Genomic DNA, 42,162 nt, shown 5'->3' on the forward strand with positions numbered 1-42,162 from the left:
GAACCAGGGACACGAGGATTTTCAATCCTCTGCTCTACCAACTGAGCTATCGAGGCACTTAAACAGTGCTAATTAAAAATCTTAACCGATTTTTAATGTAACTCCCAACAACATCTACTAAGTCAGCTGTCTGGGCGTGCGGCGTATTAAACGAGTTTTGCCCTTACAAGTCAACTTTTTTTTTATCCTTTACGACTGTTTGAACGGTTTTCAAGCAACTCAGTACATTTTTTATTGATAACGTACATTTTTACCACAAACCAGTCTATATATATGAAATATTATAACTAAATCAGACTAAAACCGTAGTGAATTATTTTTGGTAAATGGTACGATTAGTTCAGATACCTATGCTAATAGCTAAAGTAGCAAAAACACATCAATGGGAACATTCAATGCAGAGTAAATTCTCTTCGCCGGTAAAAGGGTTATTACCACTTTTTTTTATATTTAATATTGCAATTACCGCACTTGCTGTATTTGGTTACTCGTTCTACATCAAAAACGATACACAAACAGTTAAACCTGAGCCATCGGTAAATATTAAAACACTCGCATCTACATTAAATCAGCCTATGATCGACGCGCTAACAATGTATGGCCAAGACAAGGTTAAGCAATTACTCGACTTAACATCCTCTTTAGATGATGAATTTGAATATACTCTTTATCGTTTCAGCGCGACTTCTGATACACAACTCGTTTATAGCAATAGCGAGACCGCACCTGAGTCCATCAAAATCACACAATATAATGAGAACACAGGTGTGTTGCATCATATTCTTTTACTTAACGATCAGCCAATTGGTGAGCTAATTATAAAACAAGAGTTAGCTCCACCACCATTAAGCATGCAAGACTCTCAGGTAATTGCATATGGCGTTGCAATCGCAACTGTTATTTCTTTATTTATCTTCGCGTTACTTTTTAACGTATACATTAATGGCCGTTTACGTAAAAGCACTGACTCACTCTCGCAAGAACTTCAGGCTATTACAGAGCAAGGTAACTACAATAGTAATGTTAATGAACAGCTAGATATTGGTTTAGGCTCTGTAGCACAAAGTATAAATGTACTACTTAAGCAAGTGCAAACAGCCCTTAGCGATAACGAGTCGGTACAAAAAGAACTGAAAAAACTACAAAATGGTTTAGAGTCAGAGGTGCAAAACCGCACTATTGCACTAGAGAGAGAAACCTTAAAAGCTCAAAGAGCTAGCGAAACTAAAACCACCTTTTTGGCTACTATGAGCCACGAAATCAGAACGCCTATGAATGGTGTTATTGGTACTATCGACTTGCTTCGTCAAACAGACCTTGATGGTGCTCAGCATCGCTTAAGTACTATTATTCGCGAATCAGCATTCTCACTACTGAGTATTTTGGATGATATTTTAGATTTTTCTAAAATTGAAGCTGGTAAGCTTAACATAGACCCAATCCCCTTTTCAGTGAGCGATACCCTAGAAGAAGTAACTCGCGTTTTGTCGTCGGTCGCTAAAAAACGAGAACTCGATTTAGAACTATCAATTGCGCCTGATATTCCAGTAAATCTAGTCGGTGACAGCGTACGTGTGCGCCAAGTACTTTATAATTTATGCAGCAATGCAATTAAATTCACAAGCACTTATGAAAAAACCCAAGGCCATGTGAGAATTTCGGTTGAGGTTGCGCATAACACCGCCGACCACTTTACCTTGCGCTTTTGCGTAACCGATAACGGCAAAGGGATGACACAAGCTCAGCTAAGAGACATATTTAGCCCATTTGTTCAGGCTGAGAGTTCAATAACCAGAGAGTTTGGTGGCACAGGGTTAGGGCTTTCTATTTGTAAGAGCCTAACAGAGTTAATGTTAGGTACTATTCATGTAAATAGCCATGCAGGTATTGGCAGTGAATTTACCGTTGAGCTGCCTTTTAGCACCTCTGGTAAAATAAAATATGCTCATAAAAATGCCTTAGACGGCAAACCAATTATTGTTGTAAGTAACAACCTTCAACGCGAAAAAATAATGTACCGTTATTTATCGTTTATGGGTGCAAAAGTTATTTATGCGCACACAGAAAAAGAAATTGAACAACACCAAAACACAGAGGGTGCTATTTGGGTTGCTGACGGCATAGATAATATTGATGATATTAACTCTTTATTGAGGCGGTTATTGTATTCACTTGAGGATTACAATCAGCAAGTAGTCGTATTAAGCAAACTAGATGAAGCGGCCATTAATCATAAAAACATTTTTTACATAAATGCATCTCCGCTTTGTAAGTCAAACTTTATGCTTTCTATTTTGGTTGCCGCAGGCTTGCATCAACCAAAACAAATTAAAAAAGCAAAGTCGCTAAATAACTATTTAAATGTTGAGCAAGCTCGAGAATCAAATAAATTAATTTTGCTAGTTGAAGACAACCTTCTAAACCAGCAAGTTTTAACCGACCAATTGCATATATTAGGGTATGGCGTAGAGGTTGCCAACAATGGCGAAGAAGGCCTAGATATGTGGAGAAAGAACAATTTCTCACTTATTTTAACCGATCTACACATGCCAAAAATGTCGGGATACGACATGGTTGAAAAAATTCGTAACGAAGCTGAATTACTAGAAGCCATAGATGCACAACCTTATATAGTTGCAGTTACCGCTAACGCTCTCAAAGGTGAAAAAGAACGCTGTTTAGCAGTGGGTATTAATGACTTTATTACAAAGCCTATAGAACTCAATGCGCTTGAAGATACTTTAAAACGCTGGAGCAGCAAGCAAGCTCCTAAGCAAGCGCTAACTCCTCAACAAAACACAGCATTGCCAATAGATATGGATGCAGTCGCTAAATACGTAAATGGGGATAAAGCAAAACAACTTCGCTTTTTCAAAATGTATTTAGAGCAAAGTCAAAGTTTAATTAAATCAATAAATTCAGGCGTTATGGTTAACGACCTAGCAGAAATAATTGAGGGTTGTCATCAACTCAGATCTATTTCTAAAACCATTGGGGCAGAAACAGTTGGTAAGCTTGCCGGTGCATTTGAAGATAAATGCAAAGCGGGCGAACTAACAACTGATGAATTAATTGATTTACGCGACCAGTTAGAAATTGAATATTCTAAAGCGGCTCAATTTTTAAAAGAGCAAGTTAGAAAGGCAGAGGAAGAAAACGAAGAGCTTTAGCACTTAATAGCTAAATAATTAGTAATAAAAAGGGGCTTTGAGCCCCTTTTTTAATAAGTTATTTATTTTTCTGGCGGTCTATAGCCTTCAATTTCTACGTCTTTACCTTCAAACAGAAAGCCAACCATTTGCTCTTCTAAAAATGTACGATGCTCTGGATCCATCATATTTAAATGCTTTTCGTTAATTAGCATAGTTTGTTTATGTTGCCATTGAGCAAAAGCTTCTTTAGAGATGTTATTAAAGATCTTTTCACCAAGCTCACCCGGGTAAAGTTGGAAACCAAGGCCTTCGGCTTCTTTTTGTAACTTTTGACAAAATACAGTACGTGCCATAATTAATTTCTCTTAAGCGTTAAATGCAAACAGTTTAACCTATTGGTGCAATTTGTTTAACCAACTTTTTAGTTGGTGCAGCCAAACCCACTTCTACTGATTGATCTAGCGGGTACCAAACTAGCTGCCGTTCGTTAATCACATCCGGGATTTGTTTAAGATTTAATATATGTGGGTTAATAGTCAGCTCAAAATGAGAAAATACATGGGTAAATGGTACCAATGGTTCAAGTTCTGATTTAAAGCCATGTTGAACTAAAAAGTCATCTAGCTGTTTACGCTCAGCAAACTCAAAAAAACCAAACAATCCCCCCCAAATACCAGAGCTAGGGCGTTTTTCCATAAGGACCTTATCGTCACATTTTATAATTAGCTGATGACAGCTTTTTTTAGGCACTGCTTTTTTTGGCTTCGAATGAGGAAATTCTTTAACCTTACTAGCATTAAACGCACCGCAGCGGCTGTTTAACGGGCACGGCTCACAATCAAAGCGGCTACGTGAACATAAGCTTGCACCTAAATCCATCATAGCTTGGTTGAATTCAGTCACATTATTTTTAGGTGTTAATTGCGACGATAAATGCCAAAGCTGGTTTTCTACTTTTTTTACCCCATACCAGCCCTCCACCATAAAATAGCGTGCCAATACTCGCTTTACATTACCATCTAAAATAGGGTGATGCTGACCAAGCGACAATGACAATACAGCCCCTGCTGTAGAGCGCCCTATACCGGGCAAATCCATAACTTCCTCAAGCGTTTGAGGAAACAGCCCGTTGTATTTATCGCGAACTATCTTTGCTGTTTTATGAAGGTTTCGCGCGCGGGCGTAATAACCTAAACCAGTCCAGTGGTGAAGAACCTGATCTTCTTCGGCATTCGCCAAAGCGATAATATCAGGAAAGCTTTTCATAAATTTTTCAAAGTATGGGATCACAGTAACTACTTGAGTTTGCTGGAGCATAACCTCAGAAACCCACACTTTATAAGGTGTTTTACCAAATTGCCACGGCAGTGTTTTTCTGCCATGAAGGTGATACCAATCAACTACTTGCTTTGAAAACCAGTGAGACTGCTCTTTATTTAAGTCCAACATATTATACTTTTACTCATGCTCAATGGCGGGTCAGTCTATTGCAGTGAGTAAAAAGATCAAGCTATAGAGGCTGTAAAACCAGCTAATACTTGTGATTGAGGCCATCGTCAGGGATAATATGCAACCATTTTTAAACACATTGTTTTGTCAGGCCAATTAGATATGAGTGAATCAAGCAATACCAACCTAGAGCAAGCTAAGCAAGAAGGTAAATACATCCGCACCATTCGCAGTTTTGTAAAACGCGAAGGTCGATTAACCAAAGGCCAAGCCGCTGCAATCGAAAAATGCTGGCCAACAATGGGCTTAGAGCATAAAAACGGCATGCTTGATTTAAGCCAAGTATTCGGCAACAACAATGATGTAGTCCTAGAAATAGGCTTTGGTATGGGCAAGTCGCTTGTCGAAATGGCTAAAAATGCTCCACACCTAAACTTTATTGGTATTGAAGTACACCGCCCTGGCGTTGGTGCATGTTTAATGGATGCCGACGAAGCGGGCGTAACTAATTTACGCGTGTTTGAACACGATGCTGTAGAAGTGCTTGCTGATTGCTTAAGCGATGAAAGCCTAACTACATTGCAATTATTCTTCCCAGATCCATGGCACAAAAAGCGCCACCATAAACGCCGTATTGTACAAACTGAATTTGCTGAAAAGCTTCGCTCAAAATTAAAAATAGGCGGTGTTTTTCATATGGCTACTGATTGGGAGAACTACGCAGAACATATGCTAGAAGTAATGCAAGCGGCTCCGGGTTATAAAAACCAATCAGAGACTAACGATTACGTGCCTCGCCCTGATTTACGTCCTCTTACTAAGTTTGAGCAACGCGGCCACCGATTAGGTCACGGCGTTTGGGACTTAATGTTTGAGCGCACCAAGTAATTACACATTTATATTAATTTAACACATAGTAAGGCAAAGCCATTTATGAGCGTATTAACCAACCCAAGTTTACTGTTACTTCGAAATAGCGAGGCATTAACGGGTAAATCTATATTGGTGGTCAACTTTGTTCAAGATGGCTTTTTAGCTGAGCTTAAAACGCTGAATCCAAATAGCATAGTTACAGCGTTTAGCTATAACCATGCTAATGGTGAATTTGCTAAAAACACCCAGGGTGTTGATGTAAGCGTTAACCACACCATTACCGGTAACGATTATGACTTAGTTATTCTTTATTACCCTAAGTCAAAACCAGAATTGCTAATGGCGCTTGATAACATACGCGCGGTAATAACAAGCGATGCCGAGTTATTAGTGGTTGGCGAAAATAAGAGTGGTGTTAAATCGATTGAAAAACAATTAGCAGGCAAAGCTCAATATAGTAATAAGATTGATTCGGCTAAACACTGCGTACTTTACTCATTTTCTCAAATTGAGCTTAATGCGCAATTTGATATTAGCCATTACCATAAAACGTTTACCGTTAGTATTGCCGATACATCATTTTCAGCTATCAGCGTACCTGGCGTGTTTAACCATGGCTGTTTAGACGCAGGTACCAAAATGCTACTCGAAAATGCCCCTTCAACCAAACAAGGTAAAGTACTCGACTTTGGTTGTGGTGCAGGCTTAATTGCGACCTTTCTGGGTTTAAAAAATACAGCTCTTGAATTTGTATGTAGTGACGTAAGCGCACTTGCAACCTATGCAACAACACAAACTTTAAAGTTAAACGGGGTAACTGGTGAAGCAATCCTCAGTGATGGCCTGAAAAATATTAGTGGTAAGTTTGATTTGATAGTAAGCAATCCGCCGTTTCACACAGGCATTGCAACAGACTACAGCGTTGCTGAAACGTTTTTAGCTAACGCTAAACAGCATTTAACTAAAAACGGAAAGCTAACCATTGTTGCAAATAGCTTTTTAAAATATCCGCCAATTTTAGAAACGCAATTTGAAACTTATCAAACTGTTTTCAAAAACAATAAATTTGCCGTTTATAGTAGTTAAATTTTTTATATTTTAAGTTGAGCATTCTGCGTGCTCAACTTTGCAATAAAATATTACCTATTATTTTTATTTTTTTGCACCACTGTGTTCCTTCTTTGCTAGACTAATAAAATAATAAAACTCAATGACTCAGGCGACACTCAAATAATGCCTAGAAAAGTTCATCAAAGCAGTATTCGTAAAGCACTCATAAATCTAATAATGCTTATAACTGCTATTTGCTTGTCATTATCGATTTCTATATCAACTTATTTAAGTGTTAAAGAGCAAAAACAATTAATAGTGAGTAAGCTCGTTATTTTGGCGGAAATAGTTGCTTTTGACGCTGGAAAATCAGTTTTTGAAGATGACAGAGAAACAGAAGAGAAACGCCTTAAATACTTTGAAAAAACTCCTTTAGTTAAAAACATACATGTATATTCTATTGAGCAAGCATCTCAAAAACCTGTTTTTTTTATAAGTTTTAATGCAAAAAAAACGCCACCAGTCCCCCTTCGAACCGACAGCATTGAAGAACTAAAAACACCACGTATAACCCACGAAGATATCGAACTAATAAAGCCAATTTTTCATAATGAAAAGCTTGTTGGTCATGTATACATGCGTGGAAGTCTTGAGAGCTTAGACGATTATATAAAACAAAAAATAGTTGTAGATATCTTACTGACTTTACTGATACTTGTTGTTGTGTATTTTATCGCAATAAATGTTCAAAAAAGAATAGCTCGACCGATAGAGCGGCTTAGCATGCTATTACAAGACGTATCAAAAAATCATAACTACGATGTACGCGCACCAGTAACCGACGTAAAAGAAATATCAGCGCTTTCTAACAGCTTAAACATCATGCTTACACGCACCCAAAAACAATTGACTCGCCATGAAAAAGACAAAGAAGAAATTAAACAGCTCAACCAAGGGCTAGAAGAAAAAGTAAACCAACGAACCATAGCCCTTCGAGAAGCAAATCAAGAATTATTATCAACCCTTGAGCGTATGCATCAGTATCAAACGCAGATTGTTGAAAATGAAAAAATGGCATCACTTGGTCAAATGGTTGCCGGTGTTGCACATGAAGTTAACACCCCAATAGGCCTTGGTATTACAAGCTCTACCTTGCTGCGCGATAAGTTAGCCGATTTACAAATTAGCTTTGATGATAAAAAACTGACTTCAAATCAATTAAAACGCTTTATTGACGACGGTATTGAAAACCTAGATTTGATTTACCGTAACTTAAACCGTGCAGCCGACTTAATTTCAACCTTTAAAAAGGTAGCTGTTTTTCAAGATGATGACGTAACTACCTACATCAATATTCATAAGTTAATAACAGATGTTTTGACATCAATAAGCTCGGAGCTTGAAGAGAAAAAACCGGTTATAAACATAAATTGTGCAACCGATTTAACCGTAGAAAGCAAGTCAGAACCATTACAACAAGTACTTATACAACTAATAACAAACTCACTACTACACGGGTTCGTTGGTAATGAAAATAATGAAATACAATTTGATGTAGAGTTAACAGGAAAAAAACTCACTATTATTTACAGCGATAACGGCCAAGGCGTAGATAAAAAAATTAAACACAGAATATTCGACCCATTTGTAACCTCAAAAAGAGGACAAGGGGCAAGTGGCTTGGGCATGCACTTAGTTTACAATTTAGTAACCCAAGCTTTAGGCGGCCATATATTAATTGATTTAGAAAAAAAACGCGGTGCGCGATTCATCATAACCATCCCTTAAAAGTGAAGTAACCAAACACATATATTTACTTATATTCCTTGAATTACTACTTATTGACCCTATTTATGCTTCATGTGGTAAACAAGTGTAATAGTTATCGTTTATATAGCGCAATTTTTTGAACTTTATTACTTTTGCGATATCACATACATTGATGAAAGATTAGATAGTGATATAATTTAACTTTGAATTAGTCTGATTATTTAACAGCTTTGCGTAGTCAGCCGGTCCATAAATTATCAAAGTAAATGAACTTCATACGTGTATTGATCGATTTAACAGTAGTTTTTGCACGGGCTTTTTGAGCAAACTTTGAACTCTTACTGTTTTATTTTTATCCAACTTGTTTTTTCTTGTTAACAATTGGATATAATCCTATAATCTCTAGTAGTCGGATTTATACTAAATACCGATTTTTTGTAAATAAAATATTCCAAAAAGGTTAATTAATAATGCAAACGCCAGTCATTCTAATCGTAGAGGATGAAGACGTAACTCGACTAAACCTCGTTAGTTTATTTGAAGCTGAAGGTTACAAAGTTATTGAAGCCATTGATGGCGATGACATGCATGACAAGCTTACAAATAACGACGACGTTAATCTCGTAGTTATGGATATCAATCTTCCAGGCAAAAACGGCCTTATATTAGCCCGTGAATTACGCCAAAAACGCAAAGTAGGCCTTATCTTCTTAACAGGTCGTGATAACGATGTTGATCGTATTTTAGGGCTTGAAATTGGCGCTGATGATTACATTACTAAACCATTTAACCCTCGTGAATTGACTATTAGAGCGCGTAACCTTATTACGCGTACAGGCCTTAGCGATGATGAATCAGCACTTGAAACTAATGGTGTTATTACATTTAACGGTTGGGAATTAGATGAAAATAGCCGCTGTTTAACATCTCCTAATGGCGATGCTAAGCGCTTGCCTAAAGGTGAGTACAGAGCACTGAGATTAATGCTTGATTCTCCAGGTCGTATTTTTAGCCGTGAACAACTAATTAAACATATGACAGGCCGTGAGCTACGTGCAAACGACCGTACTGTTGATGTAACTATTCGCCGTATTCGTAAGCATTTTGAAAGCGATAATTCTACATCAGAGCTTATCAGCACCATTCATGGTGAAGGCTACCGCTTTATTGGTAAAATCGACAGCTAATTAGCGTTTATTCTAATTGCTGTAGAAATAAATGAAGGGCACGTTGTCCTTCATTTATTTTATCTGCCAACACCAGCAGCCACTCCTTAAGCACTTCATCACTCTCATCTATCGCACCATATTCCATTACTTTTGCATGCAGTTGAACATCGTTTAAACCAACAGAACCTGCGGCACCTTTGAGCTTGTGCGCAACCGATTTATACTCTTCCCTGTCGCCTTTATTTAATGATGTAAGCAATTCTTGTTGATATTGCGGATTTAGCTTTTCAAACAACTGACTGCTGCGCCTAAACACAACTAACCCCATAGAGTTAACAAAGTCTTCTATTGTTTCAATATCTAGCAAATGCGCATCGATATTTTTAAGTGCTTCGTCGGTTACTGTTAGCTGTGGCTCGTTGCATTGAGCTTGCTTAATATCAAATAAGTCAGCGAGCATTTTATCAAGCTTTACCGTATTAATAGGTTTAGCTAAAGCGCCTTGAATAGAAATACCTTCAAGTTCTTCTTCTGCACTTCTCACATTAGCGGTTAGTGCAACAATAGGCAGGTTATCAAAGTGGCTATCAGCACGGATTTGCCTTGCAACTTCATCGCCATTTATATCGGGTAGCTGCATATCAAGTAATACTAAATCTAGGTCGTCTTCGGTATCAACAAACGAAAGTGCATCTTCGCCCGTTTCAGCCCATAGCACTTCATGTCCGCGTTGCTCCAATAAATTAGTGGCTATTTCGGCGTTAAGTGGCACGTCTTCAACGAGTAAAATATAAAGCTCTCGGCCAACATAGCTTTGCTCTGTAGGCGCAATACATAAGCTCAGCGGTATTTGCACTGTAAAGCAACTGCCCTCATCCTCTGTACTGTTTACTGTAATACTGCCTTTCATAGCCGTGACTAGCGCTTTAGTTACCGCAAGCCCAATACCTGAACCAATTGCATTAGTGCCTTGTAAATCAGGTGCTTTATAGTACATATCAAAAATACGAGAAAGCTGCTCTTGTGGAATACCTTGCCCTGTATCTGAGATTTTAATAACTAACCATGGGCCTTCAGGGCGATTTTCACGGCTACATTCAAGTGTGACTTTGCCATGCTGGGTAAATTTCACTGCATTGTTTATCAGGTTCCAAACCACTTGGCGTAAACGAGTAGGATCAAGCAATGCATATATATCAAGCATGCCATTTCGCTCAATATCAAACTCAAGCCCTTTTTGCTCAGTTATTAACCCTGCAAAATTCACAACATCGTTTATAAAATCAGATACATTAATAGAGTTGGCGGCAATATCGAGCTGCTCTCTGTCTATTTTATCTAAATCTATAATGTCGTTAAAAATATTACCGAGCGTTTCAGCACTTGAAAAAACCGTGTTACACCAACTGCGTTGCTGCTTATTTAGATCGGTATCGAGCAACATACGTGTTAAGCCCACAATACCGTTAAGCGGGGTACGCAGCTCATGGCTCAATGTGGCTATAAATTTCCCTTTATCTTTATATGCGGTTTCAAGCGCCTCAGCCGCTTCTTTACGGCTCGTAATATCACGCCCAAAACCAAGTAAACCTATGTAGTCGCCTTCATCGTTTATAAAGGGAAGTTTTCGTAGCTCAAACCAGCGCGTTGCACCATCAACTTCATAACCTACATCGATGGTGAGTGCTTTGTGAGTTTGCTCTACCTCTTTATCTGTGCGCAATACTTCAGATAAAAAGTCGTTTGGGAATATTTGTTCAACCGTTTTACCTATAAGCTCACGGCTTGATTTACCCATTACTTCTTCAAACATTTTATTGCAGCCAGCAAATACCCCATTGTTATCGCGGTAATAAAATAGATCGGGGGATGAATCAACAATTGAGCGTTGTAACATGCTTTGCTGAGCAAGCTCTTGCTGTGTTTTTTTACGCTCGGCAATTTCTCTACGTAGTTCTTCAATGGCGCGATGCTTAGCATGAAAAGCCATTTTACGTTCATCTATTTCAATATTAAGCCGACTAATATTATCTTTAAGTGTTTGGTTTAATAGTTTTTCTTGTTTAGTTGCGCTATCTAAGTAGGCGTAGGAAGCATCTAACTGACGAATTGAATTAATAAGTACGCTTATAATTAAAGGTGACACAACAGCTGAAAAAAATACCACGGCCAAAATATCTACAAGAAACAATTCGCCTATAGCTACGTAGTAAAACATGCTCGATAAAATAAGAGACGCCGCTAAAAATAAAGCGTAACAAATGGCAGCTGTTTTTAACTCACCAAATCGCGCTATTGAACTTGAAAGCACCCGAACCCAAGGGCTCAAAGAATAATCGGTCATACGTAGTTTTATCTCTTTGCTGTTTGCTTAAATATAAGAAAGGCAATGCTATTTACAGATTTTAGCATTTTTCTATTCGCTATTTTCATGTTGTGCGACAAAAACAGAAAATATTCATACGCAATTTTAGCGGGCAGTAAAGTCCTCGTTTCAGCCATTGATTATTTCGTGTAAAATAATGCGCCTTATCATTGCCAATAACGAGTAACATAGCATGCAAACCAATATGCCCGATATAGCTGACACCGCTCCTGCATTACAAACAGGTAAATTAGACTGGGTTGGCATGGGTGAAATTGAACTGCCATTTATTTTTGAATCGCGTGATTTAAGCCCTGTTACTGTTAATGCCAAAGCCCGCGCATTTGTTAACTTGCACAAAGAAGACGCCAAAGGCATTCATATGTCGCGCTTATTTTTAGCGCTTGATTTACTCTCAACAGAGCAACAAGTAAATCCTCAAACAATTAGCCAAGCACTAAATACGTTTATATCTAGCCATGAAGGGTTGAGTAATAAGGCACAGATTGAGTTTAAATTTGAGCTACCACTTCGCCGTAAGTCTCTATTGAGTGGCAAAGCTGGCTGGAAAAGCTATCCAATCACACTTACAAGTACAATTGAAAACAATATTATTAGTTTCGAGCTAACCGTTGATGTTACCTACTCATCAACTTGCCCTTGCTCGGCGGCTCTTGCACGCCAGCTAATACAAAACGCATTTAGTGAAAAATTTAACCAAGACACGCTCAACCAAAAAGAGGTACTTGAGTGGCTTGGCACAACACAAGGCATTGTGGCAACCCCTCACTCGCAGCGCTCAATTGCTAACGTAAAAGTTAAACTCAATAGCAACATTAATGAGTTTGATGTAGTTAACTTAATAAATACCCTTGAAGGCGAGCTTAAAACGCCAGTGCAAGCGGCAGTAAAGCGTGAAGATGAACAAGAATTTGCCCGTTTAAATGGGCAAAATTTAATGTTCTGCGAAGATGCCGCGCGTAAAATTAAAGCAATATTAGAAACAGACGGTTACGCAGATTACTGGCTACAAATAAACCATTACGAATCGCTTCACGCCCACGACGCTGTGGCGGTTGCTGTTAAAGGTATTAATGGCGGGTATAAGGCATAAAACACCTGCGTTAACTTAAATCACCATTCGGTAAATCACATACAATATTTGGGCACGGTACTTGCTTTAACAAAACAGTGTCAATTTGTTGTTATGGAGTTACCGTATGGAATTCGCTTTATTGTCGATTTTAGTATTAGTGGTAGGTGCATCAATTGCCGCGTCAAAATTTAGTGACGACGGCGGTAATCCTTATCCTTTTAAACGTAAACAAAGTGTATTTACGCAAGTAGAAAGCGCCTTTTTAAACCTGTTAGAACGCGCTATTGGCGATCAATATAAAATAGTGAGTCGAGTTAAGCTTATTGATGTGATCGACTGTAAAGAAGGTTTATCACCTAAATCAAAACGTGCCGCTATTGCTAAAGCCAAAAATAAGCAGCTTGATTTTGTGTTAATCGACAAAGAAAAAATGACCATCGTAGCAGCTGTTGATTTAGTAAATAACGCAAATAAAGATGGCCACAAAGCCCAGCGCGACTGGTTTGTAAATGGCGCCTTAGAAGCTGCAGGCATACCACACATTCGCATGAAGGTAAAAGCAGGCTATCGTCCATCAGAAGTACGCGATGCCATTATGTTCAAACTGGGTAAACCAGCTCCAACAGCACAGCGCCCATTACGTAACCGAGTTCACAAACCTGCTGTTTTATCTCCCTCACAAGCTAAAGCCCATTCAACAGCATTAGCCGAAATATAATTATCAGGTTACTTAATTTGCATTAAAGCGAGCATTTTAAATGTCTCGCTTTTTTGTTTTTTATTGCTAACTTCACGTATAATCAAGCTATTCAAACTCAGGAATCAAACACTATGAATGTTGGTATTATTGGCGCAATGGAGCCAGAAGTTAAAATTTTGCGTGAAGCAATGCAAAACCCAGCTATTTTAACTAAAGCAGGTTTTACATTTTACACTGGTGAATTAGCTGGCTGCACAGTAACTCTTGTTCAATCAGGTATTGGTAAAGTAGCATCAAGCATTGCAACTACATTACTTATTGATAATTTTAAGCCTGATTGCGTAATTAACACCGGCTCTGCTGGCGGTTTTGATCCATCATTAAGTGTTGGCGATGTCGTTATATCGTCAGAAGTTCGTCACCACGATGTAGACGTAACTGCATTTGGTTACGAAATTGGCCAAGTACCACAAATGCCTGCAGGTTTTACTGCGCACCCTAAATTAGTTGAAGCAGCCGAGCAAACTATTGCGCAAATTAGCGAAGTTAAAACGTTAGTGGGCCTTATTTGTACTGGCGATACATTTATGTGTGACCCTGTTCGTATTGATAAAGCCCGCAGCGACTTTCCTTCAATGCTTGCTGTAGAAATGGAAGGTGCGTCTATTGCGCAAACCTGTCATACGCTTGAAACTCCTTTCGTTGTTATTCGTTCAATGTCTGATATTGCTGGCAAAGAATCGCCACAGTCGTTTGAAGAATACTTAGAAACAGCATCAATCAACTCATCTAAAATGGTTGTTGCTCTGCTTGAAAAGCTAACAGCTGTAACACTGTAAATGCTTAGCAATATTGTTCAAAACCATTTGGACTTTATTGTATTTATAATAGCGCTCCTTGCTGAGCGCTTTTTACCACTTGTTAGTTGGTACCACCCGAATACCGTTTTAGTGGCCGTATTTAGCGCCATGGGCAAACGTATTTATAATAAACAAAATACAAACAGCTACCACTATTTAGCAGCCATACTTGCAAGCGTGCTGGTGCTCAGTGTTATTTTACTAATTGTTACCTTGCTACTTGAATTTGCATTTTACCCAGAGCTACTTGCGGGCCTTATTTTATACCTTTGCCTTGAAAGCCAAAGCCTCAATAAAAAAGCCCTTCGTATTGCAAAGCTCACTAAACAAAACCAAAAGTCAGCCGCACGCGAGCTATTAAAACCACTGCTTGCTCGTGAAGTCAGCAAGCTTTCAACCACAGGCATTATTAAAGCCCTCATTGAAAGCTTAATACTTCGTACTGCTCGTTATTACTTTGTGGTTATATTTGTTTTTTTACTTTTAGGGCCAGTTGCAGCACTTGGTTACCGACTACTTACCTTGATGCAGCAAGCATGGCGTAGTGATATTTCACCAAACAGCGAATTTTTAAAACCGTTAAAGCTTATTTTATTTGTTATTGAGTATATTCCAGTGCGTTTACTTACACTCACAATTGCTGCAAGTAAGGCCACAAAACAAAGTGTTCACTACATAAAACACTACGGCCAACACTTTTATCAAACAAATACAGGCTGGTTACTCAGTGCATGCTCTGCATCACTTAGCGTGCAACTAGGTGGACCCGCTATGTACTTTAATAAGCGGCATAACAAAATGCGGGTTGGTACTGATAGGCTACCTAACGCTGACGATGTACCAGCCGTATTAAATCGGCTTAATCAGGCGCGCGCCTTTTGGGTACTCGTTATTGTGTGTATTGAAATCCTAAAAAGCATTTGAGCTTTACTTAGTAAAAATTGAGTATAAAAAAACCAGCCTAAGCTGGTTTTTTTATTACCCGCACACTTAAGCTACGGTAATGTTTGCAAACTTACGTTTACCTACTTGATAAATAGCGGTTGTGCCTTTTGCTATTTCTAGTTTGGTATCGGTGATTTTTTCTTCACCGTTCAGTTTAACTGCACCTTGTTTTATCATGCGCATCGCTTCTGATGTGCTTGCAACTAAATTAGCTTCTTTTAATAAGTTAGCAATTAAAATAGTGTCTTCTGCAATGGTTACTGTCAGCTCAGGAATTTCATCTGGCAGCGCTTTTTTCTGAAAGCGTTGAATAAAATCGTTGTGCGCAGCTTGTGCATCTTCTTCACTATGAAAACGTGCAATTAGCTCTTTAGCAAGTTCAATTTTGATATCGCGCGGGTTAGTCCCCTGCTCTACACGTTCTTTTTGTGCTGCTATTTGCTCAATCGAAAGACCACTTAGTAAATCGTAGTAGCGCCACATTAATACATCACTAATCGACATAACTTTACCAAACATGTCATTTGGTGCATCAGTAATACCGATATAGTTACCTAAAGATTTAGACATTTTTTGAACGCCGTCAGTACCTTCAAGTAATGGCATCATTAAAACAGTTTGTGGCTTTTGGCCCTCAACTTTTTGAAGCTCACGACCCATTAGTAAATTAAAGCGCTGATCGGTACCACCCAGTTCTACGTCAGATTCTAATGCAACCGAATCCCAACCTTGCACTAACGGGTATAAAAATTCATGTATTGCAATTGGCTGCCCGCCATTGTAACGCTTTTTAAAATCATCACGTTCAAGCATACGCGCAACTGTTTGGTTTGCAGCTAATTTAATCATGCCTGCAGCACCCAGCTTTTCCATCCACGTTGAATTAAAAGCAACGGTTGTTTTTGCCGGATCTAGAATTTTGAAAACTTGTTCTTTATACGTTTCAGCATTGGCAAGAACATCTTCGCGGGTAAGCGGTTTACGCGTCACATTTTTACCGGTTGGATCACCAATCATTCCTGTAAAATCACCAATTAAGAAAATAACTTCATGACCTAAGTCTTGAAAAGTTTTCATTTTATTAATTAGTACTGTGTGCCCTAAGTGTAAATCTGGCGCTGTTGGATCGAAACCCGCTTTGATTTTTAACTTTTTGCCCGACTTTAGTTTTTCAACTAACTCGTCTTCAATTAATATTTCTTCTGCACCGCGTTTTATCTCTGCAAGAGCGGTTTGTAAATCCACAGTCTATTACTCCAAAATTCTGCCAACAAAGAGGGCTACTAGTTGTTTTGTATAACCTTAGTTTAACAAGGGCTAAATCAAACTTATATGTGCAACTAACATAACAAATTTCTACCTAATTAAAACAACTTTTTAAGTGATTAATGCAACTAAATAAAATGCGCACAGTCTGAGATAAATTAAGCGCTAAAAAGGCATATAAAGCCCGATTTTAGCGTAATTCAGCGCGATTTAAAATCTACAAAGCACTGGTATTCACACAATATTAGGTATATCCTGCAATATTATGTATTTATTATCTTGACAGCAGAAAAAGGCACGTTATGGTTCACGTGGTTAATACCCTCCCCAAAAAACACAAATTGCTTATCTTATGTTTGGTTTCTGCTATTGCCGCTTTAACGTTTCTTCCATCTGAGAAAGCAACAGCGTCTAAAGACAACAATGCAAACGCATTAGAGATTGGCAAACGCTACGAGCTTCAAGTTAAAGTCGATGACAACGAAAAACTTACCGAGTTAAATTCAGAGCAAGCAGCAGAAAAGCTTCCAGAGTACGATTTAGTCGACCACAAAGTAAAAACGGGTGACAACTTAGCAATTATATTTAAACGCGCGGGCTTTTCAGCGCAAACGCTTCATAAACTAATCAACACAAACGCAGAAACCCGTAAGCTAACTAAAATTCACCCAGGCGAAGTACTGAGCTTTGCAACAGGTAAAGACGGCGCACTTGAACAATTGCGTTACGTTATTTCTAAAACAGATACGCTATATGTAACCTTAGACGACGAAGGTAACTACAATACAGCGATAGATAGTAAAGAAATAGAAACCCTGACCAAAACAGCTGGCGGCGAAATTTCTAGCAACTTTTGGACTTCTGCAATTGCAGCGGGTTTAAGCGAACGCCAAATTATGAACTTTGCTGACATTTTTGGCTGGGATGTGGATTTTGCTAACGACATTCGTAAAAACGATCAATTTGGCTTAATTTACGAGTCTCACTATGTTGAAGGCGAATTTATAGGTACTGGTAAAATTATAGCGGCTGAGTTTATTAACCAAGGGCAGCGTTTTACAGCAATTAGACATACTGATGGAAACTTCTACACCCCAGAAGGCCGCAGTATGAAAAAAGCATTTTTACGTGCCCCAGTTAATTTTAAATATATTAGCTCGAGTTTTAATCCACGTCGCTTACACCCAGTTACTGGGCAAGTAAAAGCACACCGTGGTATTGATTACGCGGCACGAACTGGCACGCCCGTTGTTGCATCGGGTAACGGTAAAGTCGTTAAGGCAGGTTACAGCAAGTACAACGGCAACTACGTATTTATTAGCCATGGCACACAGTATGTCACTAAGTATTTACACCTTAATAAAAAGCTTGTTAGAACAGGTCAAAAGGTTAAACAAGGTGATAAAATTGGTACTGTAGGTGCTACAGGTCGTGTAACTGGCGCGCATCTACATTATGAGTTTTTAGTTAACGGTGTTCACCGTAACCCTAAAACGGTTAAATTACCAAAATCAGAGCCTTTACCACGCTCTGAGCTTGCTAAGTTTAAACCTATTGCTGATAACTTTATTGCTCAGTTAGAGCGTAACCGCGAGTTACAACTGGCACTTAAGTAATCAGGCTATCACTGTATTAAAAAGCCCTTGCAGGTTTAACCTACAAGGGCTTTTTTGTGCTTTTTATTTATTAACAATAGTTAGCTCACACAGGGTGCTCTATATTAAAGGCTACTAATCTTAATTTTCCTACAATAGCGATACACGCCTAATTCATTAACACATAAATAAGCTGGATAACTAAAGACCCCATCACTAATGGCCAAATATATTTGCTGTATTTTGTTGCCCCTTCCAGCCCCATTTTGCTTTGATACTTTTCAAGTAATGGGATCAGTATTGCCAATGCTACAAATAAACAAACTAAAATAATAATTACATTCATTGAAAACCCTTTTTATGGTACTTCGCAGCCTTTAGCGCTTTCGTATAAGGCATACCAATGCTCTCGGCTTAAATGAACATTTATAGCCTCACACGATGCCTTAATACGCTTAGCATTAGTAGTGCCAATAATGGGTTGAATCGACGCTGGGTGGCGCAGTAGCCATGCAAGTACAATAGCCTCTGCAGAGGTACCATAAATTGCAGCAAGTTTATTTACTAAAATACTTGTATTGATATCGGCTTGCGACGCTTTTGATAAATCACCGCCGGTATACAAACCTTGGCACAAGCTCCCCCAACTTTGTATTTGAATGTCAAAGCTGCGGCAATATTCAATGTTACCAGGCGTAAAGTTAATGTCTTTCCCGTCGCTATTACCAGCATACAAGCCTTCATCTATAAATTGATGTTTTTGTAAGCTGGCCTCTATTTGGTTAGCTACAATAGGCATATCAAGAGCATGCTGCAAAAAGTTCATTTGGTGTTGCTGCATGTTTGATACGGCAAAATGTTTTACTTTACCACTTTCTTTTAAACAGCTAAATACACGTGCAACTTCATCAACTTCCATTAAAGGATCTGGGCGATGTAACATGAGTACATCAAGGTATTGCGTATTTAATCGCTTAAGTGAGTTTTCTACAGACTGTTCAATCCAATCGGCTGAAAAGTCATATCGCTTAGGCCCTTTGTCATCAGCAAACTTTATACCGCATTTAGACTGAATGTATATGTGCTCTCTAAGCTCTGGTCGCTCACTGAGTGCTTGACCAAATACCTGCTCTGCTTTGCCAAAAGTGTATATATCTGCGTGATCAAAAAAATTAATACCGCCTTCAATCGCGTTATCAATGCACTCGTGGGTTTGTTTAAGGTGTGTGCTGGTAATCGGGTCTTTATTCCAACCACCTCCCAACCCCATACATCCAAATACAAGTTTACTAACATTAGGTAAGTAGTGAGCTAATGGAGTGTGAAGCATAATGACTATCCTTAAAATTGCGAAGAGCCACCACTTTAAACAAAAACCTCAAAACAAGAAACCATTAACGAACAGAAGTTTCGGACAAAAAAAAGCGCAGTAAACTGCGCTCAATGGTTGGTTGAAATCTAAAATCAATTTAGCCAACAAGTGCCAACAAAATACCTGCAGCAACAGCACTGCCTAAAACGCCCGCCACATTAGGGCCCATTGCGTGCATAAGTAAAAAGTTATGTGGGTTATTTTCAAGCCCTACTTTATTAACTACACGCGCAGCCATAGGAACGGCTGACACACCAGCGGCACCAATTAACGGGTTGATAGGTGTTTTAGATATTTTATTTAAGCCTTTAGCCATAAACACACCTGATGCTGTACCAATACCAAAAGCAAGCGCACCCAGCACTAAAATACCAATAGTCTCTACTGTCAAAAAGTCATCTGCAGCGAGCTTAGAGCCAACCGCCAATCCTAAAAATATAGTTGTTATATTGATAATTTCGTTTTGCGCACTGTTACTTAAGCGGTCTACAACACCCGACTCACGCATTAAGTTACCCAAACAGAACATACCTACTAGCGGTATTGCCGCTGGTAAAAACATGGCTGTTGCAGTAAGTACCATAAGTGGGAAAATAATTTTTTCCTTTTTAGATACTTTACGTAGCTCAGGCATTTTAATTTGGCGCTCTTCTGGTGTTGTGAGTGCACGCATAATAGGAGGCTGAATAATTGGAACTAGCGCCATATATGAATAAGCAGCTACCGCAATGGCACCTAATAAATCAGGCGCTAATTTTGAGGCTAAAAATATTGCCGTTGGGCCGTCAGCGCCACCAATAATAGCAATAGCCGATGCATCTTGAAGGGTAAACTCAAAACCCGGAATAAAGTTAAGCAGAATTGCGCCAAATAAGGTCGCAAAAATACCAAACTGAGCCGCAGCTCCCAGCAATAACATACGAGGGTTTGCTATTAACGCACTAAAGTCAGTTAGTGCACCAACCCCCATAAATATTAATAGTGGAAAAATACCGGTATCTATACCCACATAGTAAACTGAGTACAAAAGCCCACCAGGGTCTGATAGTCCAGCAACCGGAATATTAGTTAATATCGCGCCAAAGCCAATTGGTAATAAAAGCAGTGGCTCAAAGTTTTTAGATATCGCTAAAAACAATAACAAACAGCCTACTGCAATCATTATCAAGCCAGGAAACGTAAAGTTAGCAAGGCCAGTAGCCTGCCAAAGGTTTAAAAGACCTTCCATTTACATTTACTCCTTAAGCCAGCGCAATAATTGCGTCGCCCGTGGTCACTGAGTCACCCTCAGACACAAGCACTTCAGCAATGGTACCAGTATGCATTGCGCGAACCTCAGTCTCCATTTTCATGGCTTCCATAATCACAACAACATCACCTTCGTTTACAACTTGGCCGGCTTTTACTTTTATTTTAAAAATATTGCCTGCTAAAGGTGCATTTAGCGTTTCACCCGAAGCCACTGAAGCAGATTGAGGTAAGTGCTCAGAATCTTTTAACGTTACCTCTTTAAGCTCACCGCCTTGCGCTACTACAACGTCGTAAACCTTACCGTCTACCTTAACGCTGTATTGCTCAGCCTTAACACTGTTACCTTTGGCTGACACCTTAGCTGGTGACTTACTTGAATTATCTTCTACGCTAGGGACTGGTTCAAACGCATCTGGGTTGTTACGGTTTTTGATAAACTTCAAACCAACTTGCGGGAACAGTGCATAGGTAAGTACGTCGTCAATTTTATCATCAGCGAGTGTTAAACCTTGTTCTTGCGCTTCTTTTAATAGTTCAGCTTCAAGCGTTTCAAGTTCAGGCGCAATATTGTCAGCTGGGCGACATGTAATAACGTCGCCACCATCAAGTACTCGCTCTTGTAGCTCTTTATTCATTGGAGCTGGAGTTAAACCGTACTCACCTTTTAATACACCTGCGGTTTCTTTTGTGATTGTTTTGTAACGCTCACCGGTTAATACGTTAAGTACTGCCTGCGTACCCACAATTTGCGACGTTGGCGTAACAAGTGGAATAAAGCCTAAATCTTCGCGTACACGCGGTATTTCAAGTAACACTTCGTTAAGCTTATCGGCTGCACCTTGCTCTTTAAGCTGGTTTTCCATGTTAGTTAACATGCCACCAGGTACTTGAGCCAATAAGATTCGTCCGTCAACCCCTTTAAGGCTACCTTCGAATGCAGCGTATTTTTTACGTACATCTCTAAAGTAAGCAGCAATTTCTTCAAGTTGGTTTAAATCGAGTTCGGTATCGCGTGCGGTACCTTCAACAATCGCTACAATTGTTTCTGTTGCTGAGTGACCGTAAGTCATACTCATAGAAGAAATAGCGGTATCAAGCATATCAATACCGGCATCAATAGCTTTTTGATATGTAGCGGTGCTTAAACCTGTTGTAGCATGGCACTGCATGGCGATTGGAATAGACACCGTTTCTTTAAGCGCTTTTATAAGCTCTTCTGCATCGTACGGTTTTAATAAACCCGCCATATCTTTAATACAAATTGAATGACAGCCAAGCTCTTCTAATTGCTTAGCTAAAGTTAACCACATATCAAGTGTATGAACAGGGCTTACCGTGTACGAAATAGTACCTTGAGCATGAGCACCTACTTTTACAGCCGCTTTAATCGCAGTTTCTAAGTTACGCACATCATTCATTGCATCAAAAATACGGAACACGTCAACGCCATTTTTATGTGCGCGCTCTACAAACTTTTCAACTACATCATCAGCATAATGGCGGTAACCTAATAAGTTTTGACCGCGTAATAGCATTTGCTGTTTAGTGTTTGGCATCGCTTTTTTTAGCGCACGAATACGTTCCCATGGATCTTCACCTAAATAGCGAATACACGAATCAAATGTTGCCCCGCCCCACGACTCAATTGACCAATAACCTGCATCATCTAGTTTGCTGGCAATCGGTAGCATGTCGTCTAAACGCATACGAGTGGCAAGTAATGACTGATGAGCGTCACGTAGAACCAATTCTGTTAATTTTAATTTAGCCATGTGTGAGCCCCTTATTTGTTATTTGATTTGTACTGAGCAATGGCAGCACTAATAGCAGCGATGTGCTCATTTGGCACACCTTGAGATTTAAATGATGGTGATTTAACTGGAGCCGCAACGTCAGCAGGGCTAAAACGCGCCACCAAGTTAGACATAATTGTAACTGCGCCAATTAATATTGAAAGAAAGACAAACACCCCAACCATTCCTGTTAGCATTAAGCTACCAGCAGTTGCAAGTACAGCACCTATATCCATTCTTCTCCCCTTGAAACCCATATCGAAAAATAAAAAATCGATTTAGTTAAATATTTATTCACTAGATAATAACAAAACAAATACCTTTGTCTAGCCATTGTAAATTGGTAAAACCAATTAAAATAAAAATAACATATAACCAAATTTATTAACCACAGTAAAAACCCTTACTCATCAACACCCCATAATACACAGAAAAAATACTCACTATATCTACAAGCTATAGGTAAAGTTTAAACAAAGCCTATTTTTGCGTACTCTACTAAGCCTACTGTGACTCATAAAATGTAGAAAAAATAAAATTTGTTAATTGGTCTTACCAAACATAGCTTTTCGGTGGCGATATATTTTTGTGTGTGAATAAGTTACACAACCCAACGTAAAAGTTACCAATCAAGCAAACTCAAAAACACAAAGAAAAAACATAAACAACTGATATTAAACAAAAATATATCATGGCACGCAACTAGCATTAACTATTGTGTACAAATTTGATAACCAAGGAGAAAACAATGTTACGCTGGACAATCACATTTTTAGTTATTGCTTTAATCGCTGCAGTGTTAGGTTTTGGTGGCATCGCGGGTGCCGCAGCTGGTATAGCAAAAATTATATTCTTTATTTTTATAGTACTTTTAGTTATTTCGTTAGTTTCAGGTGCGCTGCGTGGTAAATCGCCCAGGTAGGCATATACTCAACTAACACTACAATTTTATTTATTTACAAGGAATTACATTATGAACTCTACAACTTTAAAAGCAGCACTAATTGGTCTTTTCGCAAGTTTTTTCATCATGGGTTGCCAAGATAACAACGCAGAAGAAGCCGGTGAACGTATTGATGAAGTAGTAACAGATGTACAAAACTCTGTTGAAGATACGTGTGAAGAAGTAAAAGAAGGCGTAAACGCTGAAGAAACTAACTGTTAATAGTTAATATATTAAAAAAACGGCCACTTGGCCGTTTTTTTGTGCCCAAAATAAATGCACGCATTATAAAGCTGCTCATTTATAAGCGAACTTGCTAAAATATATAAAACGATTTTTAAAGCAAGGCACTATGTCATTTTCAACAACCTACACACTTAATAAACCCTACTTTTATGAATGCTTTGACGAGTCACTTCCTTACAGTAAACGCGCGCAGCCTAAGTATTTTTTACTGGTACTGTTAGTTTCGCTTGGTTTATTTAGCATTTACGGTTTAGCTGATCATTATTTAGGAACATTTTTGATCATGGTTGCTGTACTCGAATGCGTTGCTTTTTATTATCGCAGGCCATGGTGGGTAACCAGACAAATGTTTAGCAGAGCATCAGGTTCAGAGGTTACACTCACTTTTGATGATGAAGGCATTAAATCGGCAAACCATTACAAAAGCTACCAGCTCGCTTGGCAAGACATCACTGACGTAATCGAAACACCACAGGGCTTATTGATAAAAAATAAAAACAACATGCAATATATCTCTAAGCAAATACTCACAGATGAAATGCTCGACTTTATAAACAAAAAAGCCACTCAATGAGTGGCTTTTTGGCTTAGCTAAATAAATTATTTAGTTAAGTATACGTGTTGATTAAGCATTGCCCGGATTAGGGTTAGACTTTTCAGCTTGTATACGCATGTAAATCTCTTCACGATGCACTGAAACGTCTTTTGGTGCATTTACACCAATTCGAACTTGATTTCCTTTAACTCCTAAAACGGTCACTGTTACTTCGTCACCGATCATAAGGGTTTCACCTACTCTACGAGTTAGTATTAGCATTCTCTTGCTCCCATGTTCCAATAAAAATTATAAGATTCCGCTTATCCATATTAATGAAAAATAGACTAAAAAGTAAGTAAAAACTCACTATCTATCTACTTTCCGTTAAAAATACTTTGTGTAATGCACGAACAGCCAGTTCGAGGTACTTTTCATCTATTAAAACTGAAATTTTAATCTCTGATGTAGACACTAAAACTACATTAATATTTTCATTTGCTAAGGCATCAAAAAATAAACTAGCAACACCCCAGTGCGATTTCATTCCCATACCAACAGCAGATACTTTTGCAATGGTTGTTAGCCCGATTATATTTTCAGCACCTAAAGACACCTTTTGCTCGGTTAGTAACTCAAGTGCTTGCGGGTAGTCGTTCGAGTGCACAGTAAAAGCATAGTCTATTTTTTCAAAGATATGATTAACTTGATTAATCATATCTATTTCGATGCCGTTATCAGCAAAAAGTTTCAATATTTTTACAAGATTTTGAGTGCCGCTTTGCACACCCTGTACCTTAATTAAGCACTCATCAGCATTAAATGCAATACCCGAAACAACTTTACTTGGCATATCGTCTTCCTCAAACGTAATCAATGTTCCTTCATCGGGGTTAAAGCTCGAAAGCACCCTTAATGGAACATTGTGTTTACCTGCCGCCTCAACAGAACGAATATGCAATACTTTAGCACCTAAGCTTGCTAACTCTAGCATTTCAGCAAAGGTCACTTGGCTCATTCTTCGTGCGTTAGGTTCAACCCGAGGATCTGTAGTATATACGCCGTCAACATCAGTATAGATCTGACATTCATCAGCTTTTATAGCCGCAGCTATTTCTACAGCCGACGTATCAGTACCGCCTCTGCCAAGGGTTGTTATATTGCCTTCAACATCACGCCCCTGAAACCCGGCAATAATAGCAATACGGTTATGCTCAAGTTCATGCTTTAAACGTGTAGCTGCAATGTCTGTAATGCGGGCTTTACCGAACATATTATCGGTTTGAATATTAACTTGATCAGCTAGTAGGCTTACGGCTGAGTGGCCGCGTTTGATAATAGCCATAGCCAATAACGAAACCGATACTTGCTCGCCAGTACTAATTAGTACGTCGAGCTCGCGGTTACTAGGACGGGAATCTATTTGTTTGGCAAGATTAATTAAGCGGTTGGTTTCTCCCGACATAGCCGAGAGCACCACAACCACTTGATGACCTTGTTGTCTAGTTTTAACAACAAGGTCGGCGACCGCTTCTATTCGCTCTATTGAGCCAACCGACGTGCCGCCATACTTCTGTACAATTAACGCCACTTAGGCTTAAGTACGCTCAGTTAACCAAGCAGTAACACTATCAAGTGCAGCAGCAAGGTTTTGTGGCTCAGAACCACCCGCTTGCGCCATATCAGGACGACCGCCACCTTTACCGCCTACTTGAGAAGCCATGTGGTTTACAAGCTCACCGGCTTTTACTTTGCCAGTTAAGTCTTTAGTCACGCCCGCAATTAGACTTACTTTTTCACCGCTGGCAACACCGAGGGCAATAACACCTGAGCCAATCTTATTTTTAAGGTCGTCAACCATACCGCGAAGCGCTTTAGACTCAGTGCCTTCAACATTTGCAACCAATAACTTAACGCCATTAATTTCTACAATCGAATCAAGTAACGATGCACCTGCAGCGCTCGCTAGCTTATCGTTAAGCTGAGCAATTTGCTTTTCAAGGCCTTTAGACTTCTCAAGAAGCGCAGTTACTTTTTCAAGTACTGATGCGCTATCGCCTTTCACAAGCGCTGCTACATCGCTAAGCTGTTGCTCTTGCTCACTTACATAAGCAACCGCATCTGCGCCAGTTACTGCTTCTATACGGCGAACACCTGCAGCAATACCGCTTTCAGATACTATTTTGAATAAGCCAATATCGCCCGCACGTTCAACGTGTGTACCACCACAAAGCTCAATTGAGTAATCACCAATGGTTACTACGCGTACTTCGTCGTCGTACTTTTCGCCAAACAGCGCCATTGCACCTTTCGCTTTAGCATCATCAATAGCCATAAGCTCAGTGTTAAGTGCAAAGTTACGGCGAATTTCGTCGTTAACTACACGTTCAATGTCACGAAGTTCGTCTTTAGTTACGGCTTCAAAGTGCGAGAAATCAAATCGTAAACGATCCACTTGAACTAACGAGCCTTTTTGGCTTACATGTTCACCTAATAACTGACGTAATGCTTCGTGTAAAATATGCGTAGCTGTATGGTTTTTCTTGATGTTCTCACGACGAGCATCATCAATAGTGGCATCCACTTTATCGTTAACACCAATACGGCCTTGTACTGTACCGTGGTGCGCAAATGCATTACCTAGTTTAGTGGTGTTAGTCACATTAAACTCGCCACCAGCCACTGTAATTGTACCGGTATCACCCGTTTGGCCACCCGATTCTGCGTAAAACGGTGTGCGATCTAGTATTACAATGCCTTCTTGGCCATCTTCTAATAACTGTACGGCCTCACCACCAGCAAACACTTCAACCACTGTTGCACTGTAATGCGTGCTGTCGTAGCCTTTAAAGTCAGTGTGTTTATCTGATTTTAACTGCTCGTTGTAATCGGCACCAAATTTACCAGCTTGCTGCGCAGTTTTACGCTGTACAGCCATGCATTCTTCAAAGCCTTTATGATCAATGGTCATTTGGCGCTCACGCGCAACATCGGCGGTTAAATCGGCAGGGAAACCATACGTATCGTAAAGTTTAAATACTAAATCGCCTGGGATCACATCGCCCTTAAGGTCGCTTAAGCTTTCTTCTAAAATAGCTAAACCACGCTCAAGTGTTTTACCAAATTGCTCTTCTTCAATACGCAGTACTTTTTCGATAATCTCTTGTTGCTTAGCAAGCTCTGGGTACGCTTGACCCATTTGCTCAATAAGTGCAGCAACTAATTTAAAGAAAAACGCGCCTTGTGCGCCAAGCTTATTACCATGGCGTACCGCACGGCGAATAATACGACGAAGTACGTAACCACGACCTTCGTTAGATGGCATAACACCGTCGGAGATTAAAAACGCACATGAGCGAATATGATCCGCTACTACGCGAAGCGACTTATCGTCCATATCTTGCGCGTTAGTGACACTCGCCGCCGCTGCAATTAAGCCTTGGAATAAATCGATTTCGTAGTTTGAATGCACGCCCTGCAAAATAGCAGAAATACGCTCAAGGCCCATGCCCGTATCAACAGATTGCTTAGGTAATGGCAGCATAGTACCGTCGCTTTGACGGTTGTACTGCATAAATACGAGGTTCCAAATTTCGATAAAACGGTCGCCGTCTTCCTCTGGAGAGCCTGGAGGCCCACCCCAAATATGCTCACCGTGATCATAAAATATTTCAGAACATGGACCACACGGGCCTGTATCACCCATAGACCAAAAGTTATCTGAGGTAGCAATACGAATAATGCGATCTTCACTTAAGCCAATATCTTTTGACCAGTACTCAAACGCTTCTTCATCATCGTGGTAAATAGTAACAAGCAGTTTTTCTTGAGGTAATTTAACAACCTCAGTTAAAAACTCCCACGCAAACTTAATTGCTTCTTGCTTAAAGTAGTCACCAAAACTGAAGTTACCTAACATTTCAAAAAATGTGTGGTGGCGTGCCGTGTAACCCACGTTTTCTAAATCGTTATGTTTACCACCGGCACGCACACAACGCTGCGAACTTGTTGCACGTGTATATGGGCGAGATTCTGCGCCTAAAAATACATCTTTGAATTGCACCATACCGGCATTGTTAAACAATAACGTGGCATCGTTACCCGGAATAAGCGAGCTTGAAGGAACAACTTGGTGTTGCTTGCTGGCAAAAAAGTCTAAAAACTGTTGCCTAATTTGTGCGGTAGTCATGTGCTGCATGTGAAAATCTCACCTGTATTTACTGTGATTGCATTGCAAAATCGATTTGTTCGTAGCTAAAACCTCGATACATTAAGTAGCGCACGCGCTTAGCCTTGTCTTTGTAATCGAGGTTTGCCGGTGTATTTGAATATTTTTTGTTATACGCATCCTGCGCAAGCTCAAACCAGTCTATTTCAAGCTCTTCAACTACTCTTTCAAGTAGCGAACGGTCAATCCCTTTACCCATGGCCTCGCTTTGAATTCGCTTAAGCCCATGGCATTTAAAAATGTGTTTTCTTACAAAGCCTTCACAGTAACGTTGCTCGTTTATAAAGTTGTGCTTTTCGCACCAATCAAGCAAGTTTTCGATAAACTCATCTGTGGCTTCTTTTTGCTGTAATTTAAAGGTTAACTCACGACGCGAGTATTCTTGGCGCCCGAGTAACCAAAGTACATAATTTTTTAATTTTTGTTTTAACTTATCATCCATTAAGCGTCGAAGCGTCCGCTTGTTTCACTGCTTAGTGGCTTAACATTTTTGTCGTCACTTGGCGGGACAATCGGCATAAAAATCGCCTGATAAGAAACAAAAAAACTAATGTAGCAAATCGGCATTAAAATCAACAGTGGTAAGAACGATAAGAACATAGAAACCGCCATAAATAGTACGCAAATAACGCCAAAAACACTTAACGGAAACAAATTATGATAAAAAACCATAAGCGATTGCTTAAGCGCCGTTAAAATACGTTGCTCTTTATTAAAATAAACAAGCGGTACCGCATAGGCAAAGGCCGTTAAATAAATAAGCATGGCCATAAAAAATAAAATAACACTCGCACCCGAAATACTCGCAATAGTTTGCTCAAGTGCAGCTTGAGGTTCAAGCCCTGGCTGGCTCATAATTGCCACGGCATCGGCAAATAAACCGTTTGCTAATAACGCCATTAAAATACCCGCCCCCATTTGGTATAACGCCAAACGGACCAAGCCTAAGCGGTTTCCTTTAGCTGAAAATGGCTTAAGAATGTCAGCCAACATTATTTTACCGCCTTGCTGTTTGGTCAGCACTGCTTGGTAAAAGCCGGCAGTTAAAAAAGGCGTAGCCAGTGCTGCAACCACTTGAAGTAAAGGTAAAAACAACGACAGTAAGCCCACAATGCCAATAAATAAATGCATAAAAATAAACGTCATTGGCTGGGTTTTAAAAATAAGCCATCCCGCTTTTAACCACTTTAGCCCGGCATCTGCTTTAAATACTCGTAATTGTGTAGACATACTTGCTCTTAATTTATAACGAAACACGCCAAGTATAACTTGGCGTTGGGTGGGATCACAGAGGCAGACCAGTAATATTAAGGTTTTTTAATTTTTTTAATATCTAGCATATGTGCGCCATGCTTTATTTTGGTTTCTAAGTAGGCTTTATTACCTGCTACACCCGCCTTTATGTGTGCGTGTGTACCAATAACTGTATCAACTTCAATACCCGCATCTTTCAAAGCATTGAGTTTTTTAGGATTGTTGGTCATTAATTTAACGTGCTTTAAGTTAAGCGCATTAAGCATTAATACCGCATCCGAAAAGTCGCGTAAGTCGTCTGCAAAGCCTAAATGGTTATTGGCCTCGTAGGTATTCATACCTTGCGATTGCAATACGTAAGCATCAATCTTATTGTATAAACCAATACCACGGCCTTCTTGGCGTAAGTAAAGCAAAATACCGCCTTGCTCGTGCATCATTTCAATACATTCGTTTAACTGTTCGCCGCAATCACAGCGTGACGAATGAAAAACATCCCCCGTTAAACACTCCGAATGCATACGAATAAGCGGTACATCTTGCTCGGTATCGGCGTTGTTAAACACCATAGCAATATGTTCTTGGCCATCTTTTAGGTCAGTAAATGACACTATTTCTGCAGGGATATCACTATTTTTGCCAACATTAAGTTGGACTCTTGCTCTTACTTGCGCCACGACAAATCCAAATATTTAAATAACTACGACACGACAATAAAGTGATAATATCACAAAAGAGTAAAATTAGATCGTAGTACAACATTGTTTATCGCAATTATATGGCGACGACAGCGCCTGTTTTCAATGACTAACCTTAATTAACCCGAACTCGGGATAATAAACCTATCTCTAGCAGCTATTTTCAGCGCTAACTGCGTTGAATGTACTTGCAATAGGCCAGCTATTGACGCGTAAATTCGCCTTGTTTTCATTGAAAACATCTGGCTAGAGAAAAAAACCTAAAACACCACTACTAGTCAATATTTTAGCAAGTCTCTTAACCAGCGTTCCTGTTAAGTAAAAAACACATTAAATCAGCATATAACATTGGCTTTTTGTACCTATTTAATGACAATAGCTATCATCTGTAGTAAGTTATTTTTAGTTAAATTTATCTGAATTTTAAATAAAACGCTTAATAACACGAGAGTAATGACATTTAAGTCTACTGCTTTTTAACCAACGCTTTTAGTGAATAAAATTTAAAGTTAGCGCTGTAATTACCACTTAGCATAGAGTTATTATTCAAAGTTCAGGTTCACAATTAATAAGGATCATTATGAAGCCACAACATCTAGCTCTATTTGTTGGATTAAGCTTATCTGCCTTTACAAATAATGCACTTGCTAGCCAAACTGACAACGCTAAAGCGGCTTTTTCAACTGCCTATCAAAGTTACCTAAACGCAGTAGAAACAAAACACGATATTGAGCAAGCCGCAAAACGAGCTTACACTACAGGCCTTACTTTTTACGGCGATAAAAGCGACAACACAGCAAACCTTGCTATTAATTATGCTAAAGCCATTACACCGCCAAGCACAACAAGCAACAAAAAAAATATCAGGCAGCAGCGTTACAGCCTTTACTCGCAAGCGTATACAATTTTAGCTGATAACCACGGCAAAAATGCATTACAAACGCTCGACGCACTTTTAGGTAAAGCCGAAAATGCTAAATCAGCGTCTTTGGCAGAAGATCATCTCGAACGTATAATCGATATCGCTAAAGCACAAAATAAACCAAAATTTGTTGCCGATATGCAATTTGAAGCCGCGTCGTTGTTAGCAAGTAAGTTTGCACATAAAAAGTTTCGTGCAGCGCAAAAGTTATTGAACGAAGCCGATGAATACTACCGTGAAAATTTAGACGAAAACACGGTTGAGCGAATCAAAACAGACTTTTTAGTCGCCTCGTTTGCGCAAAGTAAGAGAAAATATAAAAAAGCGATTGAGCGTTTAAATCATGTTGTTTCGGTATTTGATAGCAACCTAAGCTTTGATCATAACGCCGAACTTACCGCGCACTCAAAACTTGTAAACCTTTACGAAAAAACAGGTCAAAGCGAACAAGCAACTAAACATTGTTTAGCTATTGCCGAAATGGTGCCATGGAAAGACTCACAAGAACAAACACCGGTATACCGCCAACCACCTAAGTACCCAGTAAATAAAGCACGCCAAAATACAGATGGTATTGTTGTTCTTCAGTTTGATGTAGACACTGCCGGATTTGTAAAAAACTCATCAGTAATAAGCTCAGAAGGTGGTCACGCATTTGAAAAGTCAGCATTAGAGGCACTTAAAAAATGGCGTTATGCCCCCAAATTTGAAAACGGAAGCCCCGTAGTAGCAAGCACCCAGGTGCAAATAGATTTTAAAATAAACCGCTAGCGGTTTTACAAATAAAAAAGGCGCTATTTAGCGCCTTTTTTATTTTTACTCACGACGCCCTAAAATTCGTAACTAATACGAATAGCACCATCGGCTCTTTTTTCATTACTGTCACTTGTTTTACCATAGCCTGCATCAAGTATTAGTCTAAAACCACTATTATTTAAGCCGTTAAAGTTATAACTGTATGTAAGCCCAATACCATTTGTGGTTTCATCATCAAATATTTGCCCTAGCGCACATCCAAAAATATTACCTAGCTCGCTAGCAATGTCGTCAGTGTTTGTGCTTTCACATGGTTGGTCGGTATCACGTGCGCCAATAGCCCCAACTAACACACCCAATGCGTGTTTATTGTTATCACTAAGTGCGTGTTCAAAACCCACTGAAAAGCCATCATCTAGGCCAATTTTATAGTTTGCGTACCAGCGCTGAGAATTGTTATCTGCCGATAAAGACACTTCAGGTACAACCAAGTAAGGGTAGCCACCCCCAATCGAAAAGCTCACATCATTAGCAAAAGCAGAACCCGAACCAAGTGATAAAACCAGTAGTAATATTTTTGTATTCATAATATTCCTTTTGAGTAAGGATAAATCGTACTCAATTAAGGAACAAAGGGCAATAAAACAAATGTTCGTTAATGTAACAAACTGATAAGAGGCGCTTACATTTTAGCAAGTATGTTATCGCTGGCCGCTTCTATTAAATCAAGTACGTTTTCAAAGCCGTCGTCACCACCGTAATAGGGATCAGGTATGGCACTTGTGCTTTGCTCCCCGTACTCTAAAAACAACGCTAACTTATAGTGTAAATGCGTTGGGCACTGCTCTTTTAAATCAGTTAAATTTTGTTTGTCGGCTGCTAAAATTAAATCAAACTCGGTAAAGTCGCTAGTGCGAACTTTACGCGAGCGTATTCCTTTAAAGCTATAGCCGCGCTTTTCACCCGCCGCCATTGAACGGCTATCGGGGGATTTTCCTTCGTGATAGCCAATTGTACCTGCAGAATCGACCACCACCTTTACACCCAAGGCTTTTGCACGCGCTTTTAAAACTGCCTCAGCAGTAGGTGAACGGCAAATATTACCTAAACATACAATCAGTACCTTTTTCATAGCGGCTCCTTAAATTAGGCTTTAAAACTGTTTTAATATGCTCTCTTCGTAATCGTCAGCATTTAGCGTTAAATTAAACTGCGCAGCAACCGAATCTAACTCAGCTTGTTTAATGGCTAGGTCTTCCATTGTTATGAGGTTGTCGTCTAGCTGCCACAATAAACGCGAGCCCGCATAACTGTAATGAATGGCTAATAGTGCAGCGGGGTTACCTTCACGACCAGCCGCTTTTAACTTTGGCATTTTACGGGTTATTTTATTAAGTGCCTGTTTTAGCTCCCATACATAAACCACTTCGGTCATATAAGGATGAGTGCGGTATTTATTTAACAACCACCCTATGGCTAAACTTGTAATAACCACACCAGTTAAGTTCCAATGAAAATGGCTTCCGCTTTCATCCGGAAACAACGCAATCAGCGTTTGCGATATAGCTAAGCTCCCCGCCGCAAGCGAAGCCGCACAGCCCACAATGACACGATTTAAATGCTTACGGTAACGCGCTTTATTTATTTCAATGAGTTGCATAACAGCCTAAAAAGTTAATAAGTAAAAGAATGCGAAACGCTATTGTAACTAAACCCCGCATTTTTTATAAAAATATTTCACCCCTTTTTGATTTGCCACCCGTTATAGCTCTGAAAACCACATAATGAGTTAACTAGGAGCGGCTTATGCACACACTTGAAACCCCAAATAACCCAACATTTATAAAAACATCAACCGCCGTAATTGGTGGTGCAGCAATGACCTTTGCCGCCTTTGCATTTATGCAATACCTAATCAGTGGCGACCAACGCGCACCACTAGACCCTGGCAAAGAAATAACGGTTGAAATATTTAAAGTGCCTGAAGATTCAAAAGTAAGACACATAGATAAAATGCCAGAACCACCTACACCAAAAATGCCGCCTAAAGCGCCACCGCGTGTAACACCGAGTGCCGACCCCGTTATGGCAATCAACACGGCACCGCCATTAATAATGGATGACTTTGGTGACGGTATTAACAATACCCTTAACCGCCCAACGGGAGATGCCTCACCCATTGTGCGCATAAATCCAAAGTACCCAACCACCGCTGCGCGTGATGGAATAGAAGGCTGGGTACAACTTAGCTTTAATATATCGCCCACTGGCGAAGTAATTGACGCGGTAGTTTTAAACGCCGAACCAAAACGTATTTTTAACCGCGAAGCACTACGCGCTATTAAACGTTGGAAATACCGCCCAAAAGTAATTGAAGGTGTGGCACAATTACAAACAGATCAAACGGTTCAACTTGATTTTAAATTAGATAACTCTATTTAACGGACTAAACGCCTATGCTAATGAGTATTAAAACTTGGTTATTTGAAACGCCCAGCAAAGACTGCATGGCGCGTTATGCAAAAAGTGGAGAAAACCGTCACTTAGAGCAGCTTATTGCCCTCTACAGTAACGATTTATACCACTACCTAGTTACGCAATCTAATACTCACTTAGCATACGACGTAAGCCAGCAAACGTGGCTAAAAGTAATTGAAAAGCGCCACCTTTACCAAGCGCAAACCACGCCTAAAGCGTGGTTATTTAAACTCGCACGTAACACGTTAATAGACGAATACCGCAAACAGCAACATTTTGTGGAGCTAGACGAAAACAGCCTACAACCTATGCAAAGTGCCAATCAAAGCGAATTAACAAATAGTGACTCGCATATAGGTGACACACACATAAGCTACGAAGCATTCAACACGGCGCTCAAGGAACTGAGCTTTGTGCAGCGCGAAGCCATCACCTTACAACAAGAAGGTTTTAGCCTTGCCGACATAGAGCTTATAACGCAAAGCAACGCCCAAACCATAAAAACAAGACTGCGCTACGCCAAACAAAACCTAAAACAATTATTAGGAGACAATAATGAACAAGCCTAATGAGCAGTTTGATGAAAAGCTGTCAAACCACTTTAAAGCGCGTAAAGCACGTACCACCCTTTCGCATGCTCAAAAACAGGCGTTAAAACACAGCGTAGCTCAAAAACAACCTAAAAAGTTAGGTTTTGCCCTGCAACTCACAAGCCTTACCTGCGCTCTGGGCTTACTGGCCTTTATAGTGCTAGACAGCAACAACGTAATAAATACCGCCCCTAAAACCGTATTAAACACCATAGATATACACGACTACTCGTTTATAACAACGCATGAAATAGATCAAACAGGCAGCTACGCAAGCGCCATAACGCAACAAAAACGCGCGCTCGACACCCAATTAGCAAACGATTTACGCCGCCACCAGCAACGCCATATAGAATACGGCACGCTTGTTAAGGTCGACAACGACTGGTACATAGCCAGCTGTCGTGACGAGGTACTCGTGCAAATTAAACAGTCGCTATTGAGTGATTTAAAGGAAAGGCACGCGGTAGAGAGTAATATCAATACCGGTGATATGCTCGCTATGGCGCATAACGGCAAAGGGCAGATTGTAGGGCTTAAACATGCCGGGGTTGGGGTTAGGCAATGTGGGGCCTAATAATTACTATATATTTAGCGATATTCTAGTTATTCTTAAAACACAATGTTTTAATAAAAGAAAGTCTCGCTAAGGAAAGCTATGAAACCAATAAAAAAAGTTGATTTAGAACTTACCACCATACAAAAGTGGTCTAGTGCACTTTTGTTGTTTTTAATATTTATTTTCATTTGTTTTGTTAGTGTATTTGGTATCGGTGCACCAAAAAACATTCAGACCTGGACTAATACCTCTAGTGTATTTTATAACCTAACAAGTACGTGTATTGCTGTAATATCACTCATACTTCTATTAAATATCTGGAAAGATAATAGAAAAGAGCTCAAAGAAACTCGTGAAGCTCTACAAGAACAACTGAATATTCAAAACTTTACAGTCATTAAAGAGACTGTAACTTCTATTATATTTCAAATAAAAGAGTTAAATAAAAGGCACCTAATACTTATTGAAAACAATTACAACTATGCAATTAAATCTGTTGGAGAAACAGGTGATTTAGACTTCACTTCGTTAACAATAAATAATGGTAAAAATTCTGATCAATTTACGCATAGCAATTTTTTTGAAGAATACTTTCTATCTATTGGTTCTAAAAATATAAGTAATGATTACTCACATCCAAATAATTATAAATCTCTAATTTTTGATAAGAACTTTTTTATTTATAAGGATAAAATCATTGCTCTTGGCTTACTTCTTAGCTCTGTTAAGTCCGAAGAGTATAAAAAGATTTTACGAGTGATACTCTATCCTGAATTATCAATCTTCACATGGTTATTTGTATTAGAAATATCTTCTCACCTGAACGTATATGAAAAAGAAAAACTTCATATAGGTATTGAAGCAGTCTTCATAGAGATTGCTTGTTTAGTCTCCTTTCAAATCGAAAGTAAAGAGCTATTAAGTTGGCTTTCTGAAGAAACTAGGAAAAATATGGAAGAGCATGGTCTAGCTGTTTAAAAATTTAATATACATTAAACAGTCTGCTATTCAGCAGGCTCATAGCTTCGGATCTAACAATAGTTATATATTGTTGTACAGCTCATCATATTAACCATTTAAACAACCACTAAACACTTCCTTAGATAGCTCCCCAACAAGCTAGTGAGAGCAAGTTAGGCGCCAAAAAAATGCATTTATTTAGCGTTAAAGTTGCAAACTGGATTAGAAATCTGTTGGATTCCGCTTCACTCACCTTACGTATGAAACAAAAAAGCCTGCGATTAAGCAGGCTTTTAAAGATTTCAATTCCGAGTTTTTACAACACAATAATACTAATAACCAAATAAGCAATAAAGGTCAGTGCGCCACCAAATAACGCGTACGGTAGCTGTGTTTTAACGTGGGTGAGTAAATCACACCCCGAGGCGAGTGCCGATACGGCGCTGGTGTCGGATATAGGCGAACAGTGATCGCCAAATATGCCGCCGCCCAAAATAGCGCCGACCACAAGTGAAGGTGGTAGACCCAGTGCTTGTATGAGCGGTACGCCAATAGGGATAAGTATGGCAAACGTGCCCCACGATGTGCCTGTAGTAAACGACATAACCGCCCCTGTTAAAAACAGCACGGGCACTATTAAGTAAATAGGTAAGTAGTCGCCCACCAATGACGCAACAAACACACCCGTACCTAGCTCTTTTAAGCTTGCACCTAGCGTAAGCGAAAGCAAAACAATGCTTACTAACGGGAGTAATTCACCCATGCCTTTAAAGCCAGTATCAACCAATTGGTGGTGGGTAAATTGGCGCGAACTAATCATTAGTAAGTAAGCAACCACAATCGCGAGTACAGTTGCATATAATACCGATTTAGAGCCGCTACCTTCTGCCAACACACCGTTACCAGTGTAAAACATAAAGCCTACCATGCTGGCAATTAGCGTAAATAATGGCACTAACATAAAGCGCGCTTTAGAGCCTTTTACTTCTTCTTTTAGCTCGTTTGTTTGTAGCTCTAATTTTTGTTCGGCCTCTTTCATTGGGCCGTGTACTTTATCAAACGCAATGGTGTAAAAAACAATAACCAAGGTAATTATGGCGTAAAAGTTATATCCAACGCTGCCCCACAATACCGATACCGCCGATTCGCCCAATTCGTAATTACCTAATAAGCCCAGCACAAATGCACCCCAGCCGTTAAGTAGTATTAAAATACACACCGGGGCACTGGTACTATCAATAATATAGGCAAGGCGTGCACGGCTCATTTTAAATTTGTCGAACAAGCCACGCGACAAAATACCCGACGTAAGCACGCTTAGGTTTGACTCTATAAACACCGCAACGCCAGTAAACATAGTTAAAAAACCAACTTGGCGTTTACCTTTTGCAACCCCTTTGTTCATTAATAAGTTAACCGTTGCCGCCACACCGCCAGATTCGCGAATGTAGGCAAGTAAGGCACCTATTAAAATACTAAATATGAGTATGCGGCTGTTACCCGGCGAACTTGCCACCGAAATAATACGCTCTATGGTATTTAAAAATGTTGTAAATACGCTATTTCCTTCCCCTTGTAGGACAAGTAAAAACTCAGAAGACGCCACGGCAACTAGCAGCGCCATAATGACTTCTTTGCGCCAAAACACGATAGCAATCGCAATTAGCGGCGGTAAAATAGAATACCAATGCATAAAAAGTTAACCTTAATTATTAACAACCCGCGCTTAAACGCTTATATGTTAAGCCTAAAACTTAAAAAGTGGCTTAATGGAGTAAACCGCCTAGCTTAATGGATTGATGTTGCCAAGTCACCTGCAAATAAGCCATTGGGCGTAACTGTGTTAGCCCATTTTAACCTATAAGATAATTTATTGATTTAACAGCGCTTCGTAAACAAGCGATACCACAGATCCATATTGTGCGGTTTCGAATTGTTTGCCTGTAAATTCATAACGTTTTTGTGTGCCTTTAATTGCAGTGTGGCGCGCGTTAGTAAGCAAAACAATGGCCAAGTCGTAAGCGGGATCGATTACTGTTACGGTGCCTGTCCAACCGGTATGGCCATACGCTTGTGCGCTGGCATAAGGGCCAAAGTGCCAACGCCGTGCTTGGTTATTACCTGCAAGCCTAAAACCTAGGCCGTACGTTTCGTTAGTGCTTTGCGGCGTTAAAAACTGCGCTAAGGCACTTGCACTAAATAATTGTTGGTCGCCGTAGCCACCATTATTTAATAATAGCTGGCAAAGCACAGCTAAATCCTGGGCGTTACTAAATAACCCGGCATGCCCAGCAACGCCGCCAAACGAGTAAAATGCGCGTTCGTCATGAACTTGGCCTTGCAACACATGTGTTCGAATATTATCAAAAGTAATACGTCCATCGCGGGTGTTGCCGCTAAGTTCGGTGGCTGCAAATTGACTGCGCTCAAAGCCTTTTTTAAGTGGGTTAAATAGCGTGTTACTCAGTGCAAGGGGTTTATAAACGTGCTGCTCTAAGTACTCGTCTAGTGGCTGCCCTGTTATGCGCTCAACCAATACACCTAAAATCATGTAATCAATATCAGAATACACATGTTGCATTGGCTTTTTGTTATTAAGCGGCACTTTGGTGAGCAAAAGCTGTTTAGTGGTTTGGCTATTTTGAGAATAAAATGCATCGCCTTGCTGTGTATCTTTTCGGTGAAAATCAAACACGGGTGGGTAGCCTGCGCTGTGAGTAAGTAACTCTTTTACTGTGCGTTGCTCTCGCCCACCGCCGATGTATTCTGTTAAATAAGTTTGCACGGGGTTGTTTATATTGAGTTGCCCTTCGCTTATTAGTTTCATGAGTGCAAAGTTAGTGGAAAATATTTTAGTGTTTGAGGCTAAGTCGAATAGAGTATTGGTTTGCATAGGCTCTGGGCGCAGTAGCATTAGATCGTTTTGCTGGTACTGCTTTGCATCACCATAAGCTGTAAGTTTTATTAGCTCGCCATTTTTAACAACCGCCAGCACTGCACCAGGAAACCCCGCTTTAATATCACGCTCAATAAGTTCATCAACGTCAGTAAAATCAACTGGCTTGTTAGGCGTTAAATTTAATGTAGGAAATGCAAAACGCAGCGTTAAGCTTGCGCCTTTAGGTAAAATATTTTCTACCTTAAATGTGTTTATCCCATTATGAGTATGCGCCGCTAAGCTGTAATTATAAAGCGTATTAGTGGTTAACGTATTGGTAGCAAGTTTTTGATTGTTTATGTAAATATCGGCACTTTCGGCACTGTGGTTTTGTATTAATAATTGGCCGCGACCTTTATACGCTTTAAATGTGCCACGGTTGTTTACATAAAACCGGCTACTTGGATTTGGCTCAGGAAAGCTGGCTACAACTTGTGCGTTTGGCAGCGCTATTAGCTGGCTTTTAGTCAGCACTGGCTGCGATTTTAATGAATTATGTGTACTACTGCAGCCTACAATAATTAAACTCAAAGCAGCTAACCATGCGTTTTTTATGAAGCGAGTATTTTTTAAAATAAATAACATGGTTAAGCCTTACTCATATAACAAATAAGGCGCTCGTTGCGCTTTAAATTGTGTAAGGCCGCGTTGCCAGCTTTGCTTTATTTGCGCAGCCGACTGCCCTGCCTCTATAGCTAAACGCAGTTTATTAGTACCTGCCAATTTATCCATAAATCCAGCGCGTTCAAAAAAGTCGACGTTATGTTTATTAAGGGTGGCGTAGGCGTTTATTAAGTACGTTAAATTTAGCCCTGCGGCGTTTACTTGCCTTAAATCAAGGCCATGTATCGTTGTATTTTTAAATTTAGGGTTTAAAGCAGCGCCTTTAATAGCCCGCGGTGTAAAATTAAAATCCCCTAATTTTACCGGCGAATAACCAATAACCTGAAACGCAAAATCGGTGCCGCGGCCAATACTCACAGGGGTTGCTTCAAAAAAGCACAGCGATGGGTAAAGCGCGATTGATTGATCGTTTGGTAAATTAGGGCTGGGTTTTACAGGTAAGCTATAACGAGTTGTGCGTGTATAACGATCAACGGGGATCACGGTGAGCTTTAGACCGGTGGCTTTATTGATCCAGCCCTCGCCTTTGAGCATGTTAGCCAGCTCACCTACCGTCATTCCATGCAATACTGGGATTGGGTGCATGCCTACAAACGATTTAAATTCGCGCTCAAGAATTGGCCCGTCAATATAGGCAATATTGGGGTTTGGCCTATCAAGCACTATAAATTCAACACCTTGCTCAGCCGCAGCCTCCATCATGTAATGCATAGAGCTTATGTAAGTATAAAAACGTACACCCACATCTTGAATATCAAAAACAATAACATCTACATTGCTAAGAGCCTCAGCGCTTGGCTTTTTATTTTTACCGTAAATAGAAATTAGTGGAATGCCGGTTTTGCTATCTATGGCGTTTTTAACATGAGCACCGGCGTCGTGATCGCCTCTAAAACCATGCTCGGGTGCAAAAATTTTGGTTATGTTTATATTTTTACTAAGCAGGCTGTCAACCAAGTGTGCTTGCCCTACTAAAGAGGTTTGATTAACCACTAACCCAACACGTTTATTTTGTAATTGCGGTAAGTACACTGCCGGCTGTTCAGCCCCTACGGTTACTGAATGCTTTGCTTCATTCGCGTGTGTGGTAATAGTAAAAAGCGCACTTAAACTCAATAAAAATATAAAAAATACGGTTTTAAACATACAGCAAGATCCTTTTAAACAAGGTGTTTAAAATACCACAGCTTAAGTTAAAGAGCAGCGAATGCTTTTGAGTCGATACATAAGTAATTAGAAGCTACGCTTCTCACGTGAGCAAGCTCTACGTCTACGACGATTTAAGCTTCAGCGTTTAATTACTCATAGTGGTTTTGAACTACTCATTTACTCCTCTTTTATTTCTCTTTATGCAGTTATTTTTAAGAGCATTATTCACAAAGAGGTTTAGAGGCACTGCGCTTTTAAAGAAGTGACTAAATGGAAGATTTGGCAGTATGTATCATTAGGTTTAAATGATATCTGAAAGCTTTCTCAAATTTCAGGCACAAAAAAACCGACTTAGCGTCGGCTTATGTATGAAAGTGGTGGGCGCAGGAGGATTCGAACCTCCGACCGCCTGGTTCGTAGCCAGGTACTCTATCCAGCTGAGCTATGCGCCCACTTTCATTCTTTTTTACTTGTTTATACTCTAAGCAGAGTGTGTAAAAGTGGTGGGCGCAGGAGGATTCGAACCTCCGACCGCCTGGTTCGTAGCCAGGTACTCTATCCAGCTGAGCTATGCGC

General features: G+C 39.7%; 39 protein-coding genes and 1 tRNA gene. 18 read left to right on the forward strand and 22 right to left on the reverse strand.

The features are described from left to right. Positions 1-395: 395 nt before the first annotated feature. Entirely contained in the window at positions 396-3,170 is a 2,775-nt protein-coding gene (locus tag MTF67_RS17965) for an ATP-binding protein (RefSeq protein ID WP_248520298.1), read from the forward strand. Between the two features lie 62 nt (positions 3,171-3,232). Here MTF67_RS17965 and MTF67_RS17970 read toward each other — a convergent pair whose 3' ends face one another. Both MTF67_RS17970 and mutY read right to left on the reverse strand, forming a co-directional pair. Next, the gene (locus tag MTF67_RS17970; protein ID WP_006794326.1) at positions 3,233-3,505 is read right to left on the reverse strand and encodes an oxidative damage protection protein; all 273 of its coding nucleotides are present in this window, start codon (positions 3,503-3,505) and stop codon (positions 3,233-3,235) included. A gap of 34 nt (positions 3,506-3,539) precedes the next feature. After that, a complete protein-coding gene (gene mutY / locus MTF67_RS17975) occupies positions 3,540-4,601 on the reverse strand; it encodes an A/G-specific adenine glycosylase (protein ID WP_248520299.1) in 1,062 nt (353 codons plus the stop codon). A 162-nt stretch (positions 4,602-4,763) separates the two neighbouring features. On the opposite strand from mutY, the gene trmB reads away from it, so the two are divergent. The 4 genes from trmB to arcA all read left to right on the forward strand — a co-directional run bounded on the left by trmB (position 4,764) and on the right by arcA (position 9,481). Continuing rightward, the gene (gene trmB, locus MTF67_RS17980; RefSeq protein WP_006794328.1) at positions 4,764-5,489 is read left to right on the forward strand and encodes a tRNA (guanosine(46)-N7)-methyltransferase TrmB; all 726 of its coding nucleotides are present in this window, start codon (positions 4,764-4,766) and stop codon (positions 5,487-5,489) included. 45 nt (positions 5,490-5,534) lie between these two features. Further along, positions 5,535-6,560 (forward strand): methyltransferase, encoded by a 1,026-nt coding sequence (locus MTF67_RS17985; protein ID WP_248520300.1) that lies wholly within the window; start codon positions 5,535-5,537, stop codon positions 6,558-6,560. A gap of 147 nt (positions 6,561-6,707) precedes the next feature. Beyond that, the gene (locus tag MTF67_RS17990; RefSeq protein WP_039038229.1) at positions 6,708-8,312 is read left to right on the forward strand and encodes a HAMP domain-containing sensor histidine kinase; all 1,605 of its coding nucleotides are present in this window, start codon (positions 6,708-6,710) and stop codon (positions 8,310-8,312) included. A gap of 452 nt (positions 8,313-8,764) precedes the next feature. Then, a complete protein-coding gene (arcA, locus tag MTF67_RS17995; RefSeq protein WP_006794331.1) occupies positions 8,765-9,481 on the forward strand; it encodes a two-component system response regulator ArcA in 717 nt (238 codons plus the stop codon). 7 nt (positions 9,482-9,488) lie between these two features. On the opposite strand, the gene arcB is transcribed toward arcA, so the two are convergent. Continuing rightward, a complete protein-coding gene (gene arcB / locus MTF67_RS18000; RefSeq protein ID WP_248520301.1) occupies positions 9,489-11,807 on the reverse strand; it encodes an aerobic respiration two-component sensor histidine kinase ArcB in 2,319 nt (772 codons plus the stop codon). Positions 11,808-12,021: 214 nt separating this feature from the next. Here arcB and folE2 point away from each other — a divergent pair, with 214 nt between their 5' ends. The 4 genes from folE2 to ampE all read left to right on the forward strand — a co-directional run bounded on the left by folE2 (position 12,022) and on the right by ampE (position 15,408). After that, entirely contained in the window at positions 12,022-12,942 is a 921-nt protein-coding gene (gene folE2 / locus MTF67_RS18005) for a GTP cyclohydrolase FolE2 (protein WP_039038231.1), read from the forward strand. Positions 12,943-13,048: 106 nt separating this feature from the next. After that, complete coding sequence (locus MTF67_RS18010) at positions 13,049-13,642, forward strand: DUF2726 domain-containing protein (protein WP_006794335.1); 594 nt, start codon at positions 13,049-13,051, stop codon at positions 13,640-13,642. A 113-nt stretch (positions 13,643-13,755) separates the two neighbouring features. Then, positions 13,756-14,463 (forward strand): 5'-methylthioadenosine/S-adenosylhomocysteine nucleosidase, encoded by a 708-nt coding sequence (gene mtnN, locus MTF67_RS18015; protein WP_008130923.1) that lies wholly within the window; start codon positions 13,756-13,758, stop codon positions 14,461-14,463. Further along, a complete protein-coding gene (gene ampE / locus MTF67_RS18020) occupies positions 14,464-15,408 on the forward strand; it encodes a regulatory signaling modulator protein AmpE (RefSeq protein ID WP_039038232.1) in 945 nt (314 codons plus the stop codon). It begins immediately after the preceding gene. A 66-nt stretch (positions 15,409-15,474) separates the two neighbouring features. On the opposite strand, the gene tyrS is transcribed toward ampE, so the two are convergent. Beyond that, a complete protein-coding gene (gene tyrS, locus MTF67_RS18025; protein WP_006794338.1) occupies positions 15,475-16,674 on the reverse strand; it encodes a tyrosine--tRNA ligase in 1,200 nt (399 codons plus the stop codon). 323 nt (positions 16,675-16,997) lie between these two features. Between tyrS and MTF67_RS18030 the strand changes: the two genes are divergently transcribed. Further along, positions 16,998-18,311, forward strand: coding sequence for a peptidoglycan DD-metalloendopeptidase family protein (locus MTF67_RS18030; RefSeq protein WP_010556536.1), 1,314 nt, complete (start codon positions 16,998-17,000; stop codon positions 18,309-18,311). Positions 18,312-18,459: 148 nt separating this feature from the next. Here the strand turns inward: MTF67_RS18030 and MTF67_RS18035 are convergent, their stop codons facing one another. From MTF67_RS18035 to MTF67_RS18055, 5 genes are all read right to left on the reverse strand, one after another. Further along, positions 18,460-18,636 carry a hypothetical protein gene (locus MTF67_RS18035; RefSeq protein ID WP_170865578.1) on the reverse strand — a complete coding sequence of 59 codons (177 nt, stop codon included), beginning with the start codon at positions 18,634-18,636 and terminating at the stop codon, positions 18,460-18,462. A gap of 12 nt (positions 18,637-18,648) precedes the next feature. Next, on the reverse strand, positions 18,649-19,620 hold the full coding sequence (locus MTF67_RS18040; protein ID WP_248520302.1) for an aldo/keto reductase: 972 nt from the start codon (positions 19,618-19,620) through the stop codon (positions 18,649-18,651). Between the two features lie 139 nt (positions 19,621-19,759). Next, a complete protein-coding gene (locus MTF67_RS18045) occupies positions 19,760-20,890 on the reverse strand; it encodes a sodium ion-translocating decarboxylase subunit beta (protein ID WP_010556538.1) in 1,131 nt (376 codons plus the stop codon). A gap of 13 nt (positions 20,891-20,903) precedes the next feature. Further along, positions 20,904-22,685, reverse strand: a complete 1,782-nt coding sequence (gene oadA, locus MTF67_RS18050) for a sodium-extruding oxaloacetate decarboxylase subunit alpha (protein ID WP_248520303.1) — start codon at positions 22,683-22,685, stop codon at positions 20,904-20,906. 11 nt (positions 22,686-22,696) lie between these two features. Next, positions 22,697-22,942, reverse strand: coding sequence for an OadG family transporter subunit (locus MTF67_RS18055; protein ID WP_006794344.1), 246 nt, complete (start codon positions 22,940-22,942; stop codon positions 22,697-22,699). 512 nt (positions 22,943-23,454) lie between these two features. On the opposite strand from MTF67_RS18055, the gene MTF67_RS18060 reads away from it, so the two are divergent. The 3 genes from MTF67_RS18060 (at position 23,455) to MTF67_RS18070 (ending at position 24,469) form a co-directional block, all read left to right on the forward strand. Further along, positions 23,455-23,628 (forward strand): DUF1328 family protein, encoded by a 174-nt coding sequence (locus MTF67_RS18060; RefSeq protein ID WP_006794345.1) that lies wholly within the window; start codon positions 23,455-23,457, stop codon positions 23,626-23,628. Positions 23,629-23,679: 51 nt separating this feature from the next. Further along, on the forward strand, positions 23,680-23,871 hold the full coding sequence (locus MTF67_RS18065) for a hypothetical protein (RefSeq protein ID WP_006794346.1): 192 nt from the start codon (positions 23,680-23,682) through the stop codon (positions 23,869-23,871). A 130-nt stretch (positions 23,872-24,001) separates the two neighbouring features. After that, on the forward strand, positions 24,002-24,469 hold the full coding sequence (locus MTF67_RS18070; RefSeq protein WP_248520304.1) for a YcxB family protein: 468 nt from the start codon (positions 24,002-24,004) through the stop codon (positions 24,467-24,469). A 51-nt stretch (positions 24,470-24,520) separates the two neighbouring features. On the opposite strand, the gene csrA is transcribed toward MTF67_RS18070, so the two are convergent. The 6 genes from csrA to ribA form a co-directional block, all read right to left on the reverse strand. Further along, the gene (csrA, locus tag MTF67_RS18075; protein ID WP_004587515.1) at positions 24,521-24,712 is read right to left on the reverse strand and encodes a carbon storage regulator CsrA; all 192 of its coding nucleotides are present in this window, start codon (positions 24,710-24,712) and stop codon (positions 24,521-24,523) included. A gap of 91 nt (positions 24,713-24,803) precedes the next feature. Then, positions 24,804-26,021, reverse strand: a complete 1,218-nt coding sequence (locus MTF67_RS18080; RefSeq protein WP_006794348.1) for an aspartate kinase — start codon at positions 26,019-26,021, stop codon at positions 24,804-24,806. 6 nt (positions 26,022-26,027) lie between these two features. Next, positions 26,028-28,628: an alanine--tRNA ligase gene (gene alaS, locus MTF67_RS18085; RefSeq protein WP_248520305.1), complete on the reverse strand. Its 2,601-nt coding sequence runs from the start codon at positions 28,626-28,628 to the stop codon at positions 26,028-26,030. A gap of 19 nt (positions 28,629-28,647) precedes the next feature. Further along, positions 28,648-29,100: a regulatory protein RecX gene (locus MTF67_RS18090; protein WP_006794350.1), complete on the reverse strand. Its 453-nt coding sequence runs from the start codon at positions 29,098-29,100 to the stop codon at positions 28,648-28,650. After that, the gene (locus MTF67_RS18095) at positions 29,100-29,888 is read right to left on the reverse strand and encodes a BPSS1780 family membrane protein (RefSeq protein WP_008129389.1); all 789 of its coding nucleotides are present in this window, start codon (positions 29,886-29,888) and stop codon (positions 29,100-29,102) included. Before MTF67_RS18095 ends, MTF67_RS18090 begins: the two co-directional genes overlap by 1 nt. A gap of 77 nt (positions 29,889-29,965) precedes the next feature. Next, on the reverse strand, positions 29,966-30,589 hold the full coding sequence (ribA, locus tag MTF67_RS18100) for a GTP cyclohydrolase II (protein WP_006794352.1): 624 nt from the start codon (positions 30,587-30,589) through the stop codon (positions 29,966-29,968). Between the two features lie 601 nt (positions 30,590-31,190). Here ribA and MTF67_RS18105 point away from each other — a divergent pair. Further along, positions 31,191-32,303 carry an energy transducer TonB gene (locus tag MTF67_RS18105; protein WP_248520306.1) on the forward strand — a complete coding sequence of 371 codons (1,113 nt, stop codon included), beginning with the start codon at positions 31,191-31,193 and terminating at the stop codon, positions 32,301-32,303. Between the two features lie 59 nt (positions 32,304-32,362). Here MTF67_RS18105 and MTF67_RS18110 read toward each other — a convergent pair whose 3' ends face one another. From MTF67_RS18110 to MTF67_RS18120, 3 genes are all read right to left on the reverse strand, one after another. Then, complete coding sequence (locus tag MTF67_RS18110; protein ID WP_248520307.1) at positions 32,363-32,875, reverse strand: hypothetical protein; 513 nt, start codon at positions 32,873-32,875, stop codon at positions 32,363-32,365. A gap of 95 nt (positions 32,876-32,970) precedes the next feature. Next, positions 32,971-33,420 (reverse strand): low molecular weight protein-tyrosine-phosphatase, encoded by a 450-nt coding sequence (locus tag MTF67_RS18115; RefSeq protein ID WP_248520308.1) that lies wholly within the window; start codon positions 33,418-33,420, stop codon positions 32,971-32,973. A 21-nt stretch (positions 33,421-33,441) separates the two neighbouring features. Further along, a complete protein-coding gene (locus tag MTF67_RS18120; RefSeq protein WP_008129031.1) occupies positions 33,442-33,948 on the reverse strand; it encodes a DUF3087 domain-containing protein in 507 nt (168 codons plus the stop codon). Between the two features lie 146 nt (positions 33,949-34,094). On the opposite strand from MTF67_RS18120, the gene MTF67_RS18125 reads away from it, so the two are divergent. The 4 genes from MTF67_RS18125 (at position 34,095) to MTF67_RS18140 (ending at position 36,893) form a co-directional block, all read left to right on the forward strand. Next, positions 34,095-34,730, forward strand: coding sequence for an energy transducer TonB (locus MTF67_RS18125; protein WP_008129029.1), 636 nt, complete (start codon positions 34,095-34,097; stop codon positions 34,728-34,730). Positions 34,731-34,744: 14 nt separating this feature from the next. Then, positions 34,745-35,335, forward strand: coding sequence for a sigma-70 family RNA polymerase sigma factor (locus MTF67_RS18130; protein ID WP_248520309.1), 591 nt, complete (start codon positions 34,745-34,747; stop codon positions 35,333-35,335). Further along, positions 35,322-35,933 (forward strand): hypothetical protein, encoded by a 612-nt coding sequence (locus MTF67_RS18135; protein ID WP_248520310.1) that lies wholly within the window; start codon positions 35,322-35,324, stop codon positions 35,931-35,933. Before MTF67_RS18130 ends, MTF67_RS18135 begins: the two co-directional genes overlap by 14 nt. Positions 35,934-36,014: 81 nt before the next feature. Beyond that, positions 36,015-36,893, forward strand: a complete 879-nt coding sequence (locus MTF67_RS18140) for a hypothetical protein (RefSeq protein ID WP_248520311.1) — start codon at positions 36,015-36,017, stop codon at positions 36,891-36,893. Between the two features lie 298 nt (positions 36,894-37,191). Here MTF67_RS18140 and MTF67_RS18145 read toward each other — a convergent pair whose 3' ends face one another. The 4 genes from MTF67_RS18145 to MTF67_RS18160 form a co-directional block, all read right to left on the reverse strand. Next, on the reverse strand, positions 37,192-38,568 hold the full coding sequence (locus MTF67_RS18145; protein WP_248520312.1) for a Na+/H+ antiporter NhaC family protein: 1,377 nt from the start codon (positions 38,566-38,568) through the stop codon (positions 37,192-37,194). 177 nt (positions 38,569-38,745) lie between these two features. After that, on the reverse strand, positions 38,746-40,398 hold the full coding sequence (gene pbp4b / locus MTF67_RS18150; RefSeq protein WP_248520313.1) for a penicillin binding protein PBP4B: 1,653 nt from the start codon (positions 40,396-40,398) through the stop codon (positions 38,746-38,748). A 9-nt stretch (positions 40,399-40,407) separates the two neighbouring features. Beyond that, complete coding sequence (locus tag MTF67_RS18155; protein WP_248520314.1) at positions 40,408-41,583, reverse strand: DUF1343 domain-containing protein; 1,176 nt, start codon at positions 41,581-41,583, stop codon at positions 40,408-40,410. Positions 41,584-41,961: 378 nt separating this feature from the next. After that, a tRNA-Arg gene (locus MTF67_RS18160) sits at positions 41,962-42,038 on the reverse strand. Positions 42,039-42,162 lie beyond the last annotated feature (124 nt).

It is taken from the genome of Pseudoalteromonas sp. 2CM32C (genome assembly GCF_023161925.1).
Lineage (GTDB): Bacteria > Pseudomonadota > Gammaproteobacteria > Enterobacterales > Alteromonadaceae > Pseudoalteromonas > Pseudoalteromonas marina.

Bases quoted from the DNA above. Each gene is read 5' to 3' on its own strand.
- MTF67_RS17965 (WP_248520298.1), top strand. From the start codon at position 396: ATGCAGAGTAAATTCTCTTCGCCGGTAAAAGGGTTATTACCACTTTTT.
- MTF67_RS17970 (WP_006794326.1), bottom strand. From the start codon at position 3,505: ATGGCACGTACTGTATTTTGTCAAAAGTTACAAAAAGAAGCCGAAGGC.
- mutY (WP_248520299.1), bottom strand. From the start codon at position 4,601: ATGTTGGACTTAAATAAAGAGCAGTCTCACTGGTTTTCAAAGCAAGTA.
- trmB (WP_006794328.1), top strand. From the start codon at position 4,764: ATGAGTGAATCAAGCAATACCAACCTAGAGCAAGCTAAGCAAGAAGGT.
- MTF67_RS17985 (WP_248520300.1), top strand. From the start codon at position 5,535: ATGAGCGTATTAACCAACCCAAGTTTACTGTTACTTCGAAATAGCGAG.
- MTF67_RS17990 (WP_039038229.1), top strand. From the start codon at position 6,708: ATGCCTAGAAAAGTTCATCAAAGCAGTATTCGTAAAGCACTCATAAAT.
- arcA (WP_006794331.1), top strand. From the start codon at position 8,765: ATGCAAACGCCAGTCATTCTAATCGTAGAGGATGAAGACGTAACTCGA.
- arcB (WP_248520301.1), bottom strand. From the start codon at position 11,807: ATGACCGATTATTCTTTGAGCCCTTGGGTTCGGGTGCTTTCAAGTTCA.
- folE2 (WP_039038231.1), top strand. From the start codon at position 12,022: ATGCAAACCAATATGCCCGATATAGCTGACACCGCTCCTGCATTACAA.
- MTF67_RS18010 (WP_006794335.1), top strand. From the start codon at position 13,049: ATGGAATTCGCTTTATTGTCGATTTTAGTATTAGTGGTAGGTGCATCA.
- mtnN (WP_008130923.1), top strand. From the start codon at position 13,756: ATGAATGTTGGTATTATTGGCGCAATGGAGCCAGAAGTTAAAATTTTG.
- ampE (WP_039038232.1), top strand. From the start codon at position 14,464: ATGCTTAGCAATATTGTTCAAAACCATTTGGACTTTATTGTATTTATA.
- MTF67_RS18030 (WP_010556536.1), top strand. From the start codon at position 16,998: ATGGTTCACGTGGTTAATACCCTCCCCAAAAAACACAAATTGCTTATC.
- MTF67_RS18035 (WP_170865578.1), bottom strand. From the start codon at position 18,636: ATGAATGTAATTATTATTTTAGTTTGTTTATTTGTAGCATTGGCAATA.
- MTF67_RS18040 (WP_248520302.1), bottom strand. From the start codon at position 19,620: ATGCTTCACACTCCATTAGCTCACTACTTACCTAATGTTAGTAAACTT.
- MTF67_RS18045 (WP_010556538.1), bottom strand. From the start codon at position 20,890: ATGGAAGGTCTTTTAAACCTTTGGCAGGCTACTGGCCTTGCTAACTTT.
- oadA (WP_248520303.1), bottom strand. From the start codon at position 22,685: ATGGCTAAATTAAAATTAACAGAATTGGTTCTACGTGACGCTCATCAG.
- MTF67_RS18055 (WP_006794344.1), bottom strand. From the start codon at position 22,942: ATGGATATAGGTGCTGTACTTGCAACTGCTGGTAGCTTAATGCTAACA.
- MTF67_RS18060 (WP_006794345.1), top strand. From the start codon at position 23,455: ATGTTACGCTGGACAATCACATTTTTAGTTATTGCTTTAATCGCTGCA.
- MTF67_RS18065 (WP_006794346.1), top strand. From the start codon at position 23,680: ATGAACTCTACAACTTTAAAAGCAGCACTAATTGGTCTTTTCGCAAGT.
- MTF67_RS18070 (WP_248520304.1), top strand. From the start codon at position 24,002: ATGTCATTTTCAACAACCTACACACTTAATAAACCCTACTTTTATGAA.
- csrA (WP_004587515.1), bottom strand. From the start codon at position 24,712: ATGCTAATACTAACTCGTAGAGTAGGTGAAACCCTTATGATCGGTGAC.
- alaS (WP_248520305.1), bottom strand. From the start codon at position 28,628: ATGCAGCACATGACTACCGCACAAATTAGGCAACAGTTTTTAGACTTT.
- MTF67_RS18090 (WP_006794350.1), bottom strand. From the start codon at position 29,100: ATGGATGATAAGTTAAAACAAAAATTAAAAAATTATGTACTTTGGTTA.
- MTF67_RS18095 (WP_008129389.1), bottom strand. From the start codon at position 29,888: ATGTCTACACAATTACGAGTATTTAAAGCAGATGCCGGGCTAAAGTGG.
- MTF67_RS18105 (WP_248520306.1), top strand. From the start codon at position 31,191: ATGAAGCCACAACATCTAGCTCTATTTGTTGGATTAAGCTTATCTGCC.
- MTF67_RS18110 (WP_248520307.1), bottom strand. From the start codon at position 32,875: ATGAATACAAAAATATTACTACTGGTTTTATCACTTGGTTCGGGTTCT.
- MTF67_RS18115 (WP_248520308.1), bottom strand. From the start codon at position 33,420: ATGAAAAAGGTACTGATTGTATGTTTAGGTAATATTTGCCGTTCACCT.
- MTF67_RS18120 (WP_008129031.1), bottom strand. From the start codon at position 33,948: ATGCAACTCATTGAAATAAATAAAGCGCGTTACCGTAAGCATTTAAAT.
- MTF67_RS18125 (WP_008129029.1), top strand. From the start codon at position 34,095: ATGCACACACTTGAAACCCCAAATAACCCAACATTTATAAAAACATCA.
- MTF67_RS18130 (WP_248520309.1), top strand. From the start codon at position 34,745: ATGCTAATGAGTATTAAAACTTGGTTATTTGAAACGCCCAGCAAAGAC.
- MTF67_RS18135 (WP_248520310.1), top strand. From the start codon at position 35,322: ATGAACAAGCCTAATGAGCAGTTTGATGAAAAGCTGTCAAACCACTTT.
- MTF67_RS18140 (WP_248520311.1), top strand. From the start codon at position 36,015: ATGAAACCAATAAAAAAAGTTGATTTAGAACTTACCACCATACAAAAG.
- MTF67_RS18145 (WP_248520312.1), bottom strand. From the start codon at position 38,568: ATGCATTGGTATTCTATTTTACCGCCGCTAATTGCGATTGCTATCGTG.
- pbp4b (WP_248520313.1), bottom strand. From the start codon at position 40,398: ATGTTATTTATTTTAAAAAATACTCGCTTCATAAAAAACGCATGGTTA.
- MTF67_RS18155 (WP_248520314.1), bottom strand. From the start codon at position 41,583: ATGTTTAAAACCGTATTTTTTATATTTTTATTGAGTTTAAGTGCGCTT.